We start from the raw sequence: 57,671 nt of genomic DNA, 5'->3' as shown, positions 1-57,671 counted from the left end.
GCGCCCTTTTTTTGTTCCGATGTCTTTGCAAGGTCGTGATCCCAATGGCTGATCCCAGAAATTCCGAAAATCTGTTTGAAACGCATGTTAACCCTGGCCCGTCGATGGTGACCCGCGTTGTGGTCTGCCTGATCGGGGCGGTGTTGTTTTCGGGGTTCTGTGCGTTGGGCATTTGGCAGGTTGAACGCCGTGCCTGGAAGCTTGACCTGATTGACCGGATTGATGCGCGCGTTCATGCCGCACCTGTTTTGGCCCCCACGCACGATGATTGGGAAAATGTCGGCACGACCCGCGATGAATATCGCCATGTTTTTGTGACCGGCATCTATCGCAATGATCTTGAAAGTCATGTTTATGCTGCCACCGATTACGGTGCGGGATATTGGGTGATGACGCCGCTTTTGCGGGGGGATGGCAGTGTCGTGATGATCAATCGCGGTTTCGTCCCGACAGATCGCCGCGACCCCGCCAGTCGCGATGCCGGGATGATTGATGGTCAGATAATTGTGACCGGGCTTTTGCGGATCGACGAACCCGATGGTACGTTTATGCGCGATAATGTCCCGGCCGAGGATCGCTGGTATTCGCGCGATGTCCGCGCCATGGCCGCCAAACGCGGCTTAAATCCCGATGACGTTGCACCTTATTTCATTGATGCCGACGGGGGGGGCAATCCTGCCAAGTTACCGGTCGGCGGCCTGACCAAAATCCGTTTCCCGAACAACCATCTTGGCTATGCCTTGACATGGTTTGGCATGGCGGCCCTGACACTTGTCGGGGCATGGTTGGTGCTGCGCCGTCGCAAAGATGATGGCAGTGACGCCGATTTTGACTGACCAGATCGGTCTGCCCCTGTTGGTGCGGTATTTCTGAATTTTCTGATATGTCTTCCTGATATCCTGCTGACACGCTGCTGTCAGGAACCTGTTTGTCATGCGGTTCCCATTCCATTTGAACCGGCGCATGATGCCTTAATACCCCGGCAACAGGAACAGGAGACACAGGAATGATAACGGACCGCAAGCTGACATTTTATCACGCCGCCCCTTCACGCGGGAATACAGTGCATTGGATGTTGCAGGAACTGGGGATCGATTTTGACGTCAAGATGATCGATATCCGCAAAGGTGAGGGACAAAAACCGCAATTCCTTGCGATCAATCCACTGGGCAAAATTCCGGCCATCGTTCATGGCGATACCGTGGTGACCGAGGCCGCCGCGATCTGTTGTTATCTGGCTGATAGCTTCCCCGAAGCCGGATTGGCCCCGGCATTGGACGATCCGAAACGCGGAGCTTATTTGCGCTGGTTATTCTTTTCGCCGTCGACTGTTGAACCGGCACTTGTCGATCACGCGATGGGGCGTGAAACAGGCGACCGCAGCATGGTTTCTTATGGTGATTGGGACAGTTTCCTGTCCGTCCTTTTGGATGTGATCGTCAAGGCTGATCCGTGGATCATGGGCACGGATTTCAGCACCGTTGATGTCGTGTTGGGCGGAGCGGTTCGTTATGGCCGGATGTTTGACCTGTTGCCGCAAAATCCGGTTTTTGATGATTACATCGCCCGGATTAATGCGCGCCCGGCCTATCTGCGAATGCAGGAAATCGACGCCCCTTATGTCGCGGCGGTTATGTCGGCCTGATCGTTGATATTTAATTGTATGACAAATAAAAAGGCCAGTTTCCGCGAAATGAATTCTAGATGCGAAAGCAGTTGGAATATACTTGCTCTTGTGATTGTTGCAATCGCGGTTTGTCCCGAGATAGATCGCCACGTCCTCGGTAGTTGCGATGAGAGGATAATTGAGGGCCAGACGACGGTGGTTGGACTTTTGCGGATAGGCGAGTCCAAATGCACCATGTCGGCGCGATAATATCCCGGCGAAGGATCGTTGGTATTCGCGCGATGTGTGTTCCGTGGGGGATGGGCAGCTCAAATCCGATAGGGGTGCGCCGTACTTTATTGATATCAAAGGCACGGGGAACCCAGCCAAGTTGCGGTCGGCGGCCTAATTGAAAGATGATTCGACAATAAACAACCTAAGTTATGCGCTGACATGATTTGGTATGACGGTCTTGGTCGGTACACCGCCGCCCTGAAGACGGACTATGTCAGTGATGCTGACTTTGGCGGGTGAAGCTAGTCGTGCAGTATGTAGGAAAGCGTAGAGAATACCTAAATCCGTAGTTTTGATGGGGCGGACGCCGCACCTTTTGAAATGTTGTTTGCGTGTGGTCGTTTATGGATTCACACGTCAGTTTGCATTTGCAATTTTGTAATTGTATAAAGCGCCTTAGTTGATTTGGGGGTAGGCGTGCTTTTTAATTCACAGATTTTTCTTCTAGGTTTTTTGCCAGTCGTGTTAACGGCATATTACCTGCTGGCACGGTTGCGATTAGTGCGCGAATGGTTGCTTATTTTCTCGTCACTTTTCTTTTATGCGTATTGGGATATTCGTTTGCTGCCGTTGATCATCATATCCATGGTGACCAACTGGATTTTTGTTTATGGATTTTTCCAGATTGCCGGTCGTGGTCTAATTCCCATTGCCGTCACTCTGAATTTGCTTGTTATAGGTATATTTAAATACGCTGATTTTTTTGCAGGTTCACTTGCTTGGGTTATTGGAACGGATCATCAAGCATGGAATATTATTTTGCCACTTGGGATCAGCTTTTTTACCTTTCAGCAGATTTCATATTTGGTTGATGTCTCGCGTAATAAGGCTCCGTTGTACGGATTTCGTGAATATTGTCTCTATGTAAGTTTCTTTCCACAACTTATTGCCGGGCCAATTGTCCGGCATGATGAATTCATTTTTCAGTTGGAAAGATCGCCTTTGCGCGAAGGTTTGGCTGAGCGCCTTTCGCGTGGAAGTACGCTTCTTGTCATCGGGTTGATCAAGAAGGTTTTGATTGCAGACAGTTTTGCCAAATTATCGGATCAAATGTTTAGCGCTGCGAACGGTGGCGGATTGTCTACAATAGATGCTTGGTTAGGGGCCCTGGCCTTTAGTTTTCAGATCTATTTTGATTTTTCAGGCTATTCCGACATGGCCATTGGTCTTGCTCTTTTATTTGGTCTAACGCTTCCTGTTAATTTCAATATTCCTTATATCGCAACATCAATTCAGGACTTCTGGCGTCGCTGGCACATTACGTTGTCCCATTTCTTGCGAGACTATCTTTATATACCTCTAGGTGGAAGTTGGTTTGGGCCAACGCGCCAAGCGAGTGCCTTGGCGGTAACCATGCTGTTGGGGGGGCTTTGGCACGGGGCTGCATGGACATTTGTTCTTTGGGGCGGGTTGCATGGCTTAGCTCTGATTGTTCAAAGCTTGTGGCATAAACGGGCGTTTGCTCTGCCCAGCATTGTGGGCTGGTTTTTAACGATGCTTTTTTTGTGTGTGACATGGGTTTTGTTTCGTGCAGAGAATTTTGCCCAAGCGACTAGCATGCTTGAAAGTATGTTGGGAACTGGTCCAGTCGTCCCGGGGATCACAAATTATGCTGCAGCCCCTTGGGGGCTTGCCATTGGTGCTATTGTTGCACTGGTTGGGCCAAGCAGCCAAAGGTTCTGTCTGGAATGCGATTTCCGTAAGCCGGTTTTGGGCGTTGTGGTGGGGCTCGCCTTTGTTTTTCTTGCGTTAAAAGTCGGTTCAGACTTGGCGCCTGAATTCATCTATTTTCAGTTTTAGGATATCGCAATGGATTGGTCACGTTTTTGGCGAAACGTCCTGGCGACCATTATTGGTCTGTTTATGTTCATTGCTACGGCAATCTATATGGTTAATCCATATGGAAATTTACTTTTCACGCCACCTTTTGAAAAGGCCGTGATGGCAACAAATCAACGGTTTTCCTATCCTTCTGTTGCCCGGGATCCGCGTTTTGATAGTGCTGTCTTTGGGACATCGACCAGTAGGTTGCTAGACCCAAAGGATCTGGAGAGAAGATTTGGTGGTGATTTTGCCAATCTGGCGATGAATAGTTCTACAGCCTATGAGCAGTATCGTCTTTTGGACATTTATCTGCGTGTACATCCTTTGTCTCGTACTGTTGTGGTGGGCCTCGATATATCTTGGTGTGAGGCTGGAGACGAGCTTCATAAGTACACGTTCCGCGAATTCCCAGAATGGATGTATGATGATACTGCTTGGAACGATTTTCCGAATATGTTGACCCTCAAGACATTGGAAATTGTCGGTCGCAAGGTCGGATATCTTCTTGGGATTCGTGATACGAAATACGATGCAGACGGGTATCGAAATTTCTTACCCAGCCCATCCGAGTATGATCTTGAAAAGGTACGAAGAGGGCTTTATGGCGCGGAAGGCCCGCGTGAGCGCAGTTATAGTCAGGAACCTCAATTTCTTAGTGTGTCAGAGCGTGAAGATCTTAATTTTCCGAGTCATGATTTGCTAAAGAAAACTGTGGAAATCATTCCGGATGAAACGAAAAAAGTCTTTTTCTTCGCGCCATATCATTTCTTTTCTCAACCTCTGCCTGGGACACCAAGTGGTGAGGTTTGGAGTGAGTGTAAAAGACGGATAAACGATATCGTTTCACAGGGAAAAAATGTCTGGTTGGTTGATCTCATGATTCCATCATCACTGACCCAAATTGATAGTAATTATTGGGATCCCCTACATTATACAACAAATACTGCGACGAGTGTCGTGAATGTACTAGGTGACGTGGTGGATGAAAGTCGGCAACAACCAGAACTTTATCATCTATTATATACGTCTCGGTAGGTTCGATTTTCTTAGTGTAGAGTGTGATGTTTCGGTTGCGTGACAAATAAAAGGGCCGGTTTCCGCCATTGGAAACCGGCCTTTGTGGTTTTTAACGTCGGTTTGGTGCCGGATCAGGCATTTGTATGATCAACGACTTCGCCGCGTGCCGGATAGCCTTTGGCGATGACAAAATCAAGTGCGCCAAGGATTTGGTCAAAGGCCGGGCGGGCAAAGGGCATTGTCTGGACCGTGCCGAAATAAAGCGTGCCATCCGGGCGGACGACAAACAGGCCCGGTTCGGAAAACAGGGCGGGTTCTTCAACACCGGACGAGGTCACGCCATTGCTGGTCGAGATGTAAAGACCCCATTCACGCGCGGCTTCAAGCGACAGGCCATAGCCAAGATCGATATTTTCGAGTTTCCATTTTTCTTTGGCCTGTTCGGCGCGTTCTTGTGTATCCGATGACAGGACAACAACATTGACGCCACGTTTGGCAAATTCACCGAGTTTGTCATCAAGGTCTTTAAGGTATTTACCGCAAATCGGGCAATGCAGACCGCGATAGAAAACGACCATGGTGAAGTTTTCCGGCGTCTGATCGGCAAGCGACCATGTGCCACCGCCCACAAGCGGGACGGAAAGGGACGGGACTTTTTGGCGCGGCATCAGTGGGGTAATTGCGGACATTATCGAACCTCGTTCTTTGGTTTTTCTGTAATGCAGGCAATTATGGAACGTTCATTCCTTAATTGCAAACACCAAAGCGAAATGTCACCGAACCGTGATCATCTTTGAGACTGCAGGCGGAAAGGCAGGAAGGCGTTGATGCCGCCTGCGGTCGAAATGTCGTTAGATTTTTCGGGCGACGATGAACCGTGAATTGCTTGAGGCAGGATAGAGCCCGGTTTCAACGATCTTGAACCCGGCATTGGTAATCTGGGTGGCGATTTCGTCATAACGGACAAAATCAAGATAGGGCGCAATGCCAATCGCCTGCATCGCCCGGATCAAAATGTGCCAAAGGATGTTTTTTTCGCCCAGACAGATTGTTTTGGAAATCAACAGGCCATCAGATTGCAAAAGCGTATTGATTTTGCCAAGGGCTGCGGGGCGGTCAGCGACAAGATGCAGGAAGTTAAAAGCAAGCACCGCATCATATGTTTCGCCGTCAAGGCTTTGATCCGAAAGCGTGCCGGTTTTAAAATGGACATTTTCGACTGTGTTGGCATTTTCGCCCGCAACCGGGGCAAGCTTTGCCTGTGCGATATCAATCATGACGGTCGAAAGATCGGTTGCCGTGATATGGCGAACATCGGGGGCGAGTAACAAGGCGGTCGTGCCCGTGCCACAGCCGACTTCAAGAACCTTGTCATCGCGCGTCAGGTGTTTGCGTGTGTGATCAAGTGTCGCCTGATAGGCCTGCATATTGCGGACCGGGTTTTTGGCATATCGCTTGGCGATCTTGTCCCAGAACTTCTTGTTGCGATCCATCTTGTCCCCTGATCTTGCCGGTCAACCCCAAATTGAGGTTGATCACACCGATATGAATTATTCCGGCATGATGGACAATCGTCAATTGTTGACGTCACTGAACTGTGATGCGGTCGGGGGTGCACGAGGAAGGGGAGCAGAGCACAGCAGGGCTTGATTGAACCGGATGGCCGGTTGGCAAAGGCCGATGATTAATCCAGTGTGGTTAAAACCATATCGACATAATCGTTCAGGGTGCTGTCATCCGCACCACGGCGCGCCATCAGGTTGACGCCCTGAAATGATCCGGCGAAAAATCGTGATAATGCGCGGATATTTTTGGTGTCTGAAATTGTGCCCTGATTGATCCCGCGTTTGATGGCATTGGCAAACATGTCTTCGACCCGTCGAAAGGCTGCTTGGGCGATAGCGGCGGTTTCCGGATCGTGCGGGGCGAGTTCCATACCGGAATTCACCATCAAACAGCCTTTGTGGCGGCCTTCATTGCGGTCAAAGCGTGCCGCATTGCGAAACGTCTCGGTAATGGCTTCGCGGCCATCGTCAATGTCACGCAGTTTTTCAAAACGGGCGGAGCTGATTTTCTGGCTGTAATGATTAAGAACCCGCAGGAACAGGGCCTTTTTATCGCCAAAGCTTGCATACATGCTGGCCCGGTTCAGCCCGGTTCCATCCACCAGATCCTGAACGGATGTGGCTTCGAACCCCTTGCTCCAAAACAGGTTCATCGCGTTATCAAGAACGCTTTGTTCGTTAAATGCGCGAGGGCGGGCCATCGGGGGATCCTTGAATGCGTGCGTTCGGTGGTAAATTATTGGAACGGGTATTCTGAAACTAATTTATAAATATAGATTGTTCTGGTGATAATCAACCATCCGAGGGTGCTTGATCAGGATTGACGCGTCAAAGTGACAAAGCTGTAATCTGGTCCATCGGGATTTACGATGGTTTCGCGCGCTGTTTCCTGCCATTTGTCGGCAGGCAGCGGTTCCAGAAAGGCATCGCCATCGATATCGTCATGCACCTCGGTCAGTTCGTATCGCGTGGTAAAGGGCAGGGCGATTTTATAAATCTGTGCCCCACCGGCAATGATGACCTCGTTGACATTATCCTGGGCGGCAATTTCGTCGGCCAGCGTAATCGCGCTTTCGATGTCATGACAAACCCGGACATTTTCATGATCAAATGACCAGCCGGTATCACGGGTGACGACGATGGTTGTGCGTTTGGGCAAAGGTTTGCCAATCGCCTCGAATGTGACGCGGCCCATGATCATCGGTTTGCCAAGGGTCAGCGCCTTGAACCGTTTAAGGTCTTCGGGCAAATGCCAAGGCATCCAGCCATCCTTGCCAATCGCGCCGTTTTTGGCCGCCGCAACCACGGCAACCCGTTCGATCCGATCGTTATTATTGGCTGGCATCAGACGGCAACCTTGCCCGCAATATGGGGATGTGGGTCATAACCGGTCAGTTCAAAATCCTCGAACTTGAAATCAAAGATCGATTTGACATCTGGATTGATCTTCATTGTCGGCTGCGGGCGTATGTCGCGCGACAACTGCAATTCAACCTGTTCAAGATGGTTGGTGTAAAGATGCGCATCGCCCAGCGTATGGACGAAATCGCCAAGGCCTAGGTCACACACCTGCGCGATCATCATGGTCAAAAGTGCATAGGACGCGATGTTGAACGGCACACCAAGGAAGATATCGGCGCTGCGCTGATAAAGCTGACACGATAGTTTGCCATCCGCGACATAGAACTGGAACAGGCAATGACACGGCGGTAGTGCCATGTTTGGCACATCGGCGACGTTCCAGGCCGAAACGATCAAACGGCGGCTGTCGGGATTGGTTTTGATCTGGTCGATCAATTGGCTGATCTGGTCAATGGTTTCGCCATTTGCCCCGTGCCATGACCGCCATTGACCACCATAAACCGGGCCAAGGTCGCCATTTTCATCGGCCCATTCGTTCCAGATGCGAACCCCATTGTCCTGTAAATATTTAACATTGGTGTCACCGGCCAGAAACCACAGCAATTCGTGGATGACCGATTTGGTATGCAGCTTTTTGGTGGTGACCATCGGAAAGCCCTGTGACAGGTCAAACCGCATCTGGTGACCAAATACCGATACCGTGCCGGTGCCAGTACGATCTTCCTTGGCCGTGCCGGTATCGCGTACCAGTCGCATCAGATCGAGATATTGCTGCATGCCGCATCCTGTTGTTCGGAATCGTGTTTGGGGCAGCATAGTCAGCGGCATCGCCTTCAGCAACATGCAGTTACTAGTCAAATTTTGAAGGGGTAAATAGCATCACATTGGGCGCTTAATTATCAAATTTTTTAAGTTTCAGTTTTACGTGCTCCACTCGATGGCATGTTGGGCACAGTAAAGTAAAGTCTTTGTGGGAAGTATACCGGATACCTTCTGCGATTGGGTTTTTGTGATGAACATCGAGTAGTGCGCGCGCCTTAAGTTTGATGTTGGGAAATATTGAACGAGGATCAAAACCGCATTGGTCACATAATAGTGTTCCTTGGCTTCGGCGAGATCTTACAAAACTATCGGCGATCCATGCTGCCCGTTTTCTAAGTTTAATGCGGCGTTCAATGGGGAAACCTTCTAAAGCTCGGTCAGTAAGATCGCGCTCGATCAAGTGTATGCTTGTTCGGTCGATATCACTTTTCTCTGCCAATTGTATTTCGTCATCGATGGCAACATGAGCATTTGGGGCGTCTTGGTGTTCTAATTCTAGTCCTTCAAACAACGCCCTTTCATCGTCATTGATAGCTCTTAAAGTTGCGGACGAGCGAGCAAATAGTCGTCTATAGGTTGGTTCATCAAGGACATCTTTAGCTTTAGGTGTACCTGAAATTCGGTAGGTTCCGACTATTGGGAATGCGACAGACCAACGTCGGCGTTGTCCGTCTTGGTCCCACATGTCCTGCAAATGCTTATATTCATCTTCGCCAATTATTGATTTCAATGGGCGAGACGTATAGCGCAGTTTATGTACGGCTATCAGTCTTCCCTTTAATTTCTCATGCCTTGCTAAAGTTTTCACGTAATCGGGATCATCTTCGTAACCTACGTTTGGATTATGAAATGTCTCAGTGATGTATTCTATTATCCAGCCATGAGAAAATTGACGTTGGATTGTGGACTCGCATTGGGGAATTGCTGATACACCTTTTCCGGTCGGGGTGAAGCCGATCCAAGTGGTTCCAGGTAGCCAATCAGCTTTTGCTGCAGTGAGGCCTCCATCCAAATCTCCAACTTTGGTCATTTTTGCAAGGAATCCCGTAATGCTTGATCTGAACTATCAAGATTATATGCGCGTATGAGCACAGATAGAACACCTTAAAAGTGTGGTTGTTGATATTATTTCAACAAAAGAATATCCTTTAAAGCCCTTGCGAAAGTGGGGGCGTTTAACCTATATAAGGGCTGTCGGGGCAACTCGACTATGGCGTTACACGACTTGGCAGAATAGACGTTACGGACCCGGGGGCGGTACCCGGCGACTCCACCAACTTTCAAAACTTTGAATCGCTTTACTCGGGCGAGGATGTTGGGGTCGAAATAGGATCGACGTGTGTAGTAAAAGCCTCTGTTGGCGCTCGGCATGGTACCACCGATATCGGGCCAATGTTTGTAAACGCAAACGATAACAATGCTCAGGTTGCTGTTGCTGCGTAAGCGGCACTAGCACCATAGCGAAAATTCCGGTTGCCGGGAGCGGTAATTTGGTGGGGGACGGGGCACCTAGCAACAGAACGCCCCACTCTTGTATTTCTCCTCCGCTTGTTTATGAATAGAGTTAACCAAACGCGTTGTAGTGAAATACGGCGTGTGAACACCCATATGCTCATGACGGGTTAACCCGCCAGATACAGGATTTTCGATGCAGGAACCGGAAGAATTCCGTTACGACCTGATGGTCGACCAGGCGCTGCGCGGCGTGGTGAAGCAGATCCTTTCGCGCGCGGCCGTAGAAGGCCTTTTCGGCGAGCATCACTATTACATCACGTTCCAGACAAATCATCCCGGCGTTGCCTTGCCTGAAAATCAGCGCAAAGCACATCCCGATAACATCACCGTTGTTTTGCAACACCGGTTTTGGGATTTAAAAGCCGAAGATGATCATTTTTCTGTCGGGATGAGTTTTGATGGAATGCCGACCACCTTGGTCGTGCCTTATGATGCCATGCTGGCCTTTGTCGATCCGTCCGCCAACTTCATGCTGACATTCAGCGTCGAAGAAGAAATGGACGATGCCGATTACGACGAAGACGAAGACTTTGATGCCGATTTGGCCGCTGAACTGGCTGCCGAACTGGCCGATGGCGGTGACGACACCCCGCAACTTGTGACCGAACCGGCCAAACGCAAAAAGAAAAAGCCTGTTGATCAGGGTGAAAGCGGTGAAGTTATCGCCCTTGATGCGTTTCGTAAAAAGTGATGTCAAAAGGGGCGGCCATTTGGCCTGCCCCTTTTTCGTTCCTGCATATGCCGGTTTGTTTCCCGCATTTCGGCAAAGCCTGTTCATCTAATGTCGCGTGGAAATTTGCCGCGTTTGGCGTTATGAACGGCCATAATTAAACACAACAAAACAAACCCACCTTGTTTTTGAGAGAGACGAGAACTTATCCCATGAGTGATTTTGTCTATAAACCCATGTTCGAACAGGGGAAGGACACCACCCCTTACCGCAAGATCGGTGACGAAGGTGTTTCGACCGTTGATGTCAATGGCGAGACCTTTTTGAAGGTCGAACCCGAGGCAATTGAAAAACTGACGCTTCAGGCGTTTTTTGATTGTTCGCATTTGCTGCGTCCGGGCCACCTCGAACAATTGCGCAAAATCCTTGATGATCCGGAAGCAACGCCAAACGACAAATTCGTTGCGATGGATTTGCTGAAAAATGCCAATATTGCATCGGGCGGTGTTTTGCCGATGTGCCAAGATACCGGCACGGCCATCGTTATGGGCAAGCGCGGCGGCAAGGTCATCACCAATGGTGCGGATGAAGAAGCCCTGTCAAAGGGCATCTGGCGCGCTTATCAGGAACATAACCTGCGTTATTCGCAAGTGTCCCCGGTCAATATGTTCGAAGAAAAGAACACCGGAACCAACCTTCCGGCCCAGATCGATCTGTATGCGACGCCGGGCAATGAATACAAATTCATGTTCATGGCCAAGGGCGGTGGTTCGGCCAACAAGACCTTCCTGTATCAACAGACCAAGGCGCTTTTGAACCCGGAAAGCCTGCGCAAGTTTCTGGACGAGAAAATCAGGACCCTTGGGACGTCGGCTTGCCCGCCGTATCATCTTGCCATCGTCATTGGCGGCACCTCGGCCGAGGTTGCGCTTAAGACCGTTAAAATGGCATCGGCCCGGTATTACGATAACCTGCCGACCGAAGGCGGCGACCATGGTCAGGCCTATCGCGATCTTGAATGGGAACAAAAGGTTCTTGAGATGACGCGCGAAATGGGCATTGGCGCACAGTTTGGCGGTAAGTATTTCTGCCACGATGTGCGCGTTGTTCGCCTGCCGCGTCACGGGGCCAGTTGCCCGGTGGCGATTGGTGTTTCGTGCTCTGCTGATCGTCAGGTTCTGGGCAAGATCACCAAGGACGGTATCTTTATCGAAGACCTTGAACATAACCCGGCAAAATACCTGCCAGAGGTTTCGGACGAACATCTTGATGACAACGTGGTCAAGGTTGACCTGAACCGTCCGATGGATGAAATCCGCAAGCAATTGTCGCAACATGCGGTCAAAACCCGTCTGGCGCTGACCGGGACCGTGATTGTCGCACGTGACATTGCCCACGCCAAAATCAAGGAACGCCTTGATGCGGGCGAAGGCATGCCGGAATACATGAAAAACCATCCGGTTTATTATGCCGGTCCGGCCAAAACGCCCGAAGGCATGCCGTCTGGCTCGTTCGGTCCGACCACGGCCGGGCGTATGGATGCCTATGTCGAACAGTTCCAGGCCGCTGGCGGATCGTTTGTCATGCTGGCCAAGGGCAACCGTTCAAAACAGGTCAAGGATGCGTGTAAGAACCATGGCGGGTTCTATCTTGGCTCTATCGGGGGGCCAGCCGCACGTCTGGCACAGGATTGCATCCGCAAGGTTGAAGTTCTTGAATATCCGGAACTGGGCATGGAAGCCGTCTGGAAGATTGAAGTCGAAGATTTCCCGGCCTTCATCGTGATCGATGACAAGGGCAATGACTTCTTTGCCGAGTTTGGGATTTAAACTGCTCAGATGCGCCGATACGGTAGGGCGACATTGTTGTTCTATGGTGGTGTGTTTGGAATAATTATAAACTTTAGATTGTGAAGTGGTTAACAGGTGCGACGTCGGTCGCGCCTGTTTTTTTTATGTGGGCTTGCCATAATGGGCTGAATATTCACCCAAAATGGTCTGCCCGTATGCCTGAAACATCCTTTGCCGAGATTTCCCTTTTGCTGCTGATTTGCGCAGTGATTGGTGGATTGTTTGTTAAACTGCGCCAGCCAGCCCTGATTGCTTATATCGTGGTCGGAGTAGTGGTTGGTCCGGCGTTTCTGGGTCTTGTGACCGCGCATGAACCGATTGAGCTGCTGGCAAAAGTTGGTGTGGCGGTTTTGCTGTTTGTGGTCGGCCTCAAGCTGGATATTTCCCATGTCCGCCATATCGGACCAGTGGCGTTGGCAACCGGTTTGGGGCAATTGGCCTTTACGATCATTATCGGATTTTGCATCATTTTACTGATGGGCAAAGGGGTAATGGAGGCGATTTATGTTGCCGTTGCCCTGACCTTTTCGAGCACGATCATTGTCGTCAAACTTTTGGCCGATAAGCGCGAGATTGATACGCTGCATGGCCGGATTGCCATTGGTTTTCTGATTGTACAAGACGTGGCCGTGGTCATTGCCATGATGGCGATGAGTGCGATGCGCGGTGCCGAAGATGCGACGATGATCGAGATCGTTGCATCACTGGCGGGGCGGATTGCCGTTGCCGCAGTGCTTTTGGTTATCGCCATGCGCTATATCTTGCCACGTGTTATTGCGATGATGGCGCAATCGAGTGAATTGCTGCTGATATTTGCGATTGCCTGGGGAACGGCATTGGCAGCCTTTGGTGAATGGGCCGGATTCAGTCACGAGGCCGGGGCATTTCTGGCAGGGTTCTCGTTGGCTTCGACCGGCTATCGTGAGGCGATCAACGCCAGGCTGACAGGTATTCGTGATTTTCTATTGTTGTTTTTCTTTATCGATCTGGGGTCGAAACTTGATTTTTCGACCCTTGGTGATGAGGTCCTGCCGGCGATTGTCTTGTCGCTGTTTGTCTTGATTGGCAATCCGCTGATCGTCATGGCGATTATGGGATATATGGGATATCGCAAACGAACCGGGTTCCTTGCGGGGCTGACGGTGGCGCAAATCAGCGAATTTTCGATTGTCTTTGTTGCGATGGGCATCACGCTTGGTCATGTCGGGATTGAGGCACTGGGCCTGACGACGCTTGTGGGCCTCGTGACGATCACGCTTTCGACCTATATGATTTTGTATTCGCATCCTGTTTATAATCGGATTGCGCCGTTATTGTCGGTGTTTGAACGCAAGCACCCCTCGCGCGAAATTGCGGCCGAGGAACAGGTTCTGATTGATGAATATCCCGAAGTGGTGATTTTTGGGCTTGGCCGGTATGGTCGACGTTTGCTGTCTGAATTGCACAAAAACGGCACGCCGGTACTGGGCGTTGATTTTGATCCCGAAACCGTAAATCAGCTTAAGCAAAAAGACCTGCCGGTGCAGTTCGGTGACGGGGAAGATGATGCCTTTATTGACGGGCTGCCGTTGTCAAAAGCGCGTTGGGTGGTAACGACATTGCCGTTGGTGGAATCCAATGCCGGATTGGTTCATGCCATTCGGAGGGCTAATTTCACCGGAAATATCGCGGGGATTGTTCGTGATCGAACACATGGCGAGATGCTTGTGGAAATGGGATGCGACAGGGTTCTTAACCTGTTTGAAGATGCTGCAGATTACGCCAGCGGGATATTTGCCACTCCCCATACTCTATCCCCTGAAAAGAAGGATTGAATATCATGACCGCCCCCATTCTTGTTGCCACCGATTTTTCCGATACCGCTGGTTTGGCGCTGATGCGTGGCGTGCAGATTGCCAAATCCCGTAAGGCGGGGGTGCATCTGCTGCATGTGGTGGAAGGCGATATCTGGTCGGGGCTGGCTGAATTGATCGGCCTGCGCGACGGGAATGATCATGATCGATTGCATGACCAGCTTATCGCCGACCTTAAGGAACTTGGACGTGCGGTGGAAAAATCTTCATCGATCAAGGTGACGACCGAATTGCGCAACGGACCGGTTACGCGCGAAATGATCGATTGCGCCACGGCAACAGGCGCGCGATTGCAGGTTATGGGCGGGCATGGCGCCGGAAAATTGCGCGATCTGGCAACGGGGTCAACCGCCGAACGACTGTTGCGCCAGGCGACCCGCCCGACATTGGTGGTTAATTACCCGGTGGGTGAACCTTATCGCAAGGTCTTGCTGCCTGTGGATTTTTCCAATTGGTCGGAGGCATCGCTACGCACAGTGCGCAAGTTGCTGCCCGATGCGGAAATTGTCCTGCTGCACGCGGTGTCACTAAGTTACGAGCCGCAATTGCGCCACGCCGGGGTGACCGGGGCGGAAATTGATTATTATCGTGAACAGGAACATAAAAAGGCCCAGGCCGAACTGGCGATGTTGCGGGCCGACATCGGTGATCCGAATAATAAAATCAGTCTGCGCACGATTAATGGCGATGTGGCTTCGGCCATTCTGGCCGTGGCGGGGGATGAAAATGCCGATCTGGTTGCAATTGGCAAACACGGGCGCGGCATGATCGAGGAATGGTTGCTGGGCAGTGTGACACAGCACATTCTTGCCAGTGCGCCTTGCGATGTTCTGGTGTGTGGCAATTCGGCACTTTGAAATATGGACTGACCGGTGGTCAAAAAACGTATTGGCAGACTTGTCATTCGTGGGCGGGCATGATTTCTGTATGAAATCTGTTTAGGGTTCGGCCCTGCTCGCCCAATATGAAAGCCATTTTATGCCTCGAAATTCTGCTGTTGCCGCCACCAGCACAACGGAAAGTCGCCTGATTGGGGTGACTGCCGCCCTTGCGACTGTCATGGTTTGGGCTGCTTGGCTGATTGTCACGCGCTATGCCATGACGTCTGATTTTACAGCGGTTGATATCGGGCTTTTGCGGTTTGTTGTGCCGTTTGCCTTATTGGCGCCGATTTGGCTTAAACGCGGGATCTGGCCCAAAGGACTGTCGCTGGTCAATGGTGTGACCATGCTGGTTGGGTCGGGGGCATTCTATACATTGCTGGTTGCCAATGCCCTGCAATTCGTTCCGGCAAGTCATGTTGGCATTTTGCTGCCCGGTGTGATGGGGGTTTGGGCGGTATTGATTGCCGTGCTGCTGTTTGGGGAACGGCCGGGTTGGGTTCGTTTGACCGGTTATGGCATGGTGATTACCGGTATTGTGTTGCTGGCCGTTTTGAAACCCGGCCATGCGACGGGGGATACCATTCTTTATGGGTACGGGCTTGTGTCTGTCGGGGCGTTGATGTGGGCGTGCTATACCCATGCGATGCGTCAAAGCGGACTTGGCGCGTTGGAGGCCGCGGCCTTTGTCGGGTTCTGGTCTTTTGTCATTATGGCGGTGGTTGCGGTGTTTACCGGTACGAACCTTGCCGAGGCACCGATGGATGATGTGTTGCTGTTGCTGGTTATTCAGGGACTGCTTGCGGGATGTGTTGCCGCTGTGACCTATGGGCTTGCCGTGCGTCATATCGGATCAACCGGGGCGTCGGCCTTTGGGTCTATGACACCGGCCTTGACCGCGCTTGGCGGTGTGTTCCTGCTGGGCGAGGCCGGGAACCTTATCCTTGTTCTTGCTGTGGTTCTGGTGATTTTCGGGGTGATGGTGGCATCGGGTGTCTTTCGCAAAATCCTGCGATAGGTGGTGCTGTTATGATGGGCTGTAAACTTTTGTTTACAGTCTTGATATGCTGGTTCAATCCATGCGATCGGGGATGCCGTGATGATCTCAGGCGTCCCTGTTTTGTGACAGGATTGTAAAAAAGCCTTTTCGCATGTGCGAAAAGGCGATAAATTTAAATCGTGGTTGCAAAGGCGCAGCCCAAATAAATCGGCAGGCAACGAGGCTTGCATGACAATCAAACGACCTGACGGATGTCATCCTGGGTCGGTTTCAGATGTCTCTTGCCTCGGAGAAGTGCAATGTTTGCCGGTTTTATTCGTTCCATTTCCGCTGATGACGATACCCGCTTGCAACAGGGCCGCGAGGCGCGCCTGACTGATGTTTTGCGCCTGTTGCGCAAGGTCGGAACCATTGCCGATGATGCGCGGCAAAGTAATCGGGCGATTTCCGGCATTCTGGATGCGGTCTGCGAATATTGTCAGTGGCCGGTGGGACATGCCTATTTGCGCCGCGATGACGGCAGTTTGTCATCTGCGGGGATTTGGTCAGTTGGGCGCGGCGTTTCGATTAACGAGCTTTCCGATTTCCGCAGCCAATCCGAAGCAACGGTTTTTAGCCTTGGGCAGGGCCTGATTGGCAATGTCGCGCAAAAGGGCGAACCGGTTTGCATTGATGATGTCACCCAAAAAGATGGCTTTCTGCGTGCCAGCGGGGCGGCGCGGAACGGGCTTCGCGGATGTTTTGCCTTGCCGGTGAAACTGGGCGGGCAGGTGGTTGCCGTGATCGAATTTTTCAGTCGTGATGTTGCCCGTCTTGATGACGAAATGCTTGAACTTCTGGGGTTTGTCGGGGGGCAGGTTGCCCGTGTGCTTGAACGTGACGCGGCCCGTGCTTCACGTGAAAAGCTGGCGGCTGATTTTGAAAATCAGGTGCAGGGTACGGTCGGGATGCTTGGCGCGGCGGTAACCCAGATGCGAAGCGCGCTTGACGTTCTTGATGGCAGTAACCGTCGCACCGATGAATGCAGTCAGGGTATTGATCGGGCCGCAGGTGCGGCCCTTGCCCGGATTGAAAATGTTGCCGGACAGATGGAAGCGCTTCAGGGCGCATTAACGACCATTGGTGATGATGCCGGGGAAAATGTTGAAACCACGCGCGGTCTGGGCATGCAGGCGCGTGACATGCGCGATGAATTTGTCAAATTACAGGACCGGGCGGCTGATGCGGGCAAGATGTTAGCGACCATTTCCGCCATTGCCAGCCAGATCAAGATGCTGGGCCTGAATGCCGCGATCGAGGCGGCCCGTGTGGGCGAAGCCGGCAAGGGATTTGCGATTGTCGCCAAGGAAGTCAAGGCACTGGCCGGGCAATCTGAAACGGCAACGGCGGAAATTGCCCAATGGATGGATGGCGTGACCGGTGCCATTTCCAAGGCCGGTGGCGAGATCGACAAGATTGCCGATGCGATGGGGGATTTACAGGCGCGCGCCGAAAACACCGCTGAACAAACCGGCGGGCAGGTTGCGATCTGTCGCACGGTTGCAGGTGATGCGCTTGATGCCTTGGCGCAGGCGCGACAGGTCGGTGATAGTGTTACCGATATTGCTGGTGCCATCGCCCATAACGGGCAGGTCGCGGGCGAGCTTGCAAATGCGGCGCGCAATCTGGAAACACAAGGATCGGAACTTAGCCATCGTGTTGAGGGCTTTGTCGGTCAGATCCTTGTGATGTAAACAGCGTTTTGCGTTATTGGATTTTATCCGGAAAATTGGCCGTGCGGCGCGCGATCATGCGGGCAAGCGGCGGACCAAACAGCAACACCATAAAAAACCGTGTGGCTTGCAGGACAAGGATGAACGACAGGTCGACATTGGTGCTGGCCGCGATGATGGCAACGGAATCAAGTCCGCCGGGGCTGGTCGCCAGATAGGCGGTTAGGGGATCAACATCCATGAACATCACCAGCAAAACCGAAATCCCGGCGCAAAAACCGATCAGAACAAAGATCGATATCAGGATTCTTGGCAGGGCATAGGCCGCGTGACGCAGGACATTTGGGGTAAATTTAAGCCCGATCATGCCGCCGATCACCGCATAGGTCAGGCCAAGGAACCATTCGGGCAGAACGATATCGACCAGACCGGAAATGCTAAGCACCATGACAACGATCATCGGCACCAAAAGCGCCCCGGATGGCAAACGCGACTTTTCGCCGACGATACAGCCCCCCAGCGCCAGCGCCAGCGTGATGGCAAAATCGCCTGCATCAAAGGCGGAAAACCATTGATGAGGCACGGCTGCGGCGGTAATTGCCGGATCAACCCAGAAATTGGCAACGCTTGATGCAACGGCGACGACAATAACCACCCGGACATATTGCATGAAGGCGACAAGCCGTGCATCGGCGCCAAATGCCTCGGCCATGATGACCATGGCGGATGCCGCACCGGGGGATGATCCCCAAATGCCTGCTGTTCCGGGCAGGACCTGTTTGATGCAAAGGATCCAGCCCAAAAAGCTGCTGGCGATCAGTGTTAGCGTTGTCACGCCTAAAACCAGCGGCCAGTCATGCATAAAGGATGTGATGATCCCGGCGGTCATTGATCCGCCAACCATGCACCCCAATACGGATTGCGCGCCCAGGTAAACCGGTTTTGGCATGGTAATGGTCGCACCATTGGTCCCCATGATAATGCCAATAATCATCGGTCCCAATAACAAGGCGGCCGGGATATCGGCATCATGCAAAAAGACCGACAGGGCAAGCGACAGCGCAATCAACAACCCCCATTGCGCAAGTTGCGGCAAACGACCGAGTTTTTCGTCGTCAGGCGGGGGCGATGACGGGGCCGGGAATGGTTGTTTGGGATGGGGCGCGGTATCTGGCACGGGGCGGCCTTTTGCTGGTGACGGGAAGTGAAACTGACGGTGGCTGTCTGGCCCCGGTTGGGGAACGGGTTTATTTGGCTTTTGGATCAGGGGGCGGTGAATTCAAGTTCCTCGGATCGTCGAATACGGGCAATGCGGGGCAGGATTTCGGTAATGGAAAACTGGTGCATTTCAATGGATTTCGTCGCGGTGGTATCCTCGGCAATGACAATGTTATAGCCGTGTTCCCATGCGGCGCGCGCGGTAGATTCGACCCCGAAATTGGTCACAACCCCGCCCAGAACAATGGTGTCGATTCCGCGACGGCGCAATTGCAGGTCAAGTTCGGTGCCGTAAAACGCCCCCCATTGATGTTTGGTGATCACGATATCACCGGGCTGTTCCAATCCATCAACCAATGTGCCCCAATCATCCGGCGGGCATTTGGGCGGGACGGATGGCATATCGACCGGTTGACGGGGGGCATCGGCCATATCGGGTGACCAGAAAACACGAACCAGAACGATGGGCGCATTGGCGGCACGGAATTTGGCAATAAGGCCGCGCGCATTTTCCAGAACGACATCCCCGCTTCGCGGATGCAGGGGCTGGGCCAGAATGCCATTTTGCAAATCAATCATGACAAGCGCGCTACATGCTGGATTCAGCAGGGTTTTCTCGTTACGCATGAGGTTCACCTGAATTTGGACTTGGATGGGGGCATGGGAACGCCTTTAATTTCGCGGCGCGCTGCTTTGGGGAGGGATATGATAACCCGAAAAATTCCCCAAAGGCGAGATATTCAGGAAGACATTCGCAAAATTGGCCTGGGCGGGAATGCCATTTGAATTTTGCGGATGCTTTGGATTATGAATGAATAAGTCCTGATCCTAAAACAGCGCAGTTAAGGGAACCCCAGTCACCATGAATATTGATTTCCTGTTTTGCGGGCCAGAAGATGCCGCATTGACCATCGTCCTGGCGCATGGGGCCGGGGCGGCGATGGACAGCCCGTTCATGAATGAAATATCGACGGGGTTGGCTGCTTGCGGGTATCGGGTTGCACGGTTTGAATTCCCCTATATGGCCAAGCGCCGTTTGGATGGCAAAAAGCGCGGACCAGACCGGGCACCGGTTTTGATCGACACATTTGCGCAAGTGGTTGCCCAGCTTGGCAATCCGGAAAGCCTGATCATTGGGGGGAAATCCATGGGCGGGCGGATCGCCAGCATGGTTGGCGATGACCTTGGTGTGCGCGGTGTTGTGTGCCTTGGCTATCCGTTTCATCCACCGGGTAAACCGGAAAACCTTAGAACCGAACACCTGAAGGGGATGAAAACACCCATCCTGATTTGCCATGGTACGCGCGATCCGTTTGGTACCCCCGATGAAGTTGCCGGTTATGGCCTGTCAGATGCGGTGACCCTGCATTGGGTTGCCGATGGTAATCACGATTTCGACGTCCGTAAGAAATCGGGGCGGACACAGGCCGACAGTATCAGGGATGCGGTGGCAGCGATTGCGGATTTTGCCGATATGGTGGGTAATTTTCACCCAAACAGTGCTGACTATACAAATTAGCATGGCCGAATGTAAGTTTCGATTTGCATGATGACCATTGGTCACTTATGCAGTGACGAAATGCCATTAATCGCCGGTCTTTGGAAAAGGAAATGTCTATGTATCGTGAACGTATTCGACATGCTGGTTTACTGGATCGTGTGACCAGTGCCGAGGATGCAGCAAGCCTTATTCAGGATGGTATGACAGTTGGCATGAGTGGCTTTACCCGTGCGGGCGAAGCCAAGGCGGTGCCGATGGCGCTGGCTGAACGGGCCAAGACCGATCCACTGAAAATTACGCTTCTGACCGGTGCGTCGCTGGGCAACGATTTGGATAAAACCCTGGCCGAGGCACATGTTTTGTCGCGTCGCATGCCATTTCAGGCTGATCCTGCCTTGCGCAAGGCGATCAATAATGGCGAGGTGATGTTTATTGATCAGCACCTGTCCGAAACGGTCGAGCTTTTACGCACGCAGCAAATTCCGCCGGTTGATATTGCCGTGATTGAGGCGGTGGCGATTACCGAACAGGGCGGAATTGTTCCGACGACCTCGGTCGGTAATTCCGCAAGTTTTGCCATTCTTGCCAAGAAGGTGATCATCGAGATCAATCTGTCGCAATCCGATACGCTGGAAGGGTTGCACGATATCTATATCCCGTCACGCCGCCCGACCCGTCAGCCGATCCCGGTCGTGTCGCCTGAAAGCCGGATTGGCTTCCCGTTCATTCCGATTGATCCGGACAAGATTGCCGCGATCGTTATGACGGAAAAGCTCGACAGTTCATCGACCATTCTGCCGCCTGATGACGATACCGTCGCGATTACAGGCCATTTGTTGGAATTTCTGCTGAACGAGGTCAGACTGGGCCGCTTGACCAACAAATTACAGCCCCTTCAGGCAGGGATAGGTACGATTGCCAATTCGGTGATGCATGGCCTTATTAAAACCCCGTTCCATAACCTGAAAATGTATTCCGAGGTGCTGCAGGATTCGACCTTCGATTTGTTCGATGCCGGAAAACTTGATTTTGCGTCCGGATCGTCGATCACCCTGTCAGCTGAAAAATACAAGCAGGTCATGGCCGATCTTGCGCGCTATAAACATCAATTGATCCTGCGGCCACAGGAAATCAGCAATCACCCCGAAGTCATCCGTCGCCTTGGGCTTATCTGTATCAATACCGCCCTTGAGTTCGATATTTACGGCAATGTCAACTCGACCCATATCGGCGGAACCCACATGATGAACGGCATTGGCGGATCGGGGGATTTTGCCCGGAATGCTCATATGGCGATTTTCGTGACCAAATCCATCGCCAAAAACGGCGTGATTTCCAGTGTCGTCCCGATGGTAAGCCACGTTGACCATACCGAACACGATGTTGATATCCTGATCACCGAGGTCGGTTTGGCCGATTTGCGCGGTCTTGCCCCGCGGGAACGTGCGCAAAGCATCATCGCCAATTGTGTGCATCCGACCTATCGCAATGAACTGAACGATTATTATCATCGTGCCGTGGTCCGCGGGGGGCATACGCCGCATCTTATTGAGGAAGCCCTGTCTTGGCATACAGCCTTGCGTGAAAAGGGCAGTATGCTTCGCTAATCCGGTGCTTCGCAGTGACCCTGAAGTCCCTTTGCGAATACGTTAGAAAAGATGCGTGGGATAAACGGCTTTGCCAAAGGTGATTGTTTCTATGACACCGGAGGCTTCGGCAATCCCGATCAGCTCGATCTTTATTCTTGCGATAGGATTGCATCACGATGGTTCACCGGAAGGTCGGTGAAAGGTGTTTTTTTGATCAGACGAACCGGGGCGGATGGAATTTCATCCGCCTTTCGTTTTGCGGTTGAGAGAAAGTAAAATCTGGCCCCACCCCTCCTGACATGCTCCTGTCAGGAGGGGTATGATAAATTCTCGGTCATGCTGAGATAAGGAGCGCACATGAGAAGGGCCGACCGACTTTTCCGTTTGGTGCAGATATTGCGCCGTCGCAAACTGTGCCGGGCGCGTGAACTTGCCGAGGAACTGGAAGTTTCCGAACGTACAATTTATCGCGATATTCGCGATCTTGCAGCGTCCGGTGTCCCGGTGGAGGGGGAGGCGGGCGTTGGCTATATCCTGCGCGATGGGTATGACCTGCCGCCGTTGATGTTTGATGCCGACGAGATCGAGGCATTGGTGGTTGCAGCGCGCATGGTGCAATGCTGGACTGATCCGCAAATGGCGCGTGCTGCCGGGGATGCCCTGACCAAGATCGAGGCGGTTTTACCCGAAAAGATGCGGGGCCTGATTGGCGGGGTGCCGATTGCGATTGCCGAAATTGCGCAAGCCCCCATTGCAATCTCGATGCCGGATTTACGCCGTGCAATCCGCGAGAGGCATTTGATCGATATCGATTACACCGATGCCAAGGGGGATAATACCAATCGCCGGGTTCGGCCGTTGGGAATGTTGTTTTTTGGCACCATCTGGTTACTGGCAAGCTGGTGCGAATTGCGACAGGCTTTTCGGGTTTTTCGCGCAGACCGGATCAAGAATATGCACATCACCGCCGACCATTTCCGTCCGACACCGGGTCGGACATTGCGGGATTATCTGATTTCCGAGGGGGTCGAGGGGGAAATCCTGAATGGTATCGGTCGATAACGAATTTGTGTTGATGCCCACCGACTTACTATGCCGATGGGTAATCGTCGCCTGAAAAGTAATAAAATCAATAAATAAGCTGGTAATGGCAGCACCGCAGAAACCGGAAAATAATTCCTGCTCTAAATGCAAAGCCTGCTGAGTTGATCGAAGATGTTCATCAAAGGCCGGGGAATGTTGATTGGCTTTGGTGCTTTGGTATGGATGTATATCGAAAGGGCTGCATTTATCCCTGATTTTCGTATAAGGTTTTACCAATATGGAAACTTTCGGGAAAGCGCATTGGCGTGGCGTTGAAGAAACTGTGTCGTAGTATCGTTCAGACATTCCAGGTCAGGGAAGACCAACCGGCGCTGGTTCTTGCACAGGTTAAGGCTCTTTCACGCCAAATTCCGCTACTTTATTTGCTTCTTTTTGCCAATGCGCTGGCATTGGCCTACACCCATTTCGGAACCGCCCCGGATTGGATGACGGTGTATATCCCCGTCGTTTTGGGCCTTGTATGTCTAATGCGCGGGATCGCGTGGATGCGGGTTCGCGAGACCGTTACCGACTTTGCCCATGCGGTAATTCATTTGCGGCGCATCCGCATTCTGGCGGCGGTAATCAGCATTGTTTTCACTGCCTGGGCGATCAAAATGTTCGGCTATGGCGATGCCTATCAGCAGGGGCATGTTGCTTATTTCATTTCGGTCACGGTGGTGGGCTGCATTTTCTGTTTGCTGCATTTTCCGCCCGCCGCACTTTTGGTCGTTGTCATCGTTCTTGGGTCTTTCATCATGCATTTCGGCACGACGGGGAACGAGGTTTATGTCGCGATTGCCGCCAATATGGCGATGGTATCGGTAATGATTGTTCAAATCATCCGAAGCTATTATGCGGCGTTTTCCGGCCTTGTTGAGTCGCAGATTGATCTTGAAAAGCAGCATAATAAAACCATCGAACTTTCCAATCAGAACCGCGAACTGGCCTTTTGCGATGCCTTGACCGGGCTTTCGAACCGACGGGCGTTCTTTGCCCATCTTGAAAAGACGGTAGAACAGGCAAATGACAAAGATGCGTTTGCCATTGCCATGATCGATCTGGACGGTTTCAAGCCGGTCAATGATGTGCATGGCCATCCGGCTGGCGATGAAGTGTTGATGCAGGCCAGTGCGCGATTGCGAGCCGTTTTGGGGCCGGATGTTCTTTTGGCGCGCTTGGGCGGGGATGAGTTCGGTGTGATTTTTGAACATCAGAATGATGCCTTGGAATTGATCAAGATCGGTCGTGCTTTATGCGGAACCCTTAATGACCCGTTCGATGTTGGCGGCGGCACGGTGCAACTTTCCGCATCACTTGGCTTTGCGACATATCCCACCGTTGCCCGTGATCCCAATGCGCTGTTTGAACGGGCTGATTTCGCGCTGTATTACGCCAAGAAAAACATGCCGGGGCATCCGGTCATATTCGCGGCCCGCCATGAAACATTGATCCGCCATGATTCCCAGATAGAACAAGCCCTGCGCAAGGCCGATCTGGAAAGCGAATTATCGATCCATTTCCAGCCGGTGTTTGACCTTCGAAACGGCATAATGCATTCGGTCGAAGTGCTGGCGCGCTGGGATAACGAAAAAATGGGCCGGGTTTCGCCCGAAATGTTTTTCCCCGTTGCGGAAAAAACCGGGCTGGTTGGGACATTGTCGACCATTTTGTTCCAAAAGGCGATGAAATCCATGGTTGACTGGCCCAGCAATATTTCCTTGTCGTTCAATCTGTCGGCGCGCGATATTGTTCTGCCTGATATGGCGCATTGGCTGATTGATCAGATTAAATTCTTTGGTATCGATCCGGGCCGTTTGACATTTGAAGTGACTGAAACCGCCCTGTTGCGCGATTTTGTTTCAGCCCGGGCCAGCATCCGTTACTTGCGTCGTCACGGGGCGAAGGTTGCACTGGATGATTTTGGCATTGGTTATTCAAGTCTGCGCTATGTCCATGAATTGGAATTCGATTGCCTGAAGATTGACCGCAGCTTTATCGCACCGATTGTGAACAGCGAACGCAGCCAGCGGATCGTTAAAACCGTGATCGACATGTGTGAAAACCTTGGCACGGATTGCGTGATCGAAGGAATTGAAACCCCGGAACAGCGTGATGAAGTCCTGCGCCTTGGCGGTCATTTGGCGCAAGGCTATTTCTTTGCCAGGCCAGTCGCCGGATTGGATTGGGCTGCCTTGTCCAAACTTGCACAGGGTGCGATGACCAAGGCACCGAGGTCCTGACCGTAGGTAATATCCAATAGGACATATCCAGTTCCGATAGGTCAGGTTGGGGAAACCATATTCCACCGACTGTTCGCGACCCCATTTTCAGCCCCAATCCTGACATTTCCATTTTCGACACAAGATGCCAATGGCCACACATAGGGCAGGGCGGCCTTGTCTTTGCCCTATCGATGCCGGGTTTTTGGTTAATCTTCCTGCAACCCAATCAGGGTAGTATTTGAAAATCCGGACGTGCGGGTAAAAGTAATATGCCCGCGTCGCACATGACAAAGTGTCTGGGGGCGGGGTTATAGCTGATCTAAGCGATTGAAACGACTCGTTGTTTTTATTGGCTATTGCAAGGATTTCAACGAGTCGTTACGATTCGTCATCTCAGACGGGAACAGGGCTTAGGACAGATGTCAGGCCAGACGCATATTTCATCCCGGTTACCAGCGGTCACAATTGACGGCATTGATCTGGCGCCGGAAATTCGCACCCGTCTTCGCAATCTTATCGATACCCTTCCTGATCAACCGGCCCGCCTTCGGGTGATGGGGCATGTGCTGCTTGATCTGGGGCTGGGCAGTCTTGCGCTTGATGCCTTTGGCCGGGCGTTGTTGCTAGATGATCTTGATCCGGCGACGCATCTGGGGTTGACGCGGACCTATTTGCACAATGGTTCGCGTGAAACCGCGCTTGAGCATCTTGAAATTGCGATCAGTCTGCAGCCCGATGCCCGTGAATTGCGCGTTGTTGCCGCCGATCTTGTCGGATGCCGGGATCGCATGCGGGCCTTTGATCAGTTGGGGGCGGTTTTGTCGACTGATCCCGATCATGCCGGGGCCCGCAAGGGACTGGCCGGTTTGATCCGGTCCGTCATCCGTAACCGGATTCAGGACGGTAAAACGGTAAATCCGGTTGATCGCGATACGGGACATGTTTGGGATTTACACGATCACATGCCGTCGCCGGAACTCATCCCGCCGCAACCCTGGTTCTTGAACTAGGGTCAGGACCCCTTAATTTGTTTGAAATGGTCAATCAGATTTGTGCGGATACGCGAAGCAAAACCGCAGGAAGATATTTATCTTTCAAGGTATTGCGACAAAGTAGCCCGTGCAAATCCGATTGATCCACAGGACAGGTGTTATATTTGCGAACTCCGGCGTCAAATCCCTTGTTCGGGATGCCGACCCGATCAGCGGGCTTTTCCTTGGATTTCGCAAATATAACACCTGCCATTCCAATCAAATTAAGGGGTCCTGACCCTAGGTCCTGATTTTACGTCCGACCCTGGTTTTTGGCACATCACGGGTCGTTACGATGCCTTTGGTCCGCTAATGTCGGCGGATTGCAGCGACACCACTGTGAAATCATCATGCAGTTTGACCGGGGCACGGTCCATGAACTGATCGGCCAGATTGGATGCCAGATCGGTTGATCCGTTTGTTTCCGTGACGATGTTATGCACCATTTTCAAAAGGCGGTCATCTTCGAGAAACACACCGTCATCAAGAACCGTTTCAATCAGCGCATCACTGTAAAGCAGCAGGAAATTATCAGTGGTAAAGGTAAGTTCGCGGGTTTCATATTGCGCGTCACGAATAACCCCAAGCGGCACACCTGAACCATCGAGAAACACCGTTGAACCGGTTTTGATATTCCCCAATACCGGGGATGTGCAGGCGGCACTGGCATAGCGGAATGTTTCTTTGGCGCGATCAATTACACCATAAAGCATGGTTGCATATTGCCCGACCGGCAAAAGCCCCTTGAGGTGGCGGTTAAGGGCTTCAAGATAGGTTCCCGGGTCTTCGCCACGGTCTTCTTCCGACCAGATCAGGGAATGCAGACGGAATGTGTTCAATGCCGCACCCAGCCCATGACCGGCAAAATCAACGATATAAACACCAAGCCGGTCTTTATCGATAGGTGCCAATCCCCACATGTCGCCGCCCAGTTCCGATGACATTTGGAAACTGGCACTGATGGTCATGCCGTAATCCAGGCCTATTCCGCGATATTGTTCGGGTTTGGGGATCAGCATTTCTTGCATGTCACGCGCCAGTTCAAGTTCTGACTGGGTGCGCTCTTGATAGGCTTGCAACTGTTTGACCAAAAGCCGGTTTTCAAGGTGGATGCGCGTGCGTGCGATCAGTTCCGCCTTGTTCAGCGGTTTTAAAATCAGGTCGGTGGCGCCATCTTCAAAAATCCGGGTGCGGCCTTCGTTTTCTTCCAGTGCCGTTTGCGCAATGATCGGCGTTTCGGCATAGGCTGGATCGGCACGCAATGCCTTGCAGACGGCATAACCGTCCATCTTGGGCATGATGATATCAAGAATGATCAGGTCGGGATTGTGTTTGCGCACCTGTTCAAGTGCGTCTTCGCCGTCCTTTGCAAAGACAAGGTTGGTAAAGCCGTCCGAGCGCAGATAGGACGCGATGATTTCGCGTGAAATCATCGCGTCATCGGCAATCAATATGGTCGCATCGCGCGGATTGCGCAGATCGCTTTCGCCGATGGCTTTTTCGGCTTCTTCCACCCCGGCAGCAAAGTTTGAGTTTAGCGGCATCGATGCTTTTGTATCGGGGGTAAAGGTCAGTTTGATCGTGCGTCCGCCACGCTCAAAGCTGACATTCTGACACAGGCTGCGGATCAGTGGCAGGCCGCGGCCAAAGGTTGATTCTGAACCTGGTAATTTAGGAGCCGGTTTTTCTGGTGGCGGGGTAAACCCGTTGCCCTGATCATTAATCGAAATTTCGACATTGCCATTGCGGCGCTTTTTCGCCGTCAACATGATCACCCGCCCGCCATAGGCCGGGGCTTCAAGGCGACGCGCCGTTTCTTCACCCAGGGCATTAAACCGGTCCATCGTTAGGTGGCCGGTCGTATCCAGCTCCAGATTGCCATGCACCAGCGAATTGGCAAATGCTTCCTGCACGGCCATTTCGACTGTGGGGGCAATGGTATCGTGGATGATCCCGCGATGGCGAAGGGCTGTTACAAACTTGCGCGCCATCGGCAATTGATAGGCGCTTTGTGTCGACATGCAGACCAAAAGATCCCATTTCGCGCCACGTTGGGCTGTTCGGATGGGCCCCAGATCGCGAAGATCAATTTGGTCAAAAGATTCAATGAAATAATTGCAGTTCAGGCGAACCAGTGCGCCCAGCCATTCCCGACTGGATTCTTGGGGGATCAGGCAAAGCTGATAGCGGTTTCCATGCTGAAAATCTTCGGGGCTGCGGCCAAAAGAAAGGTCGGCCTCGGCCCCGGCACCGTCATCAAATATTTGTTTTCCGGCAAGAATAGCCGATACCCGGTCATGATTGACCGGTTCGGCAATGGCAACACGTGGCCTTGGGAAAGTCTCGCCTGCCGGAGACATGCGTCAGTCTTCCAATTTGAAAAGTGTGTCGAAACGGGCGACTTCCAGCATACGCTTGACCTGCCCCTGCGCGCCTTTCAGAATAACGGTTGCACGGATTTTTTCGCCTTCGTCACGGGCCAGCAAAAGCATGCCAAGACCAGCGGAATCGATGAATTCGACACCGGATAGGTCGAGTATCTGTGTTTCTGCTGACTGACCGCGAATTTCCTCGATCAGTTTGCGAAAACTGGAATGGTCCCCAAATGTAAATCGGCCAACCAAATCAACTTTGATCGTGTCGCCCGATTGTGCGGTGGTATAATTCAATCCGTGATACTCCAGAATGCAATTTTCGTTATTGAAACTATGCCTTTTTTAACCAAAGCCTGATTTGTATTGAATAACGAATCAACTGCCTACAGGTTATCACTTGAGACTGTAATGTCACTATCGGTATGGTTGCCAATAGATATATCGGGACCCGAATAAAAAATGCCAGAACAGGCACGCATTGTTATCGTTGAAGATACCCTGTCATTGGCGCGGGTATATCAGGACTATTTGCGTGCAGATGGCCACATAGTTGAACATGTGGTTAATGGACAGGCCGCGATCAAGCGGCTGCGTGTAAATCCGCCGGATGTTCTGGTGCTTGACCTGATCTTGCCCGATATGGATGGGCGTGATGTGTTGCGTGCCGCACATCAATCCGCCCCGGAATGCAAGGTGGTTGTGATTACCGCCCATGGATCTGTCAATGTCGCGGTTGAAGCGATGCGTGATGGTGCATGGGACTTTTTGTTAAAACCCTTTACCGCAGACAAGCTGCGCGTCACGGTCCGGGATGCGCTTGAAGGGGGGGCATCAACGGCCAATAGCACAAAAAATGAAAATGGCGATTACGCCGCTGATGAAATGTATTTCGATATCATCGGCGGGTCGGACACGATGCACGATATTTATCGGATCATCGAAAATGCGGCGCCTAGCCGGGCAACTGTTTTCATCACCGGTGAGTCGGGAACCGGCAAGGAATTGGCCGCCGAGGCCATCCACCGCCGGTCGGAACGGGTCAAAGAACCGTTCATTCCGCTGAACTGCGGTGCAATTCCCAAAGATTTGATGGAAAGCGAGATTTTCGGTCACGTCAAAGGAGCCTTTACCGGGGCGGTGACGGACCGCGAAGGGGCTGCGCATCGTGCCGATAGCGGAACGCTGTTTCTTGACGAAATTTGCGAAATGGATCTGGATTTACAGACAAAGCTTCTTCGCTTTATCCAGACTGGAACTTTTCAGAAGGTCGGCGGTAGTTCGATTGAAAGCGTTGATGTGCGGTTTGTCTGTGCGACAAACCGTGATCCGCTGGCAGAAGTCCGTGCCGGGCGGTTCCGCGAAGATTTGTATTATCGCCTGCATGTGATTCCGTTGCACATGCCGCCCCTTCGCGATCGTGATAACGATATCCTGCAGATTGCCAATTTCTATTTGCGACGCTTTAACCGCGAAGAAGGCCGCGAATTCGAACGGTTCAGCCCCGAAGTCGCCGCCCTGTTCGAACGTTATTCCTGGCCGGGGAATATTCGCCAGCTTCAAAATATCATCCGCAATATCGTTGTTTTGAATAACGGGTCGGAAGTTGCGATGTCGATGGTGCCCCGCCCGGTAAACAACGGTACCGACGACGAACATTTCGGATCGGCGACCATCGAGGCACCGCCCCCCCATCCCGTTGTCTTGAACGGAATGGGGGATATGGAACGTTTCTGGGAAGGCGATCCAGAGGCATTGGCATTTCTGGCCGGGTCACAGCCGACACGCGAGTTTGGCGAACATCGTACGGATCAAGCCCCGTTGATGATCGGCACGGATGGCAGCGTTGATATGGCTGATCCACAGCTTGTTGATGTTCGCTATGGCGGGATCAAACCGCTTTGGCTGGTGGAAAAACAGGCCATTGAAGACGCGATTGCACGGTGCGGCGGATCAATCCCGCGTGCCGCCGATGCGTTGGGGGTTAGTCCTTCGACCATTTATCGTAAAAAGCAGGCCTGGGAAGAAAGCAACGTGGGGTAACCCGCCTGCGGTTAAAAGTCAGCAAGGGCCTTTTGCAAACGCAGCCAGTCGTTTTCGATGCCGGGCAATCCAAAGCGGATGCGATCCTTGTCTTCGTCAAACAGGCGCACCAGAATGCCCCGCAATCCAAGGTGGTTGGCCAGTTTGGCGGCATTCTTTCCGTGATATAGCCGAAATAGCGCCGTGCTGCCAATCAAGGCCAGATCGCAATTGGCGGCGATCATGGCATCAAGGCGGGCGCCATCATGGGCAAGGCTTTTACGCATATCTGATTGCCATTTCCGGTCGTTAAACGCTGCCTGCGCGACCTTTAATGTCGGCCCGGCGATGGCCCATGGTCCGATGCGGTCTTCCAGATTGGCGGCAAGCGCCGGGGCCATGACGGCACAGCCCAATCGCAGCCCGGCCAGCCCAAAAAATTTACCCAGCGACCGCAAGATGATCAGCCGGTCCAGGGTATCGGACGCCGGGCAAAGGCTGTGCGTTGGATCGCAATCCATGAAAGCTTCGTCGATCAATAACCATTTATCGTGGTGTCCGGCCATTTGGGCCATCTTGATCAGATCCGCACTGTCAATCACCCCACCATCGGGATTGTTGGGGTTAACCAGTATGACGATGTCATTGGTTCCGCCCGGGGATTGCAGGATATCGGCGATGCGTTGTGTGCGGGTTTCGGGGGTGGTGGCAATAATATCGGTCACGAACCCGGCCCGTTGCCAGCCAATCGCATGTTCGGCATATGTCGGCCCGATGATATGGGCCTTGGCCTTCATTCCCTGATCTGCAAACCAGAACGGGATTGTCTGGATCAATGCCTGTGTCCCCGGTGCGCAGACAATCCGGTCGGGGTTGGGGATGGCGTAATAGTCGGCTGCGGCCTGTTTCAATTCGCGCAATTCGCTTGCCAGTGGAAGGCGTTGCCAATGTATGAGGTCAATCGTCGGAACCGGCCATGCGGTGGCATTGATCCCGGTTGACAGATCCAGCCAGTCACTGGCGGGAATGCCGTAATTTTTAGCCGCCCTGTCAATTGCGCCGCCATGGGATGGGGGGCTGCCCCGCGATGGGGCCACGCCAAGAGAAGGGGATCGAACAATCATGTCTTTGCCTTTGGCTCAGCGGTTCCCGTGTCGAGGATGCCATTATTCCGGGTTCCGAAACAGGAAATGGTGATGCGTATCTTTAAATCAGAATGTTATCTGGGTAACGCGTGACCGGGCGGGGCGCAAGTCGGACTTGCGTCGGTGCGGGCGACTTCGTATCGTCCGCGAAATGCTGATTTGGATTTTCTGTCATGATGACTGCACTTCAGGCCTGCGATCGTGAAAGCTGGCTTTCGATCAATCCGCAATTGACCATCGCCGATGATGACGGGGTACGTGATGTGGCGCCGGTTGGTGCGGAAAACGGGGAATTTGACGGATCGGCGCATTCTGACCGGTTCTGGCAGGATGGTTATTTCCTGATCGATGATCTTTTGCCAATCGATCATCTTGCCCGGTTGCGTGCCGGGATTGAAACGCTGGTCGGCCATGGATTGCCGCCGGCGATGATTTATCTTTATGACGAAGCATGGCAGGTGTTCATGCGGCTTCGGCCGCTTTTGCATCATTTTCTTGGCGATCGGGTAAAGCTTTTGCCGCATTTCTGGGCTTGGCATGTGGACCCGGCTAAGGACGGGCGGGGGTGGCCGCCGCATCGTGATTATCAGGGCGAAAGCGTGATTGGCGAAGATATGCTGATCAGCCTGTCACTTTGGGTGCCGCTGGGGATTGCGAGCCCGGATAACGGTTGCATGTACGTATTGCCGCATTCATTTGAAAGGTGTTACTTTCAAAAAGTTATGAAACCGGAAGACGTTGTTTTGCAAGACGTGCGTGCGTTGCCTGCCCGGCCGGGAACCGTGATGGGATGGCGACAGGATTTGTATCATTGGGGCGGGCGGGCAAGTGCCTTTGCCCGGGAACCAAGGATCAGTCTGTCGCTTGAATTCCAAAACGCTGTATTTGATCCGCTGGCAGATCGTTTGCTTGATCTTGATCGCCCCCCGGTGTTTAACGACCGGCTTGAATTGATTGCGCAACAGTTTGATAAGTACCAGCATATGCAATCAATGGATGATGATACGCTGCAATGGGCCAATGACATTATGGCGCAACTATCGGTAAAAAACTGACCGGGGCATCGGGATGATTGTCCCATGCCGTGATGGCAGGTTAACAGCCGTCAAAAAAGTAACGGTCAAAAAAGACCAAAACCGGGGTCGAAGCAAATATGCCCAAGATACTGAACCTTGCCGGTATCGCGTTTATTGCCTTCTGTACCATTGGTCTGACATTTCTGTTTTTCACGACCCTTGGGGATGATCTTGTCGCGACGATTACCATTTCGGTTCTTGTTGTTGTCGAATTTATTGCCCTGTTGTCGATGTGCCTGGGCTGGATTGTTTTTGACATCACCAAGCGCAAGCAAATCCTTTTTATCGCGGTTGCCATGGGGTTGCTTTTGCTTAGCGACCTTTTTGGTGTTCCCAGGCTTGTCGAAGTGCGCACCTTGCTGGGGGTGGAACAGGCCTTGGGGACTTTTACCGGGCTTTTGATCCTGGTTCTGCGGCTGTGTTCATTTTCGTTTATTGCTCTGAGCTGGCATGTGGCCAATAAGGCCGAAAATCAATTGGGTATTGATCCGGTTGTGGGGACGGCAACAATTCTGATTGCTGCGGGGATTGTTGTTCAGGCATTGATGGTCTGGCTGGTACCTGTGCTGACAAGTGATGTCGGCTGGGCGTTTCAGAATGTCCGCACCATGATCCTTTTCCCGACCACAGTGATGATATTTGCCAGTGCTGCGGGCTATTTGGTGCGCTGCCAGTATCGGTTTACCCTGTCCGAGGCGCTGCTTTGTTTCGCATTGTTGGTTGGGTGTTTCAATCATCTGGCCTTTTTCATATTTGCGCCAGAACATGCCGAAATGGTGTCGCGGTTTATTATCCCGTCGCGCCTGATCAGTTACAGCTGTGCGCTGGCCTTTATGCTTTTGGAATTACGCCGCCATTATCGCCATTCTTTTCAGGCGAGTTCGGCCAAAAGTGAATTCCTTGCAACGATGAGCCACGAAATCAGAACGCCGTTGAACGGGGTTTTGGGCATGGCCCAGCTGTTGCAAGAAAGCCAGCTTGACGATGCGCAAAAGGAACGGGTCGGCGCAATCATGTCATCGGGCAGGGCGCTGATGGCGCTTTTGAATGACATTCTGGATATGAGCAAGATCGAAGCCGGGCGGATTGAGTTGGAAAAACGCGAGTTTCATCCATCTGACATTACGTATGATCTTTTCCGGGCGGTTTCGGATATAGCCGCAGAAAAGAATATCGTGCTTCTGTGCGAGGATGCACCGCTGACCAAGCGCATGTTTGTGGGTGATGAAGTCCGTTTCCGACAGATCCTGTGGAATTTGTTATCAAATGCCGTGAAGTTCACCCGAACAGGGACAGTTCGCCTTGAAGCAACGTTGGCAGAACATACGCCGGAACGTATACGCCATCTGGTAGAGGACGAAGAAGTCTACCATTTTGCCGTGATCGATACCGGGATCGGAATCCCGAAGGATCGCCAGGAACAGATTTTTGCCCCCTTTAGTCAGGCTGACAATTCGACCACGCGTCAATATGGCGGGACGGGACTAGGGCTTTCGATTGCACGCAGCCTGACAGAGCTGATGGGTGGTTTCATGACTGTCGAAAGTGTGGTCGGGCACGGGACACGTTTTGATCTGTGGTTGCCATTTGAAACACATGAACCCGAACTTCATCCGGATACAGCGGGTGTGCACGGCCGTGAAACAAGTGGTGATAGCGTTCTGGCGGGCAGCCGTATCCTTGTCGCCGAGGATAACGAGATCAATGCCACCGTGATCCGCGGGTTGTTGCAACGGCACGGTCTTGTTGTTGATATTGTCCCCAATGGCCGCGAAGCTGTGCTTGCGTTTCGGAATGGGGTTTATGACGCCATCCTGATGGATGCGCATATGCCTATATTGGATGGCGAGGGGGCGACGCGACATATCCGGGAACTTGAACGTGTCAATCAAGGCGGGCGTGTTCCGATCATATGCGTGACAGCCGACGCATTCGGGGATCGGCATCGCGATTTTCTGGCAGCCGGTATGGACGAGGTTATGACCAAGCCGGTTGAAGAGCGGCGTCTTTATGGAATGTTGTTGCGGTTCCTGCGAAGCCGCAACAGTGCCTGTCGGCCAGCTTTGTATTCACCTGATGTCGCAGTGGATTTGCCCGGTTCGAACCCTGAGGCGGATACAGCGCCATCATCGACCCCAAAAAAACACACGCCACTGGAATATGCGATCACGTCTGAACGTGATAAGGTTGTAAAGGTCACAGAATATTCCCGCCTGGATCAGGCCAGCGAAGCGAGCATCCCGCATGAGCATGAAATGGATTTAATTGATAAGGCACGTTTTAAAGACATGATCACCGCACTTGGTGTGGATCAGATGGCGCTTCTGGTTGAAATGCTTGCGCCTTCTTATCAGGAAGAACGCGACAGGATTGTTACGGCGATCAAGCAGGCCGACCGTGACAGTTTGTGCCGTGCTGCACATACGATCAAGGGGATGGCATCGAACCTTGCTGCGGCGAAACTGGCGGCAGAGGCACGTGTGCTGGAACTTTATGATGGTGATTTTACCGATACGATCCAAGACAGAATTGCCGATCTGGATCGTCTGGCCGCGGACACGACCGATGCGATGCGACGCGCACTTCAGGACTAAGACAAAATTCAAATTAAAAGGGGCGCGCAACGTAATGATGCGCGCCCCTTTTGATTGCGAAATGTCAGTCTGCCCTTGGTCCGGACCTTAGCGGGTGACTAGATCAAGCTGATGGCGTGATACCGCGTCATTGCCGGTTTCGGTAACGATAACCGAATGGCCGGGGCACATGGCGGTGCCGCTGTCGCTGTCCATCAGGATCATATGCAGGAAGAATACCATGCCGGGTTCTGCGATGACCGGATTGGCGTGATAAAACATCGGCCAATCCATCCAGTTCGGGGCAAAGGTCGTGCCCATTGAATATCCGCATGCATTTAGGCGGTGGGCTTTCATACCGGCGGTATCGCAAACTCGGGCATAGGCATCGAATACATCGCCGATAGGTACGCCGGGTTTAAGGGCATCGCGGCAGGCGGCCATGGCGTCAACCGCGACCTTGTGCATTTCAACATGCCGTGGTGTTGCGGTACCGACCGGAATGGTGCGCATCATTGCTGCGTGATAGTGGCGATAGGCCCCGGCCCATTCCAGCGTGATTTGATCTGTGTCTGCCAGATGTTTGCGACCGGTGAAATAACGGCACAGCAAGGCATCGCGCCCGGCACCGATGATGAATTCATTCCCCGGATAATCCCCGCCGCCTTTGAAAATGGTACCTTGCATCGCAGCCAGAATATCGCCTTCGAACGCGCCTGCATGGACGGTATCAAGGGCGGCATCCCATGCATCATCGGCAAGGCTTGCGGCGGTTCGGATATAGTCAAGCTCGGCGGGGCTTTTGACCACGCGCAGTTCCGAAACCAAACGCGAAGCATCACTTAACGTGCAAAATCCATCCAATGCCGCGTCAAGTTTTTTGCCATTTGCAGCGGTCAGGCCATAGGCCTCGTATTCGACACCAAGCTTTTTACCCGCACAGCCCAATTCGGCCAGCATATCGCGCAATTGAAGGGCCGGATTGACATCCGGGCCATCAACCCAGATGCGGATATCTTCGATATCAGAAGTGTGTTGTGCCTGACGCAGATCCGGTGCGCGGGTGATCAGGGCAACCCGGCCATCAGAACCAAGATACAAGCATTGGAAAAAGACATAACCAAATGTGTCATATCCGGTCAGATAGAACATGCTTTCCTGACGAAATATCAGCAATCCATCAAGTCCGGCGGCTTCGATCCTGCTAACCGTATTTGCACGGCGGGCAGCCAGTTCGGCACGTTCGAAATGCAAGGCCATTTGTATGTTCCCTGAATGTGATTGTTGCTTTGCCAATGACGCTAGCAAACTCGGCGGCCGGGAAATAGAAAAAACCACAATCCGGTGATGTTTTGTTGGTAAATTGTGAATGATGAATTCACAGTTACAGAAAATTTGCCTTTCAGATCAGAAATTTACCGGAAAAATTAGTAAAATTTGCCGAAAAACATAGACATTCGGCCATTCGGTCCCACATCAAATGTAATGGCAGTGTCATGAAGGGTATTGAAACTGCCCGGTATCTGTTCCGCTTAGGACCATCCCCTCAGGAGGCAAAAGTGGCTAGCTTTCAGAAACTTTCCGGTGGTAGCACGCCGGGGACGTCTCAACAGGACGGACAATTTGAACCGCCTTATGACAAATGGCGGCGCGATGATCTTTATCACCTGGCCCAGCAGCAAGGGATAGAGAACCGGGCGAATATGTCGACCGATGAACTGGCACGCGCGTTGCGCGAAACCCAATAATGCAAGCATCAATCTAAAAATGTGCGATTGCACCGGGTAATTCCCAGTCAGGTAACAGGACGGTTAAATTTGCGGGCAGTGGTTGTCGATCACGGGCTGCCTGGCATACCTTCTTCGCGGCTTAACCCGCCGCAGGAGGACCAGATGAAACCTGTACAACTTGTTTATCACCGTGGTGATAATACCAACGCGCCGGAAAATACCTTTGCCAGTGCGGAAAGTGCCATATCCGCCGGGGCGGATTACATCGAGTTTGATGTACATGAATCTGCGGATGGTATCTTGTATGTCATCCACGACGAAACGGTTGATCGTACAACCGATGGAACCGGCACGATTGCCAGTATGACCAGTGCTGAAATCGATCGCCTTGATGCGGGCGCATGGTTTGATCCGACCTTTGCCGGTGAACCGGTGCCACGGCTTGACGATTTCTTGCGTCGACTTAAGGGGCGTATCGGAATTTATTGCGAGATTAAACAGGCCAATGCCCAAAAGGTTGTCGATATGCTTGACGCATTTGCGTTTGGCGATGATGTTTTTGTCAGTTCTTTCTCGGCGGATATTCGGAATGACTTACGCCGTATTGCGCCGGACCTGAAACGCAATGTGCAGCTTCACGTCGCCGGATCGCTTGAACAAGCCATCCATCACGAACAGGCACATATTTTCGAATTTCTTGAAGATAACGTAACCCGCGACGGAATTCAGGCGGCCAGAAACCGTGGTCTGAAAACCATGGTTTTCATAGATACTCCGAATGCTGAATTGTTTGCCCGGTTGGTCGAATGGCAGATTGACTATGTTAATCTGGATTTCACCGCATTGTTCCGCGCGGTCCAGCACGAAGTCATGCTGGGTTTTGATGACGCGGGTATGGCTTGCTGATTCTTAAGTATGGTCCGAGTTGATTTGACCTCTCGCTCATAATTCGCTATTGCGGCCATTCTGAGCGCAAACAGGTGATTGTTGTATGGTCTGCAACCTAACACTCTGTGTCTGGTGTTGGGGGAAAGGTTTTTGAAACTTGGAATTTGGTTTGTTTGGTTTTCGCTGCTTTTTTCAGCGGTAATTGGCGCAAATGCAGCCGAACCGGACAGCAAAACCAAACCGCATGTTGCCTTTATCAATCCCGGTTACGGGGATCGCGGATTTTGGAAAGATGTGCGTGATACCATGCAGGCGGCGGCGGATCAGTTCGGGTTCGAACTGACAGTTTTCGACAGTGATCGGGAATGGTCATTGATGGCGGAAAATGCCAACCGTGTTTTTGCAATGGATCCTCCCCCCGATTACATTATCGCTGTCAATGAACATCAGCAGGGCACGCGCATTATCCTGGAGGCGCAAGAACGCGGTATTCCGATCCTGATGCTGCTTAATGACCTGACCGACGAGCAGAAGCTTAAATATGGTCGGGCAGGCAATGAATTATCGCAATGGATCGGCACCCTGACGCCCGATAATGAACGTGCCGGGTTTGAAATCGCTCAGTCCTTGATCACAGCTCTGCTGAAAAAAAATGTCAAAGACCTGCCCGACGAGATTTGTTTGCTGTCGCTTGCCGGGGATAGCTTGACACCGGCGTCCCTGCAACGATTGGCCGGACTTGACGAAGCACTTGCAAAGTTTCCGGTTCTTCAAGAACAACGCCGACTGGTGGTTAATTGGTCCTTTGACGAGGCCTATCGCCGGACGGCGGACTGGATGGCCAAGGGCGGCTGTCTGGATGCGGTCTGGGCGGCCAATGATGATATTGCCCTGGGGGCGATCAAAGCGATTGAAGAGGCCGGAAAGATTGCAGGCAAAGATGTCTTCGTTGGTGGGCTTAACTGGTCAGTCGCCGGTCTTCAGGCGGTCGGGGATGGAAAGATGACCATGACCCATGGTGGCCATTTTCTGGCCGGTGCGTGGGTTATGGTGTTGCTCAAAGATTATCGTGAAGGTGTTGAATTGTTGAAGAAACATCACAATTTAACCTTTGGGATGCAGGCCGTTACACCAGAAAATCTGGAAATCTATAAACGGCTGTTGGGGGACCGGGATTGGGACAGAATTGATTTTTTGCAATTTAGCCTTGCCAGAAAACCGGAACAGGGTGGATATCTCTTTGGGATAGAAGGATTAAATAATATTCCGTGGGTGCAGTAACGGCTCTAGCCGTATTGGGATAAGCTGATAGAAAAGGGCTACGGCGTGGCGGTGACGGGAAATGAAGACGAGAATGACCTTTCCGGTCTTAAGCTTGGCAGTTCGGTGGCCTCAAGGCAGCTTAAATATTCCCTGATTGCTGCAACCTTGCTTGGGCTTGCGATTACGGCCTTTCAGATCGTTAATGACTATCACTGGCTTGATGGTGTGTATCATCAGGCCAATCAGCGAACTGTCGCAAGTGGTGTGCCTATTGTGACCGAGGCATTGCTGTTATCTGACCCGGATATGGGGAAATTGGCAGTGTCGGGCATGATGGTGCAACGATCAATCATGAAAGTCATGATCCAAAAAACGGATGGTTCAACCTTTTATGAAGAAAGCCGACCTGCGGGACAAATCCCGACATCCAAATGGGCCAAGAAGTTTTTTGGCGGGCTGCAGGTCTTGCAAGTTCCGCTGCACGATCCGCATGTTGAACCGGCCAGAAATATTGGCAGGCTGATCGTCGATATCAATCCGCAGGTTTATGTATCTGTCTTTATGTCCCGTGCTGCATGGTCGTTTCTGGCTAATATGGTCTTTGCGGTGTCGATGGCGACCGTCTTTGCGACCATGAGTTACTTTGTCTTGTCCCAGCCAATCATCCGTCTGGCCAATTACATCGTCAAAGCCGATCCCACCGATGTCGAGCATCCGCTTGAAATGCCCCCGATGAACAAACATGACGACGAAGTGCAACTGCTTGGCTCGGTCACGGTTGGTTTATTTGGCATGATCCGCGGACAAATCGGACAATTAAAGCGCGCACGCGATGAATTGCAGGATGCCAATACCAATCTTGAAGCACGCGTTGAAATGCGAACGCGCGAACTTAATGATGCGATGGGCAAACTCGAAGTTTTGGCATCAACTGATCCGCTAACCGGTCTGGCCAATCGCCGTGTTTTCATGACGCGTCTTGAAGAAAATATTTCGATCTGGAAGCGGCGTGATACCCCGGTAAGCGTGGTGTTAATCGATATTGATCGGTTCAAATCGTTTAATGATAGCTATGGCCATCAGGCTGGCGATGCGGTGCTGGTGTCACTGGCAGAACGGATGCGTTACAGCTTGCGCGATTTCGATATTCCGGCGCGTCTGGGCGGCGAAGAGTTTGCCGTTCTTCTGCCGGGCGAGGAAATCGAAGGGGCAATGATATTGGCCGAACGCCTGCGCAAGGTATTTGAACAGGATACCGTCGGTTTCGGTGGCAAGCATCTGAACTATGCGGCCAGTTTCGGTGTGACTTCATTGCCATCGCTTGCGGGGCTGGCCAAGCTTGCGGACAATGTGGCGGAAAATATCACACAGCTTAAACCACGGGAAAATAGCGATCTGGCCGATATTTTGTATTCCGTGGCCGATGAGGCACTTTATCGTGCCAAGGATGCCGGTCGCAATTGTTGCATCATGGCTGACCCGGTACGCCTGACTGAGCATCTGGACGCCTGATTTCGACCGGGGATCATAAAAGACCGGTTATATCGATAAGAAGGACGGCTATTGACGTCCGTCGTCATTGCCCTGTCGTGAAATGCGAATATCACGATGGATCGATACGCTCATTAACAGGCCAAAGCTGACCAGAATGGTCATCATGACGGTGCCACCATAAGAGACAAGTGGCAGTGGCACGCCAACGACCGGGATCAGGCCCATCACCATTGCTATATTGATGAAGACATACAGGAAAAAGGTCGATGTGATGCCAATCGCGACCAGCCGGCCGAATTGGTTACGGCATCGCAAGGCAATGACATAACCATACATGATGACAATGGTATAAAGGATCAGCAGCGCCAACCCGCCGACAAGTCCGAATTCCTCGCCCAGCATGGTAAAGATAAAATCGGTTTGTTTTTCTGGCAGGAAGTTCAGATGGCTTTGCGATCCCAGCATGAAACCCTTGCCAAATACACCGCCTGATCCCAATGCGATCTTTGACTGGGTAATATGGTAACCCGCTCCCAGCGGGTCATTTTCCGGGTTCAGAAAGGTCAGGACGCGGTTCTTTTGGTAATCACGCAGGAATTGCCAGCCAATCGGAATGACCGCAAGAACCGTTCCCAGCACAAGGCCGAACTTCCACATCCGGACCCCGGCCAGCCAGAAAATAACCCCGCCACCGGCAATCAAAAGCAAAGCCGTCCCAAGATCGGGTTGGCGTAAAACCAATGCCGCCGGGGCAAACACCATCAAAAGCGGTGGTACCAAAAGTGGAATACGCCCGGCTTCTTCGACGGTCAGGCCATGAAAATAGCGCGCAAGGGCTAAAACCAGCGAGATTTTCATTAATTCAGAGGGTTGAAGCTGAAAGAAACCAAGATTGATCCAGCGTTGCGCCCCCATGCCGATATCGCCCTTGATTTCCACCCCGACCAACAGGATCAGGGCGACGAAATAGGAAAAATAGGCAAGTTTTAGCCAGATCCGAATATCGGTAACCGCAATCACGATCATCAGGAACGCACCAACCGCAAAGCGCATCATCTGGCGTTCAGCCCAAGGTTCAGCCGAACCGTTGGCGGCCGAATACAGCATGGCAAACCCGATCCCCGCCAATAGCGAAATCAGCAGAACCAGCGCCCAGTTCAACATCAAAAGACGGCGACCAATCGGCACGTAATCAGGATCTTCGCCGATACGATATCTGCTGCGGGCCATGTTCCTAGCTTTCTTCTTCGCGATCAGATTGTGGCGGATGTTGCAATTGTACCGTCGACTGGATATTGGCCGCCGAAATGCCCGGGCGGCCGGATTGAAGTTCCTGTGCCTTGATCAGGATGTCACGGGCGACCGGGGCGGCAACGCCTGAACCCGACCCGCCATGTTCGATAACAACTGCACAGGCATAGCGGGGATTGTCAACCGGTGCAAAAGCAACAAACAGCGCGTGGTCGCGGTATTTCCACGGCAGATCATCGTTATTGAGAACCCCGGTTGTCTGGCGTTCGCGCATGGTAATTCGGCGCACCTGACTGGTGCCGGTCTTGCCAGCCATTTCCATGCCCTTGATATCGATCCGGTTGCGATGTGCTGTGCCGCGCAATTCATTGGTCACAGCGTTCATGCCATCGCGAATACGTGCAAGATTGGCCCGGTTAACCTGCAAATCGGGGAATTCTTCGTTCTGGCGGCTGCGAATGCCGTCCTTGGTGATATGATCGCGTGTCATATGCGGTTTGACCGCCTTGCCCGATGCAATACGTGCGGCCATGGTACAAAGCTGTAAGGGGGTTGCCAGAACAAAGCCCTGTCCGATGGACGAAATCAATGTTTCCCCACCCTGCCAGCGTTTGCCAAGTTGAACTTCTTTCCAGTCCTTGGTCGGGATCAGACCCGAACGTTCGTTGGGCAGATCAATATCCGTCGGAATGCCAAGGCCAAGTTTATTGGCCATGGCGGCAATGCGATCAATGCCGACTTTTTGTGATATTTCATAGTAATAAACGTCGCAGGAATGCTTCATCGAGTCATGCATATTGACCCAGCCATGCCCGCCACGTTTCCAGCAATGGAAGCGCGCATTGCCAAGGTCAAGATGGCCGGGGCAGAAGAAACGTTGATTGGCTGTGACAACACCGGCTTCAAGTGCGGCAAGGGCAACGCACATTTTAAATGTTGAGCCCGGCGCATAGGTCCCGTTGACGGCCTTGTTTGAAAGCGGCGAGTATTGGTTGTTGACCAAACTGTTCCATAATTTATGCGAAATACCATTGGTAAAGGCATTCGGGTCATAGGTCGGATGGGATGACATCGCCAGGACTTCGCCGCTATGGATATCCATAACAACCGCTGACGCACTTTCCATGTTTGACAGACGCTGATTGGCATAGCGTTGCAATTCAAGGTCAAGGGTCATGACAACCGTATTACCGCTTTCGCCTTCTTCGCGATCCAATTCGCGGATAACACGGCCAAGCGCATTGACTTCGACCTGGCTGGTGCCGGCACTGCCGCGAAGGGCCAGGTCATAGATTTTTTCGATACCGTTTTTACCAATCCGGAAACCCGGAAGTTCCAAAAGCGGGTCGCCTGTTAGTTCCTTTTCCGATACTGCGGCAACATAGCCCAATGTATGGGCCAGATGCGGGCCTTCGGGATAATCACGGGATCGACCAGCATCAATGATCAGTCCCGGCAAGTCCGGGGCGTTGACGCCAACACGCGCCACTTCTTCCCATGACAGGTTGTCACGCACTGTCACCGGCACAAAGGATCGCCTGCGGGCAACGTCGCGTTCGACCCGTTCGATCGTGTCGGGGCCCAGTTCGATGATTTGATCAAGGATTTCAAGGGTGTGGCGCACATCCTGCGCCTGTTCGCGCACGATCATGATGTGATAATTTTGGCGGTTGGCGGCAACAGGTGCGCCGAACCGATCCGTGATCAGGCCACGTGGGGGGGGCAACAATCGGTGCGAAATGCGATTTTCATCCGCCAGAACCGAATACCGGTTGCTTTCCATCACCTGCAGATAATACATCCGCGCGGCAAGCACTGTAAGCAAGACACCTTTGCCCGCGCCCAACATCAAGGCACGGCGGGTAAAGGTTCTAAATCTGTCTGAGTCGCGGTGCCACATTGGCGTCGTCAAACCTGTTCGTCGGGGTGCCGGGCCGAAGTTCGGGGCATCATTTTGCCCGTTCTATCCTGCGCGCGGCCGGTTGAAAACCGTCTTGTCCAGCATAGCTGTCAGCTATTGCCAAAACATCAACATTAATAAGTCCGGGCGGTGATTAAGGCCAGACCCTGTGATGACCTAGACGTGACGCAGAAGCGAGTTTTGTGCGCGGGCCAATGCCCACGCAACCAATGGAAATAACGTAGCGGTCAATACATAGCTAATCAGTGTCGCCCTGATTGGCAAGAAGGCACCGATCAATGCCGAACTTAGGAACCACTGGATCAGCAAAGCCGGGATCGCGACAAAGGCAAAACCCCACCACATCACAATGAACGGTTTGTTATGGAAAAACCGCCCCTGACTGGCAGACCCTGCCTGTACCAGCAACAGAACCAGGGAACTGACGCCAAGTGGAAGTCCTGTCAGAAGGTCTTGCATCAACCCCAGCATAAATGCGGTTAACCCGGTTAGCAAATCGGGTCGGTTCACCGACCAGTAAAAAATTGCCATCAGGGGCAGGGCCGGGGATGCGGTGCTAAGCAACGGGAGGCTGACCGGCAGAAGGTTGATCAAAAGAAGGATAAAGACGCTGAATGCCGGAACCAAACCACGTGCAACGACATCTAGCTTTTGCCAGACACCGGGCTTCAAGGAAGTTGTTCCGGTGATGGGGTCGGGCTGGCTGCCGATGATGGCGCTGCGGGGCCCGATTGTTGCGTCGGGGCAAAACTATCGCGTGGGACAATGCCAACCCCGTTGGGAATGACACCATCAATTTGGGGTTGGCTGCGGTGGATCGCCTGATCGGTCAGGATGCCTTGCAGGCCGTAATCGGCAACTCGCAGATATTCCAGTTGATGACGGCGAAACAGCGGGGCAACCCGTACGGAATTTTCTGAAACTGACGATACGACGCCAACCGGAATACCCGGCGGGAATGCGCCGCCATGGCCCGATGTCAGAATCCGGTCCCCCGGTGCAACGGTGGCATCGGCAGTTAAAAAGGTCAGAAGCGGTCGATCCGTGTTGTCACCCGACAGGAATGCACGATCGCGGGAGTTTTCGACAATCACCGGCACGCGCGAATTGATGTCTGTGATCAACAGGACCCGGGACGCCTGATAACCGGCCTCGGCAATGCGACCGACAAGGCCTTCGTCGGACATCACGGCCTGTCCCTTGGAAACACCATCGCGGGATCCGGACGATACCATCAAGCTATGGGCATAGGCGCCGCCCATATCGGCAATGACGCGGGTGGTCACAAGTCGCAATGGCGGCGGGCTGGTGTAATCAGCAAGGTCGCGCAGACGGGCATTTTCGTGCACCAGATTGCGGGCGACCTGTTGCCACGCCAACAATTCGCGGTTTTCGCGTCGCAGACGTTCATTTTGTTCATACAGATTGAAAATGTTGGTGGCTTGTTCGGTCAGTTCATTGATGCTGGCCGCAGGGCGGGAAACAACATTCATGATTGGCGATACCAAATCCGCCGACGCAGCCCGTATCCGCTCGATCAGAATTGTATCGGCCTTGCCCAAAAGCATCAGGCCGAATGCCGAAACGATCAGAAGGATGAAAGCGAAGCGGTGAAGCGCCGTACGTAACGGCGAAAAGATACGCTGCTGCGGACCGCCATGCTGAGCCACTATATTCCCCGTGAATTACCAAAGTCAGATAAGGCGTTCAGAAAGCCTTACGGATATTCAACCTTAACGAAAACACCGAGTCGCGTCCAGAAAGGATACGACCCGGTGCTATATTTTTTCACAGAGCCAGAATGCTTAATACGCAGTGTGCAGAACGTTGCGCAGCATCTTCTTCTCTTCAAGTGCACGTCCCGTACCCAATGCCACACAGGACAGGGGGTCGTCGGCGATGGAAACCGGAAGGCCGGTTGCATGACGCAGGACATAATCCAGATTGCCAAGCATCGCGCCGCCGCCGGTCAGGACAATGCCCTTGTCGACGATATCAGCAGCCAGTTCCGGCGGGGTCTGTTCGAGGGCGACCTTGACCGCCTCGATGATGGCCGAAACCGGTTCTGCGAGGCTTTCTGCGATCTGGCGCTCAGAAATGATCAGTTCCTTCGGAACGCCATTCATCAGGTCACGGCCACGGATTTCAACCGTTGCACCATCACCGTCATCAGGCGCACAGGCCGAACCGATTTCTTTCTTGATCCGTTCCGCGGTGCTTTCGCCAACCAGCAGGTTATGGGTGCGACGGATATAGGCGATGATCGCCTCGTCCATCTTGTCACCACCAACACGTACCGAGCGGGCGTAAACGATACCGCCAAGCGACAGAACGGCAACCTCGGTGGTGCCTCCACCAATGTCGACGACCATCGAACCGGTCGGTTCGGTTACCGGCAGACCGGCACCAATGGCGGCTGCCATCGGTTCATCAATCAGCCAAACTTTACGCGCACCGGCACTTTCTGCACTTTCCTGAATGGCACGACGCTCTACAGCAGTCGAACCGGACGGAACGCAGATGATGACTTCCGGGCTCGCGAAATTACGACGGCCATGCACTTTGCGGATAAAGTGTTTGATCATCTCTTCGGCGATATGGAATTCGGCAATTACGCCGTCGCGAAGTGGACGAATGGCCTGAATATAACCGGGTGTACGACCCAGCATTTGCTTGGCTTCTTCTCCGACTGCAAGAACTTGTTTCTTGCCTTTCTCGTCGGTGATGGCCACCACGGATGGTTCGTTCAGGACGATGCCGCGCCCTTTAACGTAAACCAATGTATTTGCGGTGCCCAGATCCACCGCCATGTCGGAGGATAACATCCCAAGAAGCTTGGAAAACATTCCTGCCCTATGCCCCGGTTAATAGTAAAACTTAAATGCGAATGTAGCGGCTTTGATAGCGCAACGCGCAAGTCGATGCACGAATAATCTGCTCAGGGAGTTGAGGAATAATTAAGGAGCCGCAGAAGACTGAAAATAATATTGAAAAAGATGATCCGCCATATGGTCTTGGCGGATTCATTCAAGGTTTATTATCTTTGGTGCTCATTCCATTTTCACGGAGGAAATTGAGGATCAGGGCGACGGTGTCGGCCGTTGTCTCGATTTTTAGAAAACTGCGAGTCGCTTGTTTTTCAAGCGTTTCGCCAGTTTGAAGCATTTCAAATTTCACCGGGGCACGGTCGGGGCGCAGATCGCGGTCCATGCGCCACTGGCACCACGCAGGTGGATTAATCGGATCATTTTCCAAAGTCACCAGAAGGGCCGGGGAAAAATTATCCATTTCCGACATACATTGCGCACGCAACCCGACCATCGTCCTGAATCTTTCCTTAAATCGTTTGGCGTGGCCATGGCGATAAATCGCAAATTGTGCTGCTGCCGCGCCATAGCCATAGCCAAAAATCGCGATCCTTTCGGGATCGATGCCGGGGTAATGGGCAAGATAGGCCAGTGCGCTTAGGGCGTCGAACGCCCAATATGTAACGCCGTGCTTGGGATTATCAAGCGTGCCTGCCGTGCAGTAGCTTTGCGATGGGTGGGCTTGTCCGGGGGATATTCGAAGAACGGCAAGGCCTGCTTTATGTAAGGGGGCAACCCATTCCTCGGGAAAGCGATCATCGCAATCTGGTATGATGATCACGGCACCTGCGGGCATGGAAGTATCATCAGGTGGATAATAAATACCCGGAATATCAAATTGCAGGCTGTTGTCGACCGGGGGGATTTCCTTTCCCGCATTGATCAAACGCTGGCGCAACCCGCTTAGCGGATAGGGCTGTGCCGGGACGGTAATCTTTTGCGAGCTTTCAGTGGGGGCAGAATGGGCCGATGATGGCAAAGTGAAAAATGCGGCGGCTAAAAAGGCAAAACAACACCGGGAAAATGATCGGCGGCGACATTGAAATACGCGGTGTTTTGCCATTACCAGCCCCTTTCGCGGAAGGTAGAAGCATACCATAAATGAATTTGTTCGCCTATAGGTTGATATCTGGTGGGGTGTTGCGAGGCAGGGGGCTTGGACATCGTTCAGGGACAAAAAAAGGGTGGCAAAACTGCCACCCTTGGGATTTTTAGCCTGATATTCCCAATCAGGATGCCATGGCATCCGGCGCGGTTTTCTGGCTTTTTTCGATCAGTTTGTTTACCGCAGTAACATAGGCGATGCAGGATGCAACGACGGTGTCGGTATCCGATGCATTGCCGACCACAGTGCGGTCGTTACCGTCAAGTTTGACGGTAACAGTGCCTTGGGCGTCTGTGCCTTCGGTCACGGCGTGAACCTGATAGAGTTTCAGTTTCCAGTCATGTGGGTAGATTGCCTTGATCGCGTTAAATGTTGCATCAATCGGGCCGTCACCGGTGGTTTTTGCGGTGCGGGTTTCGCCGTTCACGGTCAATTCCAACTCGGCGGTTTGCGGCCCCTTGGAGCCACAGGTCACCGCCAGGGAAATGAACTTGATATGTTCGTTGTCGCGCATGCCGTCATCGACCAGAGCGACGATATCGTCGTCATAGACTTCTTTCTTTTTGTCAGCCAGTTCCTTGAACCGTGCAAACGCATCTTCGATGGCATTGTCACCCAATTCGGCAAAGCCCAGTTCTTTGAGCTTCTCGCGGAAGGCATGACGCCCGGAATGCTTGCCCATTACCAGACTGGATTTGTTCAATCCGATGCTTTCCGGTTTCATGATTTCATAGGTTTCGGCATTTTTCAGGAAGCCGTCCTGATGAATACCACTTTCATGGGCAAAGGCATTGGCACCGACAATTGCCTTGTTTGGTTGTACGACAAAGCCTGAAACGGCTGATACCAGACGTGAGGCATTCATGATTTTGGTTGAATCGATGCCGGTTTCATACGGGAAGGCATCGTTACGGGTTTTCAATGCCATGACGATTTCTTCGAGTGCGGCGTTACCCGCGCGTTCGCCCAGACCATTGATCGTGCATTCGATCTGACGCGCGCCGGCATGTACGGCTGCCAGCGAGTTCGCGACGGCCATACCCAGATCATTGTGGCAGTGAACCGACAGGATTGCCTTGTCGATATTCGGCACGCGATTAAACAGCATGGACATCAGGTCGGCATATTCGGTCGGAGTGGTATATCCAACCGTATCGGGGATGTTGATGGTGGTTGCACCGGCGTCAATTGCGGCTTCAACGCAACGGCACAGGAAGTCGTGCTCGGTACGTGAGCCGTCTTCGGCTGACCATTCAACATCGTCGGTGAATTTGCGTGCCAGGGTTACGCTTTCAATCACCTTTTCCAGAACACGTTCCGGTTCCATCTGCAGCTTGTATTTCATATGCAGCGGGCTTGTGGAAATAAAGGTATGAATACGTTTGTTTTCTGCGGGTTCAAGCGCCTCGGCGGCACGTTCAATATCGCCCTTGGCCGCACGGGCCAGCGAACAGATGGTCGGGCCTTTGATCTGTTTGGCGATTTCATTGACCGCTTTGAAGTCGCCATTCGATGCGATGGCAAAGCCTGCCTCAATGACGTCGACCTTCAGTTCCGCCAAAGCATGGGCGACCCGCAGCTTTTCATCAATCGTCATTGATGCACCCGGGGATTGTTCGCCGTCACGCAGGGTGGTGTCAAAAATGATGACGCGATTGTCGTTAGCACTAGCCATTACCGTAATTCCTGATCAAGCGGGACTTTGCCCGAATTTTGAAACTTTATTTTGGAAAGAGTGCGGGCCTTGTGGCGCGACTTGTTCCCCTGAGCAGCGGTAAATGGATCGATATTCTTGTGATCCAAACCGTCTCTTGCGCTCAGGGGCGGGTAAGTCGTAGCGACCCAAGCGCAGCAGCTAGACCAAGGAGACCGGAAAGTAGGTTTGGCGCAGACAGCACAAAGGCGCCCGAAGCATTGGCTTCGGCACGATCGGCAATTGCAGGAATGTTGCAAATGTCTACGGTCATCGGTCTTCATCAAGTGGCGTGAACGTGCCAGATTGTTCTGGCGACATCCCTAATTTCGTTGGCTCGCCCGCCAAGGTCAAGTAATTTTTGTATCTTTGTCGTGCTTTTAAGGGTGGAATTTAGCGAGCACCCGCTGTGAGCCGTTCCTTGTTAAGGGGGTTGAGGGCTTTGAATATCGCCCCTTCGCAAGCGTTCCGATTGCACGTCACCCATGCCAAAGATTGAGTTGGAGGCCGCCAAATTCTCGGCTATCTGTTGGCAACTTGATACGAAATGATACGGAATGCTCCCAATGCTATTCCGTGTCATATGACGCCACCAAATAGCGGATATTCACCATGCTTAGTCTGTCTTTAATCGGGGCCTTTGTTCCGACAGCTTTCCTTGTCTCGATTACACCGGGCATGTGTATGACCCTTGCACTGACCATGGGCATGACCATTGGTTTGCGCCGGACCGCTTGGATGATGATGGGCGAGCTTGTTGGGGTTGGCATTGTTGCGGTGGCCGCGGCCCTTGGTGTGGCGACGGTGATGCTGGAATATCCTGCGGCTTTTGCTGTGTTTAAATATGTCGGGGGTGGTTATCTGGCATGGCTTGGCATTCAGATGTGGCGTTCGCGCGGTCGTATGGCGTTGGGGGCTGAAATGGATGCGTCTCGACCAGGGACGCCGTTTGCGCTGATGTCTCAGGGGTTCGTTACGGCCATTGCCAATCCCAAAGGCTGGGCTTTTATGGTGTCGCTGCTGCCGCCCTTTATTAGCATCGAACATGCAATCGCCCCGCAGCTATCAACGCTGGTTGTGATCATTCTGATGACCGAGCTGATCTGTATGACGCTTTATGCAACAGGCGGGCGGTCCCTGCGTCATTTCCTCGAAAAAAGTGGCAATGTGCGTATCCTGAACCGGATATCAGGAACGCTGATGATCGGTGTGGGGATTTGGCTGGCGCTGGGTTAGGGGCGGGGTTTTTGTGTGTCTAACACCTGTCCCATCGGGCCTATTTGTTTGTAATATCTCTTTAAATCTTCGATATCCTGCCTTATATCAAGGAATAATTATGTTAGCAGGTGGCCCATTATGCGCGAGTTGCGCTGTATCATTTTCGAAGAAAATGAACTGATCAAAGCCCTGATTGGGTATCGGCGCCGCACGGGCAAGCCGTTACCGCCCGGGCAGGTCGGAAAACTTGAAATCGATAAGACGCCTGAAATTATTGTCCGGCTTAATATCATTGCCGATCATGGGGGGCCGATTATCGTGCCAACGGCCGGGGCGGAATTGGCCGCAGCCCTGATCGCCTATTGCATTGATGTGCGCGTGCCGGTGCCGGCATCTTCAAAGAAATCCATCACGATCATTGATGGCCATGTCGCACTTAAGATCATGAAGCAATAATACCGGTTTCAAGGTTGCTCAAAACAACAAAAGCGCCGCAAATGGGCGCTTTTGTTGTTTTTATATATGCCGATCACGGGGCCTTTGAGGGCAGTGGCTTACCACTGCATCATTTTGCCCTTAAGCGCGCCCATCCGGTCTTCTTCGTTCTTGAAGTTCTGCCCTGCGACGATGCCGTCTTGGACTTTGGTCATCAACAGCCATTGCTTGACCTTCATAAAGCGGGGGGCCAGGAACTGATAGGTGTCACGCACCAATTTTACGGCCGGTGTGCCACGTTCCAGTTCCATGGTATTCCAGCGTTCAAACAATGGTTCCCACGCCCGTAAACGGCGATAAAGGTCGTCACGCTTGTTGCGGATATACTGCCGCTGAGATGTGAAATTGCGTAAAACTGACATGATTTCACCGGTATTGGCGTCAATCTCGTCAAACGAGGTTTCAAACTTTTTCATCGCATCGTCAATCAGTCGGATAGACTGAGTGACCGTTTCCAGAACACCTTTTTCATGGGCGTAGATGCGGCGAAGTTCCTGAAGCTTTTTGTCGATTTTTTTTACATCACGATACTTGTCGCGTAGCGTCTCGACATAGGAAAGCTCTTCGGCGACCTGATGAACCAGATTAACCACTTCTTCGCGGTTGTCGTGCCCGATGTTGAGCTTCTCGGCAACTTCGTCAAAGGCCTGGTTGATCTTTTTCTTGGTGCCGGGATCTTCGGCGATTTGCATTAACTGATCAGGGTCGGTGATCAGTTCCTCGTTGCCTGACATCCAGGTGACAAGCTGCATCGTCAGGCGGTTATACGCAATGGCACGATGGTCTTCGTCGACATGCCAAGATGCTTCACCAGTCAGAACTTCAAGCGGCAAGTCATCGCCAGGGCGCAGAACATTGACATAGTTCAGCGCTTTATCGACAAGTTCGATCAGTTCTCCATCCTTGGAATCAGGGTCAATCCCAAATTCCTTGCATATTGCTCCAAGGGGCAGGGATACAACCGATCCTTCTGCCATTTGCAGGACGAATAGGGCCTCATCCGAAAGATCGGACTTTTGGAAATGGCATTCCTCGAACGATTTGAAGACCTTGTGCTCAAGTTCTAGTTTTCGTTCGCGCGTCGGTTTGTTCATCTGTTTGCTCCGCCCGGACCAGCGCTGTCTCTTTGATTTATGACCTGTACCTTTCAATTGAAAGGGAGGCGCGCAATTTATTGCAACTGGGCCGGAACTGGTGGTGTCCATATTTGTCTTATAAGGTGCTTTATCCCTGATCTGTCATTGGTGCCAATCACGATCAGGGGCGCCCTTGGTATATTATTGTATCATCGTACAGGTATTTCTACCTGCCTGCTTGGCCTGATAAAGGGCTGCGTCGGCCCGGTCAACAAACTCCAGTATATTCTCGCCAAGACGATAGGACGTCAAGCCGATTGAAACGGTTAACTTGCCGAAATCCTTGCCTGTTTTTTTATTGATGATCCGCTGTCCGGAAACGTTTTCACGCAGTTTATTCGCCAGCTTTTCAGCATTTTCAACCGTCGTTTGGGGAAGGATAGCGGAAAATTCTTCGCCGCCATAGCGCGCAACAGTATCGGCCCCTTTGGTCGAATTGACCAAAACGCGGGCAACGGCCTTAAGTACCCCATCACCGGCACGATGCCCATGGCTGTCGTTAAAGTATTTGAAATGGTCGATATCGATCATCAATAGGCTTAAGGGCGCACCGGTTTCCATTGTCGCGGTGACGGCATCGCGCAATGACGCATCAAAATTCTTACGGTTGGCGATGCCGGTCAGGGTGTCTGTCAATGCATCACGGCGAACCAGTTCAAGCTCGCTGCGGACCCGGTGGACTTCGGTGTGATAATCATCAAGACAGCCATTGAAATCACTGTATCGCCCGTGTGCGTCACGCGTCACAGTCGTAAGTCCGCGTGTGACGCCGCGCGCGTCTTCAAGGGTGATGTCGTCGGAATTCAGCTGGTTAGACGCGCTGTCAAATTGTTCACAGAACCCTTCTGTGTCGCGGATCACAGAATGAACTGCTTCCTCGACACGTTCAACCGCAGCTTGCAATCCCTCGACGCCCAAATTAAGGCGTTGCTGCAGGGCATGAGTCCCCAGGAATTTGTGATAGATGCGAAAGACAGTTTCTTCGTCAAGTTCCTGGGTGTTGCGAATTAACACCTTGATAAGTTGACTAAGTTCGGGGATTTCTTCGGTCAGATGACTGTAAAATACATGATAAACCTGCGGCGTGGGCTGCAGGTTCAGCTCGGAGATCAGTGTCATGACATTATGGGCAATGTCGCGTGGATTGGCGATCTTTGTTGTAGCAGTCACAATATGCGTTCCGATCCAATCTTCAGCTTAACTTATGTTTACCTGCCGCTTTTGCCCTAATTCCAACGAAATTTACCGTGTACCGGCTTTTTGATTAGTCGTTGTGACTTTGATTTTCTTGCCTTTATTGACATCTTCAACCGAATTGCGCCTGCTTGTCACGTGAAACCGCACCCGGAATTATGGAAAAATCTTATATTTGCCATCGGGCAAAGTAAATATGGCGAAAAACAAAATGACCTCATCCGGTTGTTTTTTTGCGGTTGAAATAGTCGTTTGGTTTTTGTGATTGTTGGGTTGGTCGGCATAACCCATTGATCTCGTTAGGCGGGATCAATTGATCAAAACCACAATCAGAGAGGGTGTTATTTTCCGTTTGGTGTTGGAAGGGCTGCCGCACTGTGATTCGTCGGGAAAACACAACGGTTGTGTCTTGAATGGTAATATCCCTGGCGCCATATCGAGGTGACAGGAAGTGACCGCAAAAACATCTTTCGGCATCGGTGCAAATGAGACGTTCATTATTGCCTTTCATTGTAGGGGTTCTGATTGCATTTGGCCTGTTTGCACAGGCTGCATGTCATGCTGATGACGGGAATCGGCAGGTTCAAGTCGGGATAACGATCCAAATGGATGCCGACTGGTATGGTGCGCTGACCGATGCACAACAACCGTTCTTCCGGGTTTTGCGCGAAAAGCCCGAGTTTCAGATTGCACAGGGTATTCCATATCCGCGAATGATCGAGATGGTTAACAGTCACGAGCTTGACTGCGCTGTAGATCGTGTTCCCGCCCCTTTGGCGGGTAAGATTGCTTCTCGCGAAGGGGGTGTCTTTGAGCTGATCCTGTATGTTTGAAAAGGCGACATGCCCGAGAAACGCGACAGTATTACGATTGGATTCTGTCAAACCTGCCGCCGATAGCCGTTCCGTATCAGGGAAACGTTGATTTTTACGGTTTGCGACGGGTCGAACAGGGGCGTAAATTGCTGTTGGAAGGGCGGGTCGATGCATTGATCACCTTTGCCGGACGTTACAAGAATGAACCCGGCATGGAACCTGCGCCCTATCCTGCGCTTCGCAGGGTTGATCTTGGTCTGGTCTGTCATGATAGCCAATACGCCCGGATCGTTCTGGATCAATTTGATCGGCGTATTCAACTGGTCAAATCAGCCGGTGATGAGGAAGGATGACTCCCATCCCTATCGACCAAGAATACGGACGTTCTTTGATTCAAAATTTGATGTGCAAGAGTCGGTAAAACACGGCGTTATCATGAATTCGATAGGATCGGGATGCGATTTTGTCGCGCTAAAATTGTGAAAATGTTCACAACATGCCTTTTTTGCGCGATGGAATTTTATCGCAGGCAGCACGGCCCCTGTTTTGGGCGTTAACCCGCGAAGTCACTGTTCTGGTATTCCCGGGCATGAATAGTTCGGTACAACCATCGGTCATGGTGACAGATGGTGCCGATTACTGCGGTGATTGGCTGAATCCAAGGGAAATGCTTGTTTCCCGGGCCGATCACTTGCCATTTTTTCGGTTCGTTTTTCACAGTTTGTCGGATTTCCCAAAGCCGTAATTAAAAATTCGTTTGAAATCAACACATCCTCGGCGCGAGCAGGTTGTGAGTAAAACCGGTCGCCGATCCGGTCACAATATTCGCGAAATATCGCCTAACTACCCGCATTGAATAAGGAACTTCACGCATGAATTCGTTGCGCGACATCTGAAATTCGCGTAATTATTGAAACGATGCAGTGTATCTTTGGGTTGACTGATTGCCTTCTGGTTGATGGTTTTTGAGCTAAAACAAAGGTTCAGTGCAGGAACGTAACTTAAGCATTTCTCGTGCTTGGGAAATGCCATTACCAAAACTAAGGACGACGACTGATATGGCTACCGGAACGGTTAAGTGGTTCAACGCGACCAAGGGTTATGGCTTCATCACCCCGGACGAAGGCGGCAAGGATGCATTCGTGCATATTACTGCTGTTCAGCGCGCTGGTTTGCAGGGACTTGATGAGGGTCAGAAGGTTCAATTCGAGCTGATTGAAGGTCGTAACGGCCGCCTGTCGGCAGAAGAACTCTCCGCGATGTGATTGATTTTGGATTGCAGCTTTTGCTGACAACCGTTAACGCGCCGGTCTCCGGCGCGTTATTCGTTTAGGTGCCGGTTCTTTTTGCTGGGGTTTCCCCAACGGCGGCGGTACTTTGCTGCTATCCTGACAATTATTGCTGTTATTCTGCTACTAGCCATCAGGTTACGTTCCATGCCCCGGATTACATTGCCTGCCCCCCCTGCAAAATCGGATGATGGTGCCGCCGAGGTTTGGCGCAAATCGGTACGCAAGGCATTGCTGGGCTGGCGTGCGGCGATGGATCCGTCGGTCCATCACACTTTTTCGGTGTCGATACGCAAAGCGATTGCCGAAATACTTATCGATCGCCCCAAGGCGACCATCGGATTTTATTGGCCGATCCAGAATGAAATTGATTTGCGGCCGGTGATTGAAACGCATATCGAATGCGGTGGCCGGGCGGCCTTGCCCGTTGTACCGGGAAAAGATCAGCCGATGGTCTTTCACGATTGGTGCGCTGATACCCAAATGGTCGCCGGATTTGCCAAAATCCCCGAACCTGTTGATGCCCCGGTTGTGCCGGTGCATGTGATGATCGCACCGCTGGTCGGGTTTGACGGGCGGGGATATCGATTGGGATATGGCGGGGGATTTTTTGATCGCACGCTTGCGGTGATGCCGGTTGCGCCGCTTGTTGTTGGCGTCGGGTTCGAAGCGACCCGGGTCGATGATATTTTCCCGCATCAGTATGATATTCCGGTCGATATCATTGTGACCGAGGCCGGTATTCGCCCGATGACGGATAAGGCGGTTGGGGCGGGGGATCATAACAAAGGCGCATCGCCGCCTTGTTATCTGTCATCCTGAGCATATCGTTGTGGCAATAGGCTGCCGTCCACCTGTTCTGCGTCCTAATCCTCAAAGCGGCTTGTGGTGTCACGGTCGTGCTTATATCGTTTGGTGATTGTCGGAAATGGTGGCAGCCAAGCCTCGCGACGGATGGTCCAGAGCTCGTAGGTTGGCTTTAATTGGTCCGGGGCATCCAAAGAGCCCAGATTGACTTCAATTTCATCCGCACTGCGCGAGAAAACAGATGCGCCACAGTTGGGACAGAAAAACCGCCCGGCGTAGTCACGCGTTTCACCATCAATCGTCACTGCATCCTGCGGGAACACGGCGGATGCATGAAAAAGCGCGCCATGATACTTGCGGCAGTCAAGGCAGTGACAAAGGCCGACCCGATATGGAAGGCCAGAGGCGATAATTCGGACGTTGCCGCATAGGCAGCCGCCGGTAAAGCGGTCCATGCTGCATCTCCTTAAAATTCAAACGGTCAGAATTTTTACAATAAACCGCACTGTCATCGCAATTGTACGCTGCGGGCGGGGATGGGGGGCTTTTATTGCGGGCGATGGTGATTGTGTGTCCGCACAGGGATAAAGAACGGTTGTTCAACCGACAACGATCACTGGCGATCAATGGATCGGTTGGAATATTAACGCGAAATACAAAGGGGGAGTTGGCTGGGGAACCTGGATTCGAACCAGGACT

The 57,671-nt window shown here is 52.2% G+C and carries 51 protein-coding genes and 1 other RNA gene; 29 read left to right on the top strand and 23 right to left on the bottom strand.

Translation table 11 applies throughout. The features are described from left to right. The first annotated feature begins 44 nt into the window (after nucleotides 1-44). The 4 genes from TALK_RS12480 to TALK_RS12465 all read left to right on the top strand — a co-directional run bounded on the left by TALK_RS12480 (nucleotide 45) and on the right by TALK_RS12465 (nucleotide 4,759). Entirely contained in the window at nucleotides 45-836 is a 792-nt protein-coding gene (locus tag TALK_RS12480) for an SURF1 family protein (RefSeq protein ID WP_245829868.1), read from the top strand. Nucleotides 837-1,006: 170 nt separating this feature from the next. Further along, nucleotides 1,007-1,645, top strand: coding sequence for a glutathione S-transferase family protein (locus TALK_RS12475; RefSeq protein WP_085619350.1), 639 nt, complete (start codon nucleotides 1,007-1,009; stop codon nucleotides 1,643-1,645). 672 nt (nucleotides 1,646-2,317) lie between these two features. Next, entirely contained in the window at nucleotides 2,318-3,700 is a 1,383-nt protein-coding gene (locus TALK_RS12470; RefSeq protein ID WP_085619348.1) for an MBOAT family O-acyltransferase, read from the top strand. Between the two features lie 9 nt (nucleotides 3,701-3,709). Next, nucleotides 3,710-4,759, top strand: coding sequence for a hypothetical protein (locus tag TALK_RS12465; RefSeq protein WP_085619346.1), 1,050 nt, complete (start codon nucleotides 3,710-3,712; stop codon nucleotides 4,757-4,759). A 113-nt stretch (nucleotides 4,760-4,872) separates the two neighbouring features. On the opposite strand, the gene TALK_RS12460 is transcribed toward TALK_RS12465, so the two are convergent. From TALK_RS12460 to TALK_RS12435, 6 genes are all read right to left on the bottom strand, one after another. Beyond that, complete coding sequence (locus TALK_RS12460; protein WP_085619343.1) at nucleotides 4,873-5,430, bottom strand: peroxiredoxin-like family protein; 558 nt, start codon at nucleotides 5,428-5,430, stop codon at nucleotides 4,873-4,875. A gap of 162 nt (nucleotides 5,431-5,592) precedes the next feature. Further along, complete coding sequence (locus TALK_RS12455) at nucleotides 5,593-6,234, bottom strand: class I SAM-dependent methyltransferase (protein ID WP_085619342.1); 642 nt, start codon at nucleotides 6,232-6,234, stop codon at nucleotides 5,593-5,595. Nucleotides 6,235-6,425: 191 nt separating this feature from the next. Further along, nucleotides 6,426-7,007, bottom strand: a complete 582-nt coding sequence (locus TALK_RS12450; protein WP_085619340.1) for a TetR/AcrR family transcriptional regulator — start codon at nucleotides 7,005-7,007, stop codon at nucleotides 6,426-6,428. A gap of 113 nt (nucleotides 7,008-7,120) precedes the next feature. Further along, complete coding sequence (locus TALK_RS12445) at nucleotides 7,121-7,651, bottom strand: dihydrofolate reductase (RefSeq protein ID WP_085619338.1); 531 nt, start codon at nucleotides 7,649-7,651, stop codon at nucleotides 7,121-7,123. Beyond that, nucleotides 7,651-8,445: a thymidylate synthase gene (locus tag TALK_RS12440; RefSeq protein ID WP_085619336.1), complete on the bottom strand. Its 795-nt coding sequence runs from the start codon at nucleotides 8,443-8,445 to the stop codon at nucleotides 7,651-7,653. Before TALK_RS12440 ends, TALK_RS12445 begins: the two co-directional genes overlap by 1 nt. 115 nt (nucleotides 8,446-8,560) lie before the next feature. Next, nucleotides 8,561-9,520, bottom strand: a complete 960-nt coding sequence (locus TALK_RS12435; RefSeq protein ID WP_085619334.1) for an HNH endonuclease — start codon at nucleotides 9,518-9,520, stop codon at nucleotides 8,561-8,563. Nucleotides 9,521-9,643: 123 nt separating this feature from the next. Between TALK_RS12435 and ssrA the strand changes: the two genes are divergently transcribed. The 7 genes from ssrA to TALK_RS12400 all read left to right on the top strand — a co-directional run bounded on the left by ssrA (nucleotide 9,644) and on the right by TALK_RS12400 (nucleotide 17,992). Further along, nucleotides 9,644-10,020, top strand: a transfer-messenger RNA (tmRNA) gene (gene ssrA / locus TALK_RS12430). A gap of 118 nt (nucleotides 10,021-10,138) precedes the next feature. Next, a complete protein-coding gene (locus TALK_RS12425) occupies nucleotides 10,139-10,696 on the top strand; it encodes an SspB family protein (protein WP_085619332.1) in 558 nt (185 codons plus the stop codon). A 191-nt stretch (nucleotides 10,697-10,887) separates the two neighbouring features. Next, entirely contained in the window at nucleotides 10,888-12,504 is a 1,617-nt protein-coding gene (locus tag TALK_RS12420) for a fumarate hydratase (RefSeq protein ID WP_085619330.1), read from the top strand. A gap of 176 nt (nucleotides 12,505-12,680) precedes the next feature. Next, nucleotides 12,681-14,339, top strand: coding sequence for a cation:proton antiporter (locus TALK_RS12415; protein ID WP_085619638.1), 1,659 nt, complete (start codon nucleotides 12,681-12,683; stop codon nucleotides 14,337-14,339). 5 nt (nucleotides 14,340-14,344) lie between these two features. Then, a complete protein-coding gene (locus TALK_RS12410) occupies nucleotides 14,345-15,235 on the top strand; it encodes a universal stress protein (RefSeq protein ID WP_085619328.1) in 891 nt (296 codons plus the stop codon). A 121-nt stretch (nucleotides 15,236-15,356) separates the two neighbouring features. Next, nucleotides 15,357-16,277, top strand: a complete 921-nt coding sequence (locus TALK_RS12405; RefSeq protein WP_085619326.1) for a DMT family transporter — start codon at nucleotides 15,357-15,359, stop codon at nucleotides 16,275-16,277. Between the two features lie 281 nt (nucleotides 16,278-16,558). Further along, nucleotides 16,559-17,992 carry a methyl-accepting chemotaxis protein gene (locus TALK_RS12400; protein WP_169715022.1) on the top strand — a complete coding sequence of 478 codons (1,434 nt, stop codon included), beginning with the start codon at nucleotides 16,559-16,561 and terminating at the stop codon, nucleotides 17,990-17,992. A gap of 13 nt (nucleotides 17,993-18,005) precedes the next feature. On the opposite strand, the gene TALK_RS12395 is transcribed toward TALK_RS12400, so the two are convergent. Together TALK_RS12395 and TALK_RS12390 are read right to left on the bottom strand one after the other, a co-directional pair. Continuing rightward, complete coding sequence (locus tag TALK_RS12395; protein WP_245829866.1) at nucleotides 18,006-19,148, bottom strand: AbrB family transcriptional regulator; 1,143 nt, start codon at nucleotides 19,146-19,148, stop codon at nucleotides 18,006-18,008. Nucleotides 19,149-19,234: 86 nt separating this feature from the next. Beyond that, entirely contained in the window at nucleotides 19,235-19,816 is a 582-nt protein-coding gene (locus tag TALK_RS12390) for a hydrolase (RefSeq protein ID WP_085619322.1), read from the bottom strand. A 235-nt stretch (nucleotides 19,817-20,051) separates the two neighbouring features. Between TALK_RS12390 and TALK_RS12385 the strand changes: the two genes are divergently transcribed. The 5 genes from TALK_RS12385 to TALK_RS12365 all read left to right on the top strand — a co-directional run bounded on the left by TALK_RS12385 (nucleotide 20,052) and on the right by TALK_RS12365 (nucleotide 26,597). Continuing rightward, entirely contained in the window at nucleotides 20,052-20,708 is a 657-nt protein-coding gene (locus tag TALK_RS12385; RefSeq protein ID WP_085619320.1) for an alpha/beta family hydrolase, read from the top strand. Nucleotides 20,709-20,806: 98 nt separating this feature from the next. Further along, complete coding sequence (gene scpC, locus TALK_RS12380) at nucleotides 20,807-22,297, top strand: succinyl-CoA:acetate CoA-transferase ScpC (protein WP_085619319.1); 1,491 nt, start codon at nucleotides 20,807-20,809, stop codon at nucleotides 22,295-22,297. A gap of 339 nt (nucleotides 22,298-22,636) precedes the next feature. Continuing rightward, nucleotides 22,637-23,341, top strand: coding sequence for a helix-turn-helix transcriptional regulator (locus TALK_RS12375; RefSeq protein WP_085619317.1), 705 nt, complete (start codon nucleotides 22,637-22,639; stop codon nucleotides 23,339-23,341). Nucleotides 23,342-23,628: 287 nt separating this feature from the next. Beyond that, complete coding sequence (locus TALK_RS12370) at nucleotides 23,629-25,605, top strand: putative bifunctional diguanylate cyclase/phosphodiesterase (protein WP_085619315.1); 1,977 nt, start codon at nucleotides 23,629-23,631, stop codon at nucleotides 25,603-25,605. A gap of 401 nt (nucleotides 25,606-26,006) precedes the next feature. Beyond that, a complete protein-coding gene (locus TALK_RS12365; protein ID WP_085619313.1) occupies nucleotides 26,007-26,597 on the top strand; it encodes a tetratricopeptide repeat protein in 591 nt (196 codons plus the stop codon). A gap of 311 nt (nucleotides 26,598-26,908) precedes the next feature. Here the strand turns inward: TALK_RS12365 and TALK_RS12355 are convergent, their stop codons facing one another. Both TALK_RS12355 and TALK_RS12350 read right to left on the bottom strand, forming a co-directional pair. Then, nucleotides 26,909-28,978, bottom strand: coding sequence for a SpoIIE family protein phosphatase (locus TALK_RS12355; protein ID WP_085619309.1), 2,070 nt, complete (start codon nucleotides 28,976-28,978; stop codon nucleotides 26,909-26,911). A gap of 3 nt (nucleotides 28,979-28,981) precedes the next feature. Beyond that, nucleotides 28,982-29,287: an STAS domain-containing protein gene (locus TALK_RS12350; protein WP_085619307.1), complete on the bottom strand. Its 306-nt coding sequence runs from the start codon at nucleotides 29,285-29,287 to the stop codon at nucleotides 28,982-28,984. A 165-nt stretch (nucleotides 29,288-29,452) separates the two neighbouring features. Here TALK_RS12350 and TALK_RS12345 point away from each other — a divergent pair, with 165 nt between their 5' ends. After that, entirely contained in the window at nucleotides 29,453-31,033 is a 1,581-nt protein-coding gene (locus tag TALK_RS12345) for a sigma-54-dependent transcriptional regulator (RefSeq protein ID WP_085619305.1), read from the top strand. Nucleotides 31,034-31,044: 11 nt separating this feature from the next. Here the strand turns inward: TALK_RS12345 and cobD are convergent, their stop codons facing one another. Beyond that, nucleotides 31,045-32,136: a threonine-phosphate decarboxylase CobD gene (gene cobD, locus TALK_RS12340; protein WP_085619303.1), complete on the bottom strand. Its 1,092-nt coding sequence runs from the start codon at nucleotides 32,134-32,136 to the stop codon at nucleotides 31,045-31,047. Nucleotides 32,137-32,330: 194 nt separating this feature from the next. Between cobD and TALK_RS12335 the strand changes: the two genes are divergently transcribed. Beyond that, nucleotides 32,331-33,212: a phytanoyl-CoA dioxygenase family protein gene (locus TALK_RS12335; protein WP_085619302.1), complete on the top strand. Its 882-nt coding sequence runs from the start codon at nucleotides 32,331-32,333 to the stop codon at nucleotides 33,210-33,212. Nucleotides 33,213-33,310: 98 nt separating this feature from the next. After that, on the top strand, nucleotides 33,311-35,827 hold the full coding sequence (locus TALK_RS12330) for a hybrid sensor histidine kinase/response regulator (RefSeq protein ID WP_085619300.1): 2,517 nt from the start codon (nucleotides 33,311-33,313) through the stop codon (nucleotides 35,825-35,827). Between the two features lie 87 nt (nucleotides 35,828-35,914). Here the strand turns inward: TALK_RS12330 and TALK_RS12325 are convergent, their stop codons facing one another. After that, nucleotides 35,915-37,066: a M24 family metallopeptidase gene (locus TALK_RS12325; protein WP_085619298.1), complete on the bottom strand. Its 1,152-nt coding sequence runs from the start codon at nucleotides 37,064-37,066 to the stop codon at nucleotides 35,915-35,917. A gap of 299 nt (nucleotides 37,067-37,365) precedes the next feature. On the opposite strand from TALK_RS12325, the gene TALK_RS12320 reads away from it, so the two are divergent. The 4 genes from TALK_RS12320 (at nucleotide 37,366) to TALK_RS12305 (ending at nucleotide 41,199) form a co-directional block, all read left to right on the top strand. After that, nucleotides 37,366-37,554 (top strand): hypothetical protein, encoded by a 189-nt coding sequence (locus TALK_RS12320; RefSeq protein ID WP_085619296.1) that lies wholly within the window; start codon nucleotides 37,366-37,368, stop codon nucleotides 37,552-37,554. Nucleotides 37,555-37,698: 144 nt separating this feature from the next. Further along, entirely contained in the window at nucleotides 37,699-38,442 is a 744-nt protein-coding gene (locus TALK_RS12315) for a glycerophosphodiester phosphodiesterase (protein WP_085619294.1), read from the top strand. A gap of 132 nt (nucleotides 38,443-38,574) precedes the next feature. Beyond that, a complete protein-coding gene (locus TALK_RS12310; protein WP_085619292.1) occupies nucleotides 38,575-39,705 on the top strand; it encodes an ABC transporter substrate-binding protein in 1,131 nt (376 codons plus the stop codon). A gap of 45 nt (nucleotides 39,706-39,750) precedes the next feature. After that, the gene (locus TALK_RS12305) at nucleotides 39,751-41,199 is read left to right on the top strand and encodes a GGDEF domain-containing protein (RefSeq protein WP_085619290.1); all 1,449 of its coding nucleotides are present in this window, start codon (nucleotides 39,751-39,753) and stop codon (nucleotides 41,197-41,199) included. A gap of 48 nt (nucleotides 41,200-41,247) precedes the next feature. Here TALK_RS12305 and rodA read toward each other — a convergent pair whose 3' ends face one another. The 8 genes from rodA to TALK_RS22110 all read right to left on the bottom strand — a co-directional run bounded on the left by rodA (nucleotide 41,248) and on the right by TALK_RS22110 (nucleotide 50,292). Next, nucleotides 41,248-42,411, bottom strand: coding sequence for a rod shape-determining protein RodA (rodA, locus tag TALK_RS12300; protein WP_085619288.1), 1,164 nt, complete (start codon nucleotides 42,409-42,411; stop codon nucleotides 41,248-41,250). 4 nt (nucleotides 42,412-42,415) lie between these two features. Continuing rightward, the gene (gene mrdA / locus TALK_RS12295) at nucleotides 42,416-44,332 is read right to left on the bottom strand and encodes a penicillin-binding protein 2 (protein WP_085619286.1); all 1,917 of its coding nucleotides are present in this window, start codon (nucleotides 44,330-44,332) and stop codon (nucleotides 42,416-42,418) included. A 177-nt stretch (nucleotides 44,333-44,509) separates the two neighbouring features. Next, entirely contained in the window at nucleotides 44,510-45,025 is a 516-nt protein-coding gene (mreD, locus tag TALK_RS12290; protein WP_085619284.1) for a rod shape-determining protein MreD, read from the bottom strand. Then, entirely contained in the window at nucleotides 45,022-46,023 is a 1,002-nt protein-coding gene (gene mreC, locus TALK_RS12285) for a rod shape-determining protein MreC (RefSeq protein ID WP_085619282.1), read from the bottom strand. Before mreC ends, mreD begins: the two co-directional genes overlap by 4 nt. 135 nt (nucleotides 46,024-46,158) lie before the next feature. Beyond that, nucleotides 46,159-47,199, bottom strand: a complete 1,041-nt coding sequence (locus TALK_RS12280; RefSeq protein WP_085619281.1) for a rod shape-determining protein — start codon at nucleotides 47,197-47,199, stop codon at nucleotides 46,159-46,161. Nucleotides 47,200-47,380: 181 nt separating this feature from the next. Beyond that, entirely contained in the window at nucleotides 47,381-48,283 is a 903-nt protein-coding gene (locus tag TALK_RS12275) for an alpha/beta hydrolase family protein (protein ID WP_211274813.1), read from the bottom strand. Between the two features lie 166 nt (nucleotides 48,284-48,449). Next, nucleotides 48,450-50,000 (bottom strand): 2-isopropylmalate synthase, encoded by a 1,551-nt coding sequence (locus TALK_RS12270; protein ID WP_085619279.1) that lies wholly within the window; start codon nucleotides 49,998-50,000, stop codon nucleotides 48,450-48,452. 142 nt (nucleotides 50,001-50,142) lie between these two features. Next, nucleotides 50,143-50,292, bottom strand: coding sequence for a hypothetical protein (locus TALK_RS22110; RefSeq protein ID WP_169715021.1), 150 nt, complete (start codon nucleotides 50,290-50,292; stop codon nucleotides 50,143-50,145). Between the two features lie 338 nt (nucleotides 50,293-50,630). Between TALK_RS22110 and TALK_RS12265 the strand changes: the two genes are divergently transcribed. Further along, nucleotides 50,631-51,254, top strand: coding sequence for a LysE family translocator (locus tag TALK_RS12265; RefSeq protein WP_085619277.1), 624 nt, complete (start codon nucleotides 50,631-50,633; stop codon nucleotides 51,252-51,254). Between the two features lie 120 nt (nucleotides 51,255-51,374). After that, a complete protein-coding gene (locus TALK_RS12260; protein ID WP_085619275.1) occupies nucleotides 51,375-51,692 on the top strand; it encodes a hypothetical protein in 318 nt (105 codons plus the stop codon). Nucleotides 51,693-51,790: 98 nt separating this feature from the next. Here the strand turns inward: TALK_RS12260 and TALK_RS12255 are convergent, their stop codons facing one another. Further along, nucleotides 51,791-52,825 (bottom strand): hypothetical protein, encoded by a 1,035-nt coding sequence (locus TALK_RS12255; RefSeq protein WP_085619273.1) that lies wholly within the window; start codon nucleotides 52,823-52,825, stop codon nucleotides 51,791-51,793. A 183-nt stretch (nucleotides 52,826-53,008) separates the two neighbouring features. Then, a complete protein-coding gene (locus TALK_RS12250; protein WP_085619271.1) occupies nucleotides 53,009-54,037 on the bottom strand; it encodes a GGDEF domain-containing protein in 1,029 nt (342 codons plus the stop codon). Nucleotides 54,038-54,561: 524 nt separating this feature from the next. Here TALK_RS12250 and TALK_RS12245 point away from each other — a divergent pair. The 4 genes from TALK_RS12245 to TALK_RS12225 all read left to right on the top strand — a co-directional run bounded on the left by TALK_RS12245 (nucleotide 54,562) and on the right by TALK_RS12225 (nucleotide 56,987). After that, entirely contained in the window at nucleotides 54,562-54,894 is a 333-nt protein-coding gene (locus TALK_RS12245) for a hypothetical protein (RefSeq protein WP_139833818.1), read from the top strand. A 128-nt stretch (nucleotides 54,895-55,022) separates the two neighbouring features. Further along, nucleotides 55,023-55,229: a hypothetical protein gene (locus tag TALK_RS22010; protein ID WP_139833817.1), complete on the top strand. Its 207-nt coding sequence runs from the start codon at nucleotides 55,023-55,025 to the stop codon at nucleotides 55,227-55,229. Between the two features lie 705 nt (nucleotides 55,230-55,934). After that, nucleotides 55,935-56,141, top strand: a complete 207-nt coding sequence (locus TALK_RS12230; protein WP_085619263.1) for a cold-shock protein — start codon at nucleotides 55,935-55,937, stop codon at nucleotides 56,139-56,141. Between the two features lie 171 nt (nucleotides 56,142-56,312). Then, entirely contained in the window at nucleotides 56,313-56,987 is a 675-nt protein-coding gene (locus tag TALK_RS12225; RefSeq protein WP_085619261.1) for a 5-formyltetrahydrofolate cyclo-ligase, read from the top strand. A 44-nt stretch (nucleotides 56,988-57,031) separates the two neighbouring features. Here TALK_RS12225 and TALK_RS12220 read toward each other — a convergent pair whose 3' ends face one another. After that, the gene (locus tag TALK_RS12220) at nucleotides 57,032-57,427 is read right to left on the bottom strand and encodes a GFA family protein (protein ID WP_085619259.1); all 396 of its coding nucleotides are present in this window, start codon (nucleotides 57,425-57,427) and stop codon (nucleotides 57,032-57,034) included. Nucleotides 57,428-57,671 lie beyond the last annotated feature (244 nt).

It is taken from the genome of Thalassospira alkalitolerans (assembly GCF_002115745.1).
GTDB lineage: Bacteria > Pseudomonadota > Alphaproteobacteria > Rhodospirillales > Thalassospiraceae > Thalassospira > Thalassospira alkalitolerans.
Note: the sequence above shows the minus strand (reverse complement) of the source record. Positions and strands in the feature narration are given on the sequence as shown.

Excerpts from the sequence above, each read along its gene's own strand:
- TALK_RS12480 (WP_245829868.1), top strand. The coding sequence starts at position 45 with ATGGCTGATCCCAGAAATTCCGAAAATCTGTTTGAAACGCATGTTAAC.
- TALK_RS12475 (WP_085619350.1), top strand. The coding sequence starts at position 1,007 with ATGATAACGGACCGCAAGCTGACATTTTATCACGCCGCCCCTTCACGC.
- TALK_RS12465 (WP_085619346.1), top strand. The coding sequence starts at position 3,710 with ATGGATTGGTCACGTTTTTGGCGAAACGTCCTGGCGACCATTATTGGT.
- TALK_RS12460 (WP_085619343.1), bottom strand. The coding sequence starts at position 5,430 with ATGTCCGCAATTACCCCACTGATGCCGCGCCAAAAAGTCCCGTCCCTT.
- TALK_RS12455 (WP_085619342.1), bottom strand. The coding sequence starts at position 6,234 with ATGGATCGCAACAAGAAGTTCTGGGACAAGATCGCCAAGCGATATGCC.
- TALK_RS12450 (WP_085619340.1), bottom strand. The coding sequence starts at position 7,007 with ATGGCCCGCCCTCGCGCATTTAACGAACAAAGCGTTCTTGATAACGCG.
- TALK_RS12445 (WP_085619338.1), bottom strand. The coding sequence starts at position 7,651 with ATGCCAGCCAATAATAACGATCGGATCGAACGGGTTGCCGTGGTTGCG.
- TALK_RS12440 (WP_085619336.1), bottom strand. The coding sequence starts at position 8,445 with ATGCAGCAATATCTCGATCTGATGCGACTGGTACGCGATACCGGCACG.
- TALK_RS12435 (WP_085619334.1), bottom strand. The coding sequence starts at position 9,520 with ATGACCAAAGTTGGAGATTTGGATGGAGGCCTCACTGCAGCAAAAGCT.
- TALK_RS12425 (WP_085619332.1), top strand. The coding sequence starts at position 10,139 with ATGCAGGAACCGGAAGAATTCCGTTACGACCTGATGGTCGACCAGGCG.
- TALK_RS12420 (WP_085619330.1), top strand. The coding sequence starts at position 10,888 with ATGAGTGATTTTGTCTATAAACCCATGTTCGAACAGGGGAAGGACACC.
- TALK_RS12415 (WP_085619638.1), top strand. The coding sequence starts at position 12,681 with ATGCCTGAAACATCCTTTGCCGAGATTTCCCTTTTGCTGCTGATTTGC.
- TALK_RS12410 (WP_085619328.1), top strand. The coding sequence starts at position 14,345 with ATGACCGCCCCCATTCTTGTTGCCACCGATTTTTCCGATACCGCTGGT.
- TALK_RS12405 (WP_085619326.1), top strand. The coding sequence starts at position 15,357 with ATGCCTCGAAATTCTGCTGTTGCCGCCACCAGCACAACGGAAAGTCGC.
- TALK_RS12400 (WP_169715022.1), top strand. The coding sequence starts at position 16,559 with ATGTTTGCCGGTTTTATTCGTTCCATTTCCGCTGATGACGATACCCGC.
- TALK_RS12390 (WP_085619322.1), bottom strand. The coding sequence starts at position 19,816 with ATGCGTAACGAGAAAACCCTGCTGAATCCAGCATGTAGCGCGCTTGTC.
- TALK_RS12385 (WP_085619320.1), top strand. The coding sequence starts at position 20,052 with ATGAATATTGATTTCCTGTTTTGCGGGCCAGAAGATGCCGCATTGACC.
- scpC (WP_085619319.1), top strand. The coding sequence starts at position 20,807 with ATGTATCGTGAACGTATTCGACATGCTGGTTTACTGGATCGTGTGACC.
- TALK_RS12375 (WP_085619317.1), top strand. The coding sequence starts at position 22,637 with ATGAGAAGGGCCGACCGACTTTTCCGTTTGGTGCAGATATTGCGCCGT.
- TALK_RS12365 (WP_085619313.1), top strand. The coding sequence starts at position 26,007 with ATGTCAGGCCAGACGCATATTTCATCCCGGTTACCAGCGGTCACAATT.
- TALK_RS12355 (WP_085619309.1), bottom strand. The coding sequence starts at position 28,978 with ATGTCTCCGGCAGGCGAGACTTTCCCAAGGCCACGTGTTGCCATTGCC.
- TALK_RS12345 (WP_085619305.1), top strand. The coding sequence starts at position 29,453 with ATGCCAGAACAGGCACGCATTGTTATCGTTGAAGATACCCTGTCATTG.
- cobD (WP_085619303.1), bottom strand. The coding sequence starts at position 32,136 with ATGATTGTTCGATCCCCTTCTCTTGGCGTGGCCCCATCGCGGGGCAGC.
- TALK_RS12335 (WP_085619302.1), top strand. The coding sequence starts at position 32,331 with ATGATGACTGCACTTCAGGCCTGCGATCGTGAAAGCTGGCTTTCGATC.
- TALK_RS12330 (WP_085619300.1), top strand. The coding sequence starts at position 33,311 with ATGCCCAAGATACTGAACCTTGCCGGTATCGCGTTTATTGCCTTCTGT.
- TALK_RS12325 (WP_085619298.1), bottom strand. The coding sequence starts at position 37,066 with ATGGCCTTGCATTTCGAACGTGCCGAACTGGCTGCCCGCCGTGCAAAT.
- TALK_RS12315 (WP_085619294.1), top strand. The coding sequence starts at position 37,699 with ATGAAACCTGTACAACTTGTTTATCACCGTGGTGATAATACCAACGCG.
- rodA (WP_085619288.1), bottom strand. The coding sequence starts at position 42,411 with ATGGCCCGCAGCAGATATCGTATCGGCGAAGATCCTGATTACGTGCCG.
- mrdA (WP_085619286.1), bottom strand. The coding sequence starts at position 44,332 with ATGTGGCACCGCGACTCAGACAGATTTAGAACCTTTACCCGCCGTGCC.
- TALK_RS12280 (WP_085619281.1), bottom strand. The coding sequence starts at position 47,199 with ATGTTTTCCAAGCTTCTTGGGATGTTATCCTCCGACATGGCGGTGGAT.
- TALK_RS12275 (WP_211274813.1), bottom strand. The coding sequence starts at position 48,283 with ATGGCAAAACACCGCGTATTTCAATGTCGCCGCCGATCATTTTCCCGG.
- TALK_RS12270 (WP_085619279.1), bottom strand. The coding sequence starts at position 50,000 with ATGGCTAGTGCTAACGACAATCGCGTCATCATTTTTGACACCACCCTG.
- TALK_RS22110 (WP_169715021.1), bottom strand. The coding sequence starts at position 50,292 with ATGACCGTAGACATTTGCAACATTCCTGCAATTGCCGATCGTGCCGAA.
- TALK_RS12265 (WP_085619277.1), top strand. The coding sequence starts at position 50,631 with ATGCTTAGTCTGTCTTTAATCGGGGCCTTTGTTCCGACAGCTTTCCTT.
- TALK_RS12260 (WP_085619275.1), top strand. The coding sequence starts at position 51,375 with ATGCGCGAGTTGCGCTGTATCATTTTCGAAGAAAATGAACTGATCAAA.
- TALK_RS12255 (WP_085619273.1), bottom strand. The coding sequence starts at position 52,825 with ATGAACAAACCGACGCGCGAACGAAAACTAGAACTTGAGCACAAGGTC.
- TALK_RS12230 (WP_085619263.1), top strand. The coding sequence starts at position 55,935 with ATGGCTACCGGAACGGTTAAGTGGTTCAACGCGACCAAGGGTTATGGC.
- TALK_RS12225 (WP_085619261.1), top strand. The coding sequence starts at position 56,313 with ATGCCCCGGATTACATTGCCTGCCCCCCCTGCAAAATCGGATGATGGT.
- TALK_RS12220 (WP_085619259.1), bottom strand. The coding sequence starts at position 57,427 with ATGGACCGCTTTACCGGCGGCTGCCTATGCGGCAACGTCCGAATTATC.